This is a genomic window from Paenibacillus sp. QJM3NY_38 (assembly GCF_056173265.1).
This window is the reverse complement of sequence record NZ_CM149665.1, coordinates 6,093,291-6,150,102: the sequence shown is the minus strand read 5'-3', so window position 1 is coordinate 6,150,102 and position 56,812 is coordinate 6,093,291. Positions and strand designations below refer to the sequence as shown.

Annotated in this window: 59 protein-coding genes and 1 riboswitch (2 of these 60 only partly in view); of the genes, 50 read left to right on the top strand and 9 right to left on the bottom strand. The window is 51.8% G+C overall.

All coding sequences use genetic code 11. The features are described from left to right. A protein-coding gene (locus AC0VZ8_RS28485; protein ID WP_475485184.1) for an SDR family oxidoreductase crosses the window boundary here: on the top strand, positions 1–93 show its final stretch. 762 nt of this gene lie to the left of the window's left edge; the window shows 93 of its 855 coding nt (coding positions 763–855); its start codon lies off the left edge, out of view; it ends in the stop codon at positions 91–93. A 75-nt stretch (positions 94–168) separates the two neighbouring features. Here the strand turns inward: AC0VZ8_RS28485 and asd are convergent, their stop codons facing one another. After that, positions 169–972 carry an archaetidylserine decarboxylase gene (asd, locus tag AC0VZ8_RS28480; RefSeq protein ID WP_475485183.1) on the bottom strand — a complete coding sequence of 268 codons (804 nt, stop codon included), beginning with the start codon at positions 970–972 and terminating at the stop codon, positions 169–171. Positions 973–1,136: 164 nt separating this feature from the next. Beyond that, a riboswitch (TPP riboswitch) is annotated at positions 1,137–1,249 on the top strand. A gap of 91 nt (positions 1,250–1,340) precedes the next feature. Between asd and AC0VZ8_RS28475 the strand changes: the two genes are divergently transcribed. The 7 genes from AC0VZ8_RS28475 to AC0VZ8_RS28445 all read left to right on the top strand — a co-directional run bounded on the left by AC0VZ8_RS28475 (position 1,341) and on the right by AC0VZ8_RS28445 (position 7,162). Continuing rightward, positions 1,341–1,970: an ECF transporter S component gene (locus AC0VZ8_RS28475; RefSeq protein WP_071222437.1), complete on the top strand. Its 630-nt coding sequence runs from the start codon at positions 1,341–1,343 to the stop codon at positions 1,968–1,970. Next, the gene (locus tag AC0VZ8_RS28470) at positions 1,963–3,645 is read left to right on the top strand and encodes an ABC transporter ATP-binding protein (RefSeq protein ID WP_475485182.1); all 1,683 of its coding nucleotides are present in this window, start codon (positions 1,963–1,965) and stop codon (positions 3,643–3,645) included. The genes AC0VZ8_RS28475 and AC0VZ8_RS28470 overlap by 8 nt, the downstream gene beginning before the upstream one ends. Further along, the gene (locus AC0VZ8_RS28465) at positions 3,642–4,448 is read left to right on the top strand and encodes an energy-coupling factor transporter transmembrane component T family protein (RefSeq protein ID WP_071222438.1); all 807 of its coding nucleotides are present in this window, start codon (positions 3,642–3,644) and stop codon (positions 4,446–4,448) included. The genes AC0VZ8_RS28470 and AC0VZ8_RS28465 overlap by 4 nt, the downstream gene beginning before the upstream one ends. Before the next feature lie 260 nt (positions 4,449–4,708). Continuing rightward, entirely contained in the window at positions 4,709–5,278 is a 570-nt protein-coding gene (locus AC0VZ8_RS28460; RefSeq protein ID WP_475485181.1) for a TetR/AcrR family transcriptional regulator, read from the top strand. Between the two features lie 4 nt (positions 5,279–5,282). After that, positions 5,283–5,642 (top strand): DMT family transporter, encoded by a 360-nt coding sequence (locus AC0VZ8_RS28455; RefSeq protein ID WP_076324790.1) that lies wholly within the window; start codon positions 5,283–5,285, stop codon positions 5,640–5,642. A gap of 137 nt (positions 5,643–5,779) precedes the next feature. Continuing rightward, positions 5,780–6,376, top strand: a complete 597-nt coding sequence (locus AC0VZ8_RS28450) for a LysE family translocator (RefSeq protein WP_475485180.1) — start codon at positions 5,780–5,782, stop codon at positions 6,374–6,376. Between the two features lie 6 nt (positions 6,377–6,382). Continuing rightward, the gene (locus AC0VZ8_RS28445) at positions 6,383–7,162 is read left to right on the top strand and encodes an AraC family transcriptional regulator (protein ID WP_071222442.1); all 780 of its coding nucleotides are present in this window, start codon (positions 6,383–6,385) and stop codon (positions 7,160–7,162) included. Between the two features lie 194 nt (positions 7,163–7,356). On the opposite strand, the gene AC0VZ8_RS28440 is transcribed toward AC0VZ8_RS28445, so the two are convergent. Next, positions 7,357–7,530, bottom strand: a complete 174-nt coding sequence (locus AC0VZ8_RS28440; RefSeq protein WP_475487780.1) for a hypothetical protein — start codon at positions 7,528–7,530, stop codon at positions 7,357–7,359. Positions 7,531–7,670: 140 nt separating this feature from the next. On the opposite strand from AC0VZ8_RS28440, the gene AC0VZ8_RS28435 reads away from it, so the two are divergent. Then, the gene (locus tag AC0VZ8_RS28435) at positions 7,671–8,402 is read left to right on the top strand and encodes a hypothetical protein (RefSeq protein WP_475485179.1); all 732 of its coding nucleotides are present in this window, start codon (positions 7,671–7,673) and stop codon (positions 8,400–8,402) included. A 183-nt stretch (positions 8,403–8,585) separates the two neighbouring features. Here AC0VZ8_RS28435 and AC0VZ8_RS28430 read toward each other — a convergent pair whose 3' ends face one another. After that, positions 8,586–9,011, bottom strand: coding sequence for an ImmA/IrrE family metallo-endopeptidase (locus tag AC0VZ8_RS28430; protein ID WP_475485178.1), 426 nt, complete (start codon positions 9,009–9,011; stop codon positions 8,586–8,588). Between the two features lie 71 nt (positions 9,012–9,082). Next, positions 9,083–9,502 carry a transcriptional regulator gene (locus AC0VZ8_RS28425; RefSeq protein ID WP_071222446.1) on the bottom strand — a complete coding sequence of 140 codons (420 nt, stop codon included), beginning with the start codon at positions 9,500–9,502 and terminating at the stop codon, positions 9,083–9,085. Positions 9,503–9,788: 286 nt separating this feature from the next. Between AC0VZ8_RS28425 and AC0VZ8_RS28420 the strand changes: the two genes are divergently transcribed. The 32 genes from AC0VZ8_RS28420 (at position 9,789) to AC0VZ8_RS28265 (ending at position 35,380) form a co-directional block, all read left to right on the top strand. Then, positions 9,789–10,265 (top strand): ArpU family phage packaging/lysis transcriptional regulator, encoded by a 477-nt coding sequence (locus AC0VZ8_RS28420; protein WP_475485177.1) that lies wholly within the window; start codon positions 9,789–9,791, stop codon positions 10,263–10,265. Between the two features lie 461 nt (positions 10,266–10,726). Beyond that, on the top strand, positions 10,727–11,566 hold the full coding sequence (locus AC0VZ8_RS28415) for a hypothetical protein (protein WP_475485176.1): 840 nt from the start codon (positions 10,727–10,729) through the stop codon (positions 11,564–11,566). Positions 11,567–11,576: 10 nt separating this feature from the next. Then, positions 11,577–11,786, top strand: a complete 210-nt coding sequence (locus AC0VZ8_RS28410) for a YqzN/YkzM domain-containing protein (RefSeq protein ID WP_071222449.1) — start codon at positions 11,577–11,579, stop codon at positions 11,784–11,786. Positions 11,787–11,788: 2 nt separating this feature from the next. Continuing rightward, on the top strand, positions 11,789–13,255 hold the full coding sequence (locus AC0VZ8_RS28405; RefSeq protein WP_475485175.1) for a phage tail sheath family protein: 1,467 nt from the start codon (positions 11,789–11,791) through the stop codon (positions 13,253–13,255). Positions 13,256–13,315: 60 nt separating this feature from the next. Continuing rightward, positions 13,316–13,723 (top strand): phage tail tube protein, encoded by a 408-nt coding sequence (locus tag AC0VZ8_RS28400; protein ID WP_006212545.1) that lies wholly within the window; start codon positions 13,316–13,318, stop codon positions 13,721–13,723. 137 nt (positions 13,724–13,860) lie between these two features. Then, positions 13,861–14,295, top strand: coding sequence for a phage tail assembly chaperone (locus AC0VZ8_RS28395; protein ID WP_071222452.1), 435 nt, complete (start codon positions 13,861–13,863; stop codon positions 14,293–14,295). Between the two features lie 23 nt (positions 14,296–14,318). Then, positions 14,319–14,453, top strand: a complete 135-nt coding sequence (locus tag AC0VZ8_RS28390) for a hypothetical protein (protein WP_015737373.1) — start codon at positions 14,319–14,321, stop codon at positions 14,451–14,453. Positions 14,454–14,470: 17 nt separating this feature from the next. Next, a complete protein-coding gene (locus tag AC0VZ8_RS28385) occupies positions 14,471–16,225 on the top strand; it encodes a hypothetical protein (RefSeq protein WP_475485174.1) in 1,755 nt (584 codons plus the stop codon). A 66-nt stretch (positions 16,226–16,291) separates the two neighbouring features. After that, a complete protein-coding gene (locus AC0VZ8_RS28380) occupies positions 16,292–16,936 on the top strand; it encodes a LysM peptidoglycan-binding domain-containing protein (protein ID WP_475485173.1) in 645 nt (214 codons plus the stop codon). Continuing rightward, complete coding sequence (locus AC0VZ8_RS28375; RefSeq protein ID WP_339219772.1) at positions 16,933–17,910, top strand: XkdQ/YqbQ family protein; 978 nt, start codon at positions 16,933–16,935, stop codon at positions 17,908–17,910. Before AC0VZ8_RS28380 ends, AC0VZ8_RS28375 begins: the two co-directional genes overlap by 4 nt. After that, complete coding sequence (locus AC0VZ8_RS28370; protein WP_475485172.1) at positions 17,903–18,292, top strand: hypothetical protein; 390 nt, start codon at positions 17,903–17,905, stop codon at positions 18,290–18,292. The genes AC0VZ8_RS28375 and AC0VZ8_RS28370 overlap by 8 nt, the downstream gene beginning before the upstream one ends. Next, a complete protein-coding gene (locus AC0VZ8_RS28365; protein WP_475485171.1) occupies positions 18,285–18,743 on the top strand; it encodes a DUF2634 domain-containing protein in 459 nt (152 codons plus the stop codon). The genes AC0VZ8_RS28370 and AC0VZ8_RS28365 overlap by 8 nt, the downstream gene beginning before the upstream one ends. Then, on the top strand, positions 18,743–19,897 hold the full coding sequence (locus AC0VZ8_RS28360; protein WP_475485170.1) for a baseplate J/gp47 family protein: 1,155 nt from the start codon (positions 18,743–18,745) through the stop codon (positions 19,895–19,897). The genes AC0VZ8_RS28365 and AC0VZ8_RS28360 overlap by 1 nt, the downstream gene beginning before the upstream one ends. Then, positions 19,890–20,456, top strand: a complete 567-nt coding sequence (locus AC0VZ8_RS28355; protein WP_475485169.1) for a YmfQ family protein — start codon at positions 19,890–19,892, stop codon at positions 20,454–20,456. Before AC0VZ8_RS28360 ends, AC0VZ8_RS28355 begins: the two co-directional genes overlap by 8 nt. A 1-nt stretch (position 20,457) precedes the next feature. Beyond that, entirely contained in the window at positions 20,458–21,444 is a 987-nt protein-coding gene (locus AC0VZ8_RS28350; RefSeq protein WP_475485168.1) for a phage tail protein, read from the top strand. A gap of 112 nt (positions 21,445–21,556) precedes the next feature. After that, positions 21,557–21,994 (top strand): phage tail terminator family protein, encoded by a 438-nt coding sequence (locus AC0VZ8_RS28345; protein WP_475485167.1) that lies wholly within the window; start codon positions 21,557–21,559, stop codon positions 21,992–21,994. Next, positions 21,991–22,164, top strand: a complete 174-nt coding sequence (locus tag AC0VZ8_RS28340; RefSeq protein ID WP_475485166.1) for a hypothetical protein — start codon at positions 21,991–21,993, stop codon at positions 22,162–22,164. The genes AC0VZ8_RS28345 and AC0VZ8_RS28340 overlap by 4 nt, the downstream gene beginning before the upstream one ends. After that, positions 22,165–23,484, top strand: coding sequence for a phage tail sheath family protein (locus AC0VZ8_RS28335; protein ID WP_475485165.1), 1,320 nt, complete (start codon positions 22,165–22,167; stop codon positions 23,482–23,484). It abuts the gene before it with no gap. Between the two features lies 1 nt (position 23,485). After that, entirely contained in the window at positions 23,486–23,944 is a 459-nt protein-coding gene (locus AC0VZ8_RS28330) for a phage tail tube protein (protein WP_071222464.1), read from the top strand. A 28-nt stretch (positions 23,945–23,972) separates the two neighbouring features. Next, complete coding sequence (locus AC0VZ8_RS28325) at positions 23,973–24,395, top strand: phage tail assembly chaperone (protein ID WP_071222465.1); 423 nt, start codon at positions 23,973–23,975, stop codon at positions 24,393–24,395. Between the two features lie 193 nt (positions 24,396–24,588). After that, on the top strand, positions 24,589–26,475 hold the full coding sequence (locus tag AC0VZ8_RS28320) for a phage tail family protein (protein ID WP_475485164.1): 1,887 nt from the start codon (positions 24,589–24,591) through the stop codon (positions 26,473–26,475). Between the two features lies 1 nt (position 26,476). Beyond that, positions 26,477–27,196, top strand: coding sequence for a LysM peptidoglycan-binding domain-containing protein (locus AC0VZ8_RS28315; protein ID WP_475485163.1), 720 nt, complete (start codon positions 26,477–26,479; stop codon positions 27,194–27,196). A 12-nt stretch (positions 27,197–27,208) separates the two neighbouring features. Beyond that, complete coding sequence (locus tag AC0VZ8_RS28310) at positions 27,209–28,174, top strand: XkdQ/YqbQ family protein (RefSeq protein WP_475485162.1); 966 nt, start codon at positions 27,209–27,211, stop codon at positions 28,172–28,174. A gap of 6 nt (positions 28,175–28,180) precedes the next feature. Continuing rightward, entirely contained in the window at positions 28,181–28,477 is a 297-nt protein-coding gene (locus tag AC0VZ8_RS28305; protein ID WP_071222469.1) for a DUF2577 domain-containing protein, read from the top strand. After that, positions 28,474–28,887 (top strand): DUF2634 domain-containing protein, encoded by a 414-nt coding sequence (locus AC0VZ8_RS28300; RefSeq protein ID WP_475485161.1) that lies wholly within the window; start codon positions 28,474–28,476, stop codon positions 28,885–28,887. The genes AC0VZ8_RS28305 and AC0VZ8_RS28300 overlap by 4 nt, the downstream gene beginning before the upstream one ends. Further along, the gene (locus tag AC0VZ8_RS28295; RefSeq protein WP_475485160.1) at positions 28,880–29,938 is read left to right on the top strand and encodes a baseplate J/gp47 family protein; all 1,059 of its coding nucleotides are present in this window, start codon (positions 28,880–28,882) and stop codon (positions 29,936–29,938) included. The genes AC0VZ8_RS28300 and AC0VZ8_RS28295 overlap by 8 nt, the downstream gene beginning before the upstream one ends. Then, entirely contained in the window at positions 29,935–30,480 is a 546-nt protein-coding gene (locus tag AC0VZ8_RS28290) for a YmfQ family protein (RefSeq protein ID WP_475485159.1), read from the top strand. The genes AC0VZ8_RS28295 and AC0VZ8_RS28290 overlap by 4 nt, the downstream gene beginning before the upstream one ends. Next, the gene (locus AC0VZ8_RS28285; RefSeq protein ID WP_475485158.1) at positions 30,481–33,114 is read left to right on the top strand and encodes a hypothetical protein; all 2,634 of its coding nucleotides are present in this window, start codon (positions 30,481–30,483) and stop codon (positions 33,112–33,114) included. Positions 33,115–33,127: 13 nt separating this feature from the next. Next, on the top strand, positions 33,128–33,712 hold the full coding sequence (locus tag AC0VZ8_RS28280) for a hypothetical protein (protein WP_475485157.1): 585 nt from the start codon (positions 33,128–33,130) through the stop codon (positions 33,710–33,712). Between the two features lie 21 nt (positions 33,713–33,733). Next, a complete protein-coding gene (locus AC0VZ8_RS28275) occupies positions 33,734–33,871 on the top strand; it encodes an XkdX family protein (RefSeq protein ID WP_076324751.1) in 138 nt (45 codons plus the stop codon). A gap of 284 nt (positions 33,872–34,155) precedes the next feature. After that, entirely contained in the window at positions 34,156–34,608 is a 453-nt protein-coding gene (locus tag AC0VZ8_RS28270; protein ID WP_475485156.1) for a phage holin family protein, read from the top strand. Then, complete coding sequence (locus AC0VZ8_RS28265; protein ID WP_260067950.1) at positions 34,595–35,380, top strand: glucosaminidase domain-containing protein; 786 nt, start codon at positions 34,595–34,597, stop codon at positions 35,378–35,380. Before AC0VZ8_RS28270 ends, AC0VZ8_RS28265 begins: the two co-directional genes overlap by 14 nt. A 335-nt stretch (positions 35,381–35,715) precedes the next feature. Here the strand turns inward: AC0VZ8_RS28265 and AC0VZ8_RS28260 are convergent, their stop codons facing one another. Continuing rightward, positions 35,716–40,701 carry a CBM96 family carbohydrate-binding protein gene (locus AC0VZ8_RS28260; protein ID WP_475485155.1) on the bottom strand — a complete coding sequence of 1,662 codons (4,986 nt, stop codon included), beginning with the start codon at positions 40,699–40,701 and terminating at the stop codon, positions 35,716–35,718. Positions 40,702–40,798: 97 nt separating this feature from the next. Further along, on the bottom strand, positions 40,799–42,118 hold the full coding sequence (locus AC0VZ8_RS28255) for a polysaccharide lyase family 7 protein (RefSeq protein WP_475485154.1): 1,320 nt from the start codon (positions 42,116–42,118) through the stop codon (positions 40,799–40,801). A 423-nt stretch (positions 42,119–42,541) separates the two neighbouring features. Between AC0VZ8_RS28255 and AC0VZ8_RS28250 the strand changes: the two genes are divergently transcribed. From AC0VZ8_RS28250 to AC0VZ8_RS28240, 3 genes are all read left to right on the top strand, one after another. Next, positions 42,542–43,957 (top strand): deoxyguanosinetriphosphate triphosphohydrolase family protein, encoded by a 1,416-nt coding sequence (locus AC0VZ8_RS28250; RefSeq protein ID WP_071222477.1) that lies wholly within the window; start codon positions 42,542–42,544, stop codon positions 43,955–43,957. A 110-nt stretch (positions 43,958–44,067) separates the two neighbouring features. Then, positions 44,068–45,195 (top strand): MsnO8 family LLM class oxidoreductase, encoded by a 1,128-nt coding sequence (locus tag AC0VZ8_RS28245; RefSeq protein WP_475485153.1) that lies wholly within the window; start codon positions 44,068–44,070, stop codon positions 45,193–45,195. Between the two features lie 20 nt (positions 45,196–45,215). Further along, positions 45,216–46,196, top strand: coding sequence for a TRM11 family SAM-dependent methyltransferase (locus tag AC0VZ8_RS28240; protein ID WP_475485152.1), 981 nt, complete (start codon positions 45,216–45,218; stop codon positions 46,194–46,196). A gap of 13 nt (positions 46,197–46,209) precedes the next feature. Here AC0VZ8_RS28240 and AC0VZ8_RS28235 read toward each other — a convergent pair whose 3' ends face one another. Together AC0VZ8_RS28235 and AC0VZ8_RS28230 are read right to left on the bottom strand one after the other, a co-directional pair. Beyond that, positions 46,210–46,521 (bottom strand): MGMT family protein, encoded by a 312-nt coding sequence (locus AC0VZ8_RS28235; RefSeq protein WP_071222479.1) that lies wholly within the window; start codon positions 46,519–46,521, stop codon positions 46,210–46,212. A gap of 173 nt (positions 46,522–46,694) precedes the next feature. Continuing rightward, positions 46,695–47,648 carry a D-2-hydroxyacid dehydrogenase gene (locus AC0VZ8_RS28230; protein ID WP_475485151.1) on the bottom strand — a complete coding sequence of 318 codons (954 nt, stop codon included), beginning with the start codon at positions 47,646–47,648 and terminating at the stop codon, positions 46,695–46,697. A 302-nt stretch (positions 47,649–47,950) separates the two neighbouring features. On the opposite strand from AC0VZ8_RS28230, the gene thpR reads away from it, so the two are divergent. The 3 genes from thpR to AC0VZ8_RS28215 all read left to right on the top strand — a co-directional run bounded on the left by thpR (position 47,951) and on the right by AC0VZ8_RS28215 (position 50,252). Then, positions 47,951–48,532, top strand: a complete 582-nt coding sequence (gene thpR / locus AC0VZ8_RS28225) for an RNA 2',3'-cyclic phosphodiesterase (protein ID WP_475485150.1) — start codon at positions 47,951–47,953, stop codon at positions 48,530–48,532. A 97-nt stretch (positions 48,533–48,629) separates the two neighbouring features. Continuing rightward, on the top strand, positions 48,630–49,526 hold the full coding sequence (locus tag AC0VZ8_RS28220) for a cell wall hydrolase (RefSeq protein ID WP_475485149.1): 897 nt from the start codon (positions 48,630–48,632) through the stop codon (positions 49,524–49,526). A 42-nt stretch (positions 49,527–49,568) separates the two neighbouring features. Continuing rightward, positions 49,569–50,252, top strand: a complete 684-nt coding sequence (locus AC0VZ8_RS28215; protein WP_475485148.1) for a metal-dependent hydrolase — start codon at positions 49,569–49,571, stop codon at positions 50,250–50,252. A gap of 53 nt (positions 50,253–50,305) precedes the next feature. Here AC0VZ8_RS28215 and AC0VZ8_RS28210 read toward each other — a convergent pair whose 3' ends face one another. Beyond that, positions 50,306–51,481, bottom strand: a complete 1,176-nt coding sequence (locus tag AC0VZ8_RS28210; protein WP_475485147.1) for an MGDG synthase family glycosyltransferase — start codon at positions 51,479–51,481, stop codon at positions 50,306–50,308. A gap of 330 nt (positions 51,482–51,811) precedes the next feature. Between AC0VZ8_RS28210 and AC0VZ8_RS28205 the strand changes: the two genes are divergently transcribed. From AC0VZ8_RS28205 to gltB, 3 genes are all read left to right on the top strand, one after another. Continuing rightward, complete coding sequence (locus tag AC0VZ8_RS28205) at positions 51,812–52,393, top strand: TetR/AcrR family transcriptional regulator (protein ID WP_071222484.1); 582 nt, start codon at positions 51,812–51,814, stop codon at positions 52,391–52,393. A 198-nt stretch (positions 52,394–52,591) separates the two neighbouring features. Next, positions 52,592–54,859 carry a YhgE/Pip family protein gene (locus AC0VZ8_RS28200; RefSeq protein ID WP_475485146.1) on the top strand — a complete coding sequence of 756 codons (2,268 nt, stop codon included), beginning with the start codon at positions 52,592–52,594 and terminating at the stop codon, positions 54,857–54,859. A 559-nt stretch (positions 54,860–55,418) separates the two neighbouring features. Further along, on the top strand, positions 55,419–56,812 hold the beginning of the coding sequence (gltB, locus tag AC0VZ8_RS28195) for a glutamate synthase large subunit (RefSeq protein WP_475485145.1). 3,202 nt of this gene lie beyond the right edge of the window; 1,394 of the gene's 4,596 nt are visible here — the first part of the coding sequence; its start codon is at positions 55,419–55,421; the stop codon falls past the right edge of the window.

Below are 56,812 nucleotides of genomic sequence, written 5' to 3'. Positions count from 1 at the left end.
CCCAGAGGTACGCGGCTGACCGCATGGATCAAGGGCGTACTGCCGGATCGGCTGTTTCAGCGGATCGTTTATCGGATGCTGGACCGGCGTTAATCATTCATGCAGCGAATGATTCATGGCCTTAACTTGTCATGCGATGCTTGGTGAAGCTTGATAAGGTGAATGGAGTTACCCTTTTCTGGATGGAGACGGGTGAAGCAAACCAAGCAGCTCTCCCATCTTCACCTTGGAGCCGGGTTCCAGGTCACCGCGCGGAGTAAACGTGCCGTTCTCTGTCAGAAGCACGACGGTAGAGCCGAATTCAAAGTACGCGAGTTCATCGCCGATCTCGTATTTCTTCACGTTCTCGTCGGCATAACGGATGCTGCTTACGTTCATGGCTCCGACCTTCACGACGGCAACTTCGCCGAACTCATGCGCAATATAGGTAATGAGGCGCTCATTACGGCTGAGCACATGCCGGATATGGGTCATCGCAAAATCGTTCACGGGGTAAACGCGTCCCTTTAAATGCTCGCTTTCCGCCTGAACACCGGTTACAGGGGAATGAATGCGATGATAGTCGGTTGGGCTTAAATACAATACAAATGCATAACCGTTGATGTAGTTTTCCATTCTCGGTGATTTGGCGAGCAGCTCGCTCAGGGTATAATCCTGTCCCTTGACGCTCAGAATGGTGCCGGCGTTGACGGCGCACATCGCCGATATCGTGGCATCGACGGGGCTTACCATGGCATCGGCGGTGTCGTCTATGGCGCGCAGGCCTATTTTTAACCGGCGGGAAAAGAATTCGTTCAGTGAGCGGTATTCGTGGATTTCTTTCTCCGCTTCATGCGCCGGAATTTGATAAATTCGTATGAATGCAGGTATTAGATGACGGCTCAGCCGGCTGTGGGAACAATGCCCCATGATTCGGGACAGCCACTTGCGGGAGGACAGCTCAGTCATCAGACGCAGCAATTGTTTAGCCATGTCATTCTCCTTTGTGCATAGGTGTCAGCAATAAACGTTGGTGGAAAAGCCAATCACTCTGATATTGACATAGAATGAGCTGGAAATCAATAAATAGCCATTTTTGAAAAAAGGTTCTTGCTAATTGGAGAACGAATGTGTATTTTAAGATTAACATGAAACCGAATAGGGAATACGGGGGCTTGAGTGAATCAGGCTGAGATTGCAGCTGTTATCCGCTGTTGACCGTTAATCTGAACTGGGTAATGCCAGCGTAGAGAATATCCGACCCTGCCTACATAGGGCCTATTTTTCCGTCTGCGCGTTTTTCCAGACGGTTTTTTGTTGTGCTTACACAAAAATAGAGGTGGAGAGGGGAATGTGTGGTTATGGGAACATCTATGCAAGAGAAGTTGGGGGTTCAGCCCCGAAAAGGGCTGCGGTTAAGCGATATTTTGGTGACGGTGCTGGTATCGCTGGTGCTTGGCGTCATTTATCACTTCTGGGGTTCGGTTTACAATCTGTTAAAACCGCTGTTCTTTGAAGCGGATGAGTTGTTATACGGAATGTGGTTCGCTGCAGCCACGCTTGCTTACTTGCTAATCCGTAAGCCGGGAGTGGCCATCATTGCGGAAGTGGCGGCTGCCCACGTGGAAGTGCTGTTTGGCAGCGGCTGGGGATTGACTCTGCTACTGTATGGCCTCATTCAAGGACTTGGGGCAGAATTGGTATTCGCGGCGTTCCGTTATCGGAGCACCTCGGCGTGGACGCTGGCGATTGCCGGAGCAGGCGCAGCCATCGGATCGATGATCATGGACTTCTATTACAGCTATACCGATGACCTGCAGACGTGGATGTTCCTGGCCAAATACGGTATGCGGGTACTCAGCGGTGCCGTCATTGCAGGCCTGCTCATGCTCTTGCTGGCCAAAGCCTTGGACCGCACGGGCGTCACATCCCTGCTGCGTCCTGCGTCGAAGAAGGATTACGAAGCACTGGATGATCCGCGCCATGTCTAATGCCACGGTTAGCCTGGTTCCGGCTCAGTCCGCTGAGATGGTTCCGGAACCGGCGGTCTATGTGGAGGGATTGCGTCTGAAGTATCCGGGCGAGGAGCGACTGATGTTCAAAGACCTCTCCTTCTCGGCTGTCCGAGGGGAGAAGGTGTTGCTGCTCGGTCCGAGCGGCTGCGGCAAATCCACGCTGCTGCAGGTGCTTAGCGGGATGATTCCCCGCGCAACGGAGGTGCCGATGAAATGCGAGTCGCAGCTGGTTCCGCGCTCTTGGGGGTATGTATTTCAAGATCCGGATACCCAGTTCTGCATGCCGTACGTGGATGAAGAGCTGGCTTTCGTACTGGAAAATCTAAGTGTCCCCCGTGATGAGATGAAGGAGCGGATGCAAGCGGCGCTCCGCGAGGTGGGGCTTGATCTTGAGGAGCTTCATATGCCGATCGGGCATCTGTCCCAAGGCATGAAGCAAAGGTTAGCGCTGGCTTCGGCTCTGCTGCTGGAGCCGGAGGTGCTGTTCCTTGACGAGCCATCTGCCTTGCTCGACCCGGAAGGAAGGGAGCAAATCTGGTCCGCGGTGAAGGCCGTATCGGATGGGCGGACACTGATCATCGTGGAGCACCGGATCGAAGAAATGGCCAGATACGTGGATCGTGTCGTGCTGTTCAGCCCGGATGGCGTGATTCTGGGCGAAGGTCCTCCAGCAGCGATATTCGCAGAATACGAGCGGGAACTCCAAGCTTATGGAATCTGGTATCCCGGCGTATGGGAAGATTATGCGCAGACCCGGGCGGGCAGAGAGCTATTTGCTCCGGTCGATGCGCTTGGCGATGAGCAGGGTAATCGTAATCTCCTGCATGAGGCTGCTCCGCCGTACGCTCAATGTGGGGAGCCTGTCATTCAATTGGCGAATTTCAGGGGAATGAGATGGGATAAACCGGTCATTAGCCTCCCTTCGGCCGAGGTGTTTCCGGGACAGTTTATTGCGGTGGTAGGTCCGAACGGAGCAGGCAAAAGCTCGCTGCTGCTCAGTTTGATGGGTCTGCTTCGCGCCGAAGGGACCTATATGCTCTGCGGGGAAGAGGTCATTCAGGGTAAGCGCAGGAAGGTGCGGAAGAAGAGAGAGCAGCAGCTGCGCCAAATCGGATTCGTGTTTCAGAATCCGGAGCTTCAATTCCTGACGGAGCGCATCGGTGATGAGGTGGTTTACTCGCTGCTGGTGGATCATGTGCCGCCGGAGGAAGCGAAGGCGCAGGCCGAGCGCTGTCTTGAACGTTTCGGATTGAATGGCTTGGAGGCCAGGCATCCGTACCAGCTGTCGACAGGCCAAAAGCGCCGCTTGAGCGTGGCTACGGCCATGGCAAGACAGCCGTCCGTCCTGCTTCTGGATGAGCCGACCTTCGGACAGGATGCGCGGAATACATTCGCGATTCTGGAGATGTGCGAGAAGCTGCGCCGTGCGGGAACCGCCATTCTCATGGTGACGCATGAAATGGAGGTCGCCCAGCGGGTCGCCACGCATATATGGGAAATCCGCGAGGGACAACTGACCTCGAGCATGCCTTCCCCGCGCTGGTGTACCGGGACGGAATCCGGACGGGAGGCGGGCGGAGTGAATGGCACTGATGAGACTCGCGAAAATCTAACCACGGCCGATCATCGCCTCACGGGGGTGAATGCATGAACATATGGAATCCCGTGCGGATCACTTGGCTGCACCGGGCGAATCCGGTGGTGAAGCTGGGTCTGATCTGTGCGCTGTTTTTCATGACGGTGTTAACCCATGATCTTGATTTTGTTTTGTACCAGGCGTTGATCTTTATGGTCTGTCTCGTGGTGCTCAGCGGGGTGAAGCCTTGGAAAATGCTGTTGTTCTTCATTCCGTTTCTGCTTGCCTTCATATCGTCCGCCTCTTCCATGATGCTGTTCGGTAAGGGAGAAACGATCTGGTGGGAGTGGGGGTTGTTCCGGGTATCGGAAGAAAGCTTCTACCGAGGGCTGCATTTGGGCTTTAAGGGAATTGCCTTTGCCTCGGAGGGGCTGCTGCTCGTGACGACAACGTCCTCGGTGGATTTATTCTACAGCCTGATGCAGAAGTTGAGGCTTGCACCCAAGTATGCTTACAGCTTCATGGCTTCGATCCGGCTGCTGCCCATGGTGTGGGAGGAATATGTGATCCGCCGCCAAGCCTTGAAGGTACGAGGAGTCCGCCCGATCCGCGGAATTCGCGGCATGGTGAACCGCGCAGGACTGTATGTGGTGCCGCTGCTGGCACAGAGCATCCGCCGGGCCCATCGGGTGGCCGCCGCGATGGAGGCCAAGCAATTCGACGGCGATCAGGCGAAGTCCCGGACGTATTATTACCCGTCGCGTTATTCGCGTTATGACCTTCTGGTTATCGGATTACTCGCAGTTGCGGCCGCTTTCGCTTATGCCGCAGCCGGATATTTTCCATGGTTCGGCATTGGCGACGTGCGGTTTGATTAAAGGATTGGTGAAATCGAAAAGAGTCTGCTTACGATACGTAAGCGGGCTCTTTTTGTTATGAGATTCAAACTTCAAATGCTAACCATCCTTCTATCGCAAGAAAAATATCTGTTATGAGCAGTCTGCCTTCTGAGAAAGTACGGGCTATCTTCTGCCCCGCTATATTTAAAAAATCATGTCTGGATTTCATGCTGATCAAGGAGTTATAATACTAGTGGTACCGATATAGTATTTATGGTACCAGAAGGGGAGTTAGTCACTTGCGCGAGCGAATATTGAATGAAACGATCCGCTTAATTCAGCGGCAAGGATTTACGTTTACGGTCAGTGATCTGACCCGCGTCCTTGCCATTAGTAAACGGACGATCTATGAGCACTTCTCATCCAAGGAAGAGATTGTTGAACATATCATTGACGGGATGATCCGGCACATCCAGCAGCGCGAACGTGAAATTGCGGAGGATGAGGGGCTTACCGTTCTGGAGAAGATACACCAGATTCTAATCTGTCTGCCCCAGGAGATGGAGCAGATGGATTTGGGGATGCTGCCGGATCTGAAGCGCACGCATTATGCGCAATGGGAGAAGCTGGACACCTTTTTCCGAGAGGAATGGGGCATTGTCACCGAGCTGATGGAGCAGGGTATGGCCGAGGGAAGCATCAAACGAATTCATATGCCGCTGTTCATCGATCTGTATCTCGGATCGCTCCATCAGATTTACGATTCGAGGGCGACGGTGAAGCATCAATTGCCGCTAGGGGAGCTGCTGCAGTCCGTTATGGACATCTTGCTGTTCGGGATTGCCGCAGAGAAACGGGAGGAGTCTTGAGATTATGCATTGGTTATATTTAAGTTTGGCTATTCTGTTTGAAGTGGCGGGGACGCTGAACATGAAGCTGTCGGAGGGGTTCAGCAAACCGCTGCCCAGCGTGCTGCTGGTGGTATTCTATATTTGCAGCTTGAGCTTCCTGACGCTGAGCTTGAAGCAGATTGAAATATCCGTGGCTTACGCGATCTGGTCGGGACTTGGCATCATGATCATTACCGTCATCGGTTATATGTTCTTTGCGGAGCAGATTAACGGTCTGAAAATATTCTCGATCCTGCTGATCATCGCAGGGGTCGTTCTGCTGAATCTATCCGGCAGCGCGCATGCGCAGGAACAACCGAAGACGCACCAGTCTGGTCACTAAGGGCGATAGAAGAAACCGGAATCCGCGGGAAGAGCCGTATTCGTGCGGCTCTAGTTCCGCTGCAATAATGTACTATGCCCCGCTTCGCCTCCAGCTCTATAATGACAAAGGAAATTCCTTTGTTAGGAGCTATCATCATGAACCTGTCTTCTTTTTTTATTTACTGTTTTATCGTGGCTTTCTCGCCGGGGCCATCCAACATCGTCATTTTGTCTTCGGTTCAGAATTCCGGCATGAAGAAGACCTTGCGCTACATTGCCGGAGCCTCCATCGCTTTTTTCTTATTAATCGCGGCTTCCGTGGTATTGGGCCAGCTTCTGTCAACAGGCATGCCAATCGTACTGCCAATCTTGCGGATCGTAGGTTGCTTGTTCATGCTGTATCTCACGTATCAGGTGTATACCATGGACGTATCCAAGTCCGGCACGAATCAAACGGCGTCCTTCACGTCCGGCTTTCTGATGCAGTTTCTCAATCCGAAGGTGGTATTGTTTACGCTGACGGTCATTCCAAGCTACGTCATGCCGTATTATACGGCAGGTCCTGTCATCTCGGCGTTTGTTGTCGCGGTATCGTTAATCGGGCTGTCCGCGTATACGACCTGGGCCGTGTGCGGTAGCCTTTTTCAAGGAATTATGCAAAAATATCGGAGAACGACCAACACGATCCTGGCTTTGTTTCTGCTGTACTCGGCAATCGTCGTATCCGGCATACCGGAGCTCATAAAGGGGTGATGGAAGATGGAGCAGTTTATCTATAAAAAAGCGTTGGGCATTACGGCGCTGTCCGCGAGCCTGACGGATTTCAAATATAAAAAGCATTATCACGAGGAGTACGCCCTCGGCGTCACGCTGCGCGGCATTCAGAAGTACTCGCTGGACGGCAGTCAGCAGGCTTCTTACCAAAGCGGGGTTATGCTGTTCCATCCCGAGCAGAATCATGATGGCTGGTCGCAGGAACGAACGGGCATCGATTATGTGATGATCTATATTCATCCGGAGCTATTTCTGGAATTGATTCAGAAAAAGGATATCGTCCGGTTCCAATCCCCGATTGTATATCACGCCGGGTTGCGGAAGAGCATTCTGGATGTGACGAGGTCGATCTTCACGGGTCAGCCGGAGGCTAGAAGCAGCGAGCTGCTTCTGGGTCTGGCAGGGCATTTTAACGAGAGTATTCTGAACCCGGATAGCCGGAAGGACAGCATATTTACGCGGAAGGCCAAAGAAATGATGCAGGATCATCTGGATCATGTTCTCCGTCTGGATGAATTAAGCGGGGAGTTCGGGATGTCGAAGTATCAATTCATTCGTTACTTTAAAGCAAATACGGGGCTGTCGCCTTATCAGTATTATCTGAACTGCAAAGTGGAGCGCGCCAAACATCTGATCGAGGACAGCCGGGATGTATATCAGGCCGTTACCCAGTGCGGCTTCACGGATCTTGCCCACTTGAACCGGCATTTCAAGAATGTGTACGGCACGACGGCGTTTGATTATATGTCCCATCTGGATAAGTGAGGCGGCAGGTGCCGATCATTCGCGCGATTTTTCAAGCCAGGCTTGGCATTTGTGAATAAACTCCGTTATAATGTGTATAGAATGTAAAAGGGACCGTGCGCGAACACGATCCCGGCGTACAACGTACCGCTATAAGAGCGGCCGGCTATAGGAAATCCGATCAGAAATAGACCGTGATCCTGACCAAGGGCGGTCTATTTCTTTTTAAGATTATAGAATTTATAAGTTTTCAGCGAAGCTGAACTCATTCGATAATCGCAAGAAAAACGTCCTCTAAACGCGGTCTGTCTTCTGTGAATGTACGTCGATAGACGGTTTTTCTTATGGAACGAAAGTATGAACACCACCAGCGTCGCGAACGAAATCATTAGCGTCAATGTTTGGTATACCTCCATGGCATCACCTCCCAAGCCGGAACCGGATTTTGAGATAGGGCCAAGGGATGTTAATCTGTATTTGGATTATTTGAAATTACTCAGGCTTTAGCCGGATGGAAGGAATCATTCGAATGGAATATATCTATGAATCAGCCCAGCGCAGCTACGAGGATTTCGCCAGCGGCCGGGTTCTGTATAATGCGCAGGGAACGACTTCGTTTCCTGTCAGACTAGCCAGCGAGATTGCCCAGCGGTGCTTTCAACTATTGGAAAAAAAAGGGGTACAGGGGCCGTATACCTTGTTCGATCCCTGCTGCGGCGGGGCGTATCTGTTGACGGTGGTTGGGCTGCTGCACGGGCAGCGCATTCATCGCGTGATCGGCTCTGACATTAACGCAGAGGTGCTCGGAATAGCCGCGAAAAACCTGTCGCTGCTCCGCGAAGAGGGGCTGGAACAACGCACCGAACAGTTGAAAGAACTATTGGCGTTGTATCAGAAGCCGTCTCACCAGGATGCGCTGCAAAGCGCTGGCCGATTGAGGGAGCTGTTAAGGTCGTCGCGTTTGGAAGAGATGGTTTGTTTTCAAGCTGATATAACCCAACCAGAGGAAAGCTTGGCCTCCTGCAAGGGAACCCATATCGTCATGACCGATCTCCCTTATGGTGACCTGGTTAGCTGGGGCGGCGGAAGCGATGAGCCGGTGAAGGATTTCTTTAACGGCATTCATTCCATCCTGGATCCTGGCCGCTCCGTGGTTGCCGTCATATCCGACAAAGGGCAAAAATTAAAGCATGACCGGTTTCAAAGGATTCAGCATATGAAGGTGGGCAAACGACAGGTAGCCATCTTTGAACCGATTTGAACGGAGTAAAACGGACGGAATATAGAAGAGACCTGCTGCCGTCCTTAGCTGCTAACCTCTTATCCAAGGGAGGCGTCGCTTCCACAACAACCCGCTTTTGACGTCATGTCAAGAGCGGGTTGTTTTTTTGTTCGTAGGAGGGCCATCTGGAATCCTTCACTCAAATAAGGAACATATGTTCGTTTAAAATCTAAAAAAATATAGCATTTCTTGTGGAATGCCAGCTCGTAGATAGAACTCGTGTAAGGACTCGCCCGGTCCGGGAGTCAAACCCGCCGTCAATAGGGCAATGGCAAAGCGGTTCGCTTGCCGCTCCAGCTTGCCCGGACTGAAATAAGAATGCTCCTCCAGAAAAAAGCGGCTGATACCCTTATGGAGCCGGTCATGCCCGAGCTCATGCGCGCATACGAAGCGCTGCCATGGCGACGGCAGCTGATTGTGGATGACGATGAATCTCCGCCTCAGCTTACGGAAATACAGCCCTTTGGTCGTTTGGCCTAAATCTGCGAATCGAATATGTATGCCCAAGGAAGTCGCGATTTCAAAAGGGCAGTTGGTATGATGTTTTTTGATCAGCTGACGGATTAAGGGTTGTAAATGATCATCCATGCCGGTTCACCTGCAATATTGGGATTGGTTGAATCGTTGTAATCGGTATGTATCTCCTTATCCATGTAGATTTATTTCTTGCGTTTGTTCATTTGCTTGGCTTCCCAGAACAGTCCGGTCAGAACGTCCTTGATGCGCTGCTTGTCCTCCTCGTTCAGAGGGACGCCGTCAAACATGAGCTCACCGTCATCCTCAAGCATTTTCTTGAAATCCCGTTTATCCCTGGAGGTTGCCCAAGCGGGAGCCGAGATGTTCTCGTGCTTGGCAGCATCCTGCTGCAGATAACCTGCTTTATTCATCAGCTCTTCATAGGGAACTTCGAGTGCCTCTGCCATTTTGCGAAGTGTTTGCGGCTTGGGGATGCCCCTCAGCCCATTCTCGATCCGGGAGATTTGTGATCCGCTGATATCGGCGGCTTGGGCCAGCTGATTGATGCTCCAGCCTTTGTTCTCCCTCATCTCTTTCAAGTATGATCCAAATATGTGATCCACGTTCCGGCCACTCCTCACCATAGTCCATCTGAAACATCTACTTATAGTATAAACACATCCCCCGCCTTTGCCAACAGGTAAAATAAAAGAGAGTATTATTGCCAAAAGGCAAGGATATGAAAGGTACGCTCCATATTCCCGTGAATAGTTCAGCCTTTTGAAGGTTTACTCCAGTCTCCAAATAGTGGTATATTAATGAAAAATACGAACACATGTAATGAGACAACCTTCTGCCAAATGGCAAAGCAAACCTCGACAATGACAATCCAAAGGGGAGTGTTTCCTAATGAATCCATTTTTACCGGAATTGGATCGCAGAAAGACCCAAAGTGCTGTTGAAGCGATATTCGAGAAATATCGTATCTATAAAACCATTACATTCGAAGTCAGGGAGACGAGCGTCACGGCATCCTACACGGAACGATTCCACGGACCGACCAACGTAACCTCGGACCAAACAGCAGCGGTTGCTATATATAATGTAGATATGCCTGCGGCCAGGAAGCAGTATTGCGAGATCATCGAGTCAATCGTGGAACGGCTTGGCGAGCGAGAGCAGACGCTGATTCGGGAACGGTACATGAAACAGGACGACGTATTCGATTACAAAGTGTACAACCATATCCTCGAACCGCCAGTCAGCAAGGATACGTATACCAAGATCCGCACGCGGGCCTTCTATAAACTGGCACTGGCTTTAGCAGACAGGGGGCTGTTGAAGCTGCAGGAGTTGGAGAAAGCCGCAAAGAGCAAGATGAGCTGATACTCGCCGAGATGGATAATCAAACCGAGCCTAAACCGGAGGACCTCAATGAGGCCCTCCGGTTTTTTCTATTTCAAGATAAGATGCCGCACCATGAAGCAGAATCTAGGATGAAACAGGAAAACAGCACTAAATACGAACATAGGTTCGCGCTATTTTCCGCCGACATTCCACTTTAAGTTCCGCATTATCCGTCCCATTAGACGTCAGCGCATCCGATTTAGGGGTGTAAGATTGTATTATCGGAAATGAAGTTAAACAAAGCAAACCGAACACACACAGTGTAGATGTGAGCCGGCCTTGAGAGGACCGGTTTTTTGCTGCGGCCTTAGGCTTCGATTGCTTCATTTTCGATTCTCTATATATGAAGGAAAGGAGGGGGCCGTGTTGCGCAAGCATGTGAGCGTCGCAAGAAGCTGGCTATCGCATAACCGACCGGAAGCCACCCGGCCATCTGCGAAATGAGAGGGGCGATCAAGCAGGCCGCTCTAGATATCGTTCCCGAGCTAGAAGGCCGAATATATGACGTACATCCGCCGGAAGGGGTTAGTGAGCCTTTCTATGGCGTCATGACGCTGGGAGAGGACGTTTGGAAATCCTCATGGGCAGGATATCGGCAGGTGGTGCGATTGAAGCTGTATGCGGATCGTTCCGAATTGCTTCAGTTAGATCGCTGGGTGGAACTTCTAATCCCGGGACTACATCGCAAGCGGGTGATCGGAGCCGATGGGAATGCATTCAAGCTTCATTATTTGGGTGTGCCGGAAGCCGACAAGTTCGATTCTGTTTCAGGCAAAATGATCCGGATCATGCGATTCGGCGTCTATGTGCCTCAGGCATCCGGGGCCGATTCGACCGGACAACCCGACGAGTGGCTGCATACCTTGACAGCTTGGACAGGAGAAGTACTGGGTGATCCTTGGAGAATCTATCATTCGGCATGGCCGGCAGGACGGGAAGATCACGCCGTATTATGGCGGATGACGGGCTGCGAGACCAAGATGGCGGGAGCTTCGATGTTCGAAGTTCGCAAAACCTTTACCGGGCATATTGCCGCCCTTGATTCCGCGGACGAGCAGCTCACGGCTGCAAGGCTGGTGGAGGAGCTTGGTACCCAGGTCCAGCTGATGCTGGATTCACAGAATCGCCGCTATTTATCCGTTGCGGAGATTTCCTCCGATATGCAGGCCGATCCCATTCTGGACGGGCAGCTGAAGCTGACTCTGGCGCACCGGAAGATGCGTTCACCTGAGGAAGCTGCATTGATCAGGCGCATTAACGTACATCCAATTTTAAAGTGAGGTGGTCACAATGGCTGTAAAAAAAACACTCAAGACAGAAGCCCGCAGTATCAGCGCTCCGCGATATGCGCTAGATGAACTCGTAACACACGCCAAGGAACTGTTCGAGGTTCGGGCGGAAGTGCTCGCGGGTGCCATGTATGGGGCAGACGGAGAGCTGTTCACGGTAACCGAAGTCAAAGAAAGAATCCAACAATTTATGAAAGCGAAGGTGGACTAATCATGGCAGGTGGAACATGGGAAAGCACAAATAAACCGGTACTTCCGGGTTTGTATATGAATTTCAAGGCGGCCGCCGCGTCGGCTATCCAAGGCGGATCCCGCGGTACGGTTGTCGTGCCGGTTAAAGCCAACTGGGGGCCGGTGCGCGAGTTCGTGGAAATCGGCAGCGAGTTCGCGATTTCCGAGCTGTATTCCGCGGATAGCCAGGATGGAGCTACGGCTTACGAAACGCTCTATTTGGCCTTGCTTGGCGGGCCGAAGAAACTGCTGGCTTATCGCCTGGCAGATAACACCGCGGCAGCGGCTAGCGTAACGATGCAAAATGCGGAAGCTACGCCTTCGGACGTGTTGAAGCTGCAGGCCAAATATCCGGGCAGTCGTGGCAACGGCTTCTCCGTAACCGTGCAGCCGTCGCTGATCGACCCGGCCGCACGTGAGCTTCGCCTCTATGAAGGCGCCAAACTGCTTGGCACCTATACAAGCCTGGACGGGACAGCAGCCTCGATTGCGGCGCAGATCAATGAAGACGATGAGAATCTCTGGGTAACGGCTACCGCACTGGAGGCGACCGGCGTACCTGCCGATGTGAACGGAGCTGTGCTGTCCGGAGGCAAGAGCGGCAACGGCGGCCTGACGAATGCAGATTATATCGAAATGCAGGATGCGGTCGAAGGCCAGGAATTCAACGTACTTGCCCTGGATTATGCTGCAGATATGGCTTTGCTGCAGAGCTTTGCGGCCTGGGTGAAGCGTCTCCGTCACGAAGGACGCGGCGTGATGGCCGTATTCGGCGGAAGCGCTGCGGACGATACCTCCAAGGATGCAGCCAAACTGGCGGCGGCCCGTTCGCTTGCATTGAACCATGAAGGGATTATCAATGTAGGTACGGGCGTGCGTCTGTCCGGCGTGAACTACAGTTCTGCCCTGACGGCTGCTTATGTTGCCGGGCTTATTGCGGGTCAACGCTTGAATCAATCCGCTACATATGCGGTAACGCCATTCGAGGATGTGACCCGCCGCTGGACGCGTTCCGAGCAGGAGCAGGCCGTACGCAATGGCGTATTCGTGCTTTTCTACGACGGACGTCAGGTGAAGGCGCTGCGCGGTATTAACACGTTGGTGAATCCGGCTGAGGGCCAAAACAATGCCTGGAAAAAAATCCGCTCCATCCGCGTGATGGATGCGATCCATGCGGATTTGCAGCTGGCTGCAGAGCAGACCTACATCGGCAAGGTGAACAATACGGAGGAAGGTCGTCTGGCGCTGATCGGCGCCGTAAAGGAATATCTCGCTTCGTTGTCGCTCAGCAATGTCATCGAGCCGGACGGCTATGACGTCATTCTCGATCTGGCGTACTATGGCGATTCCGCCGTGAACACGCCGGAGCCGGATCAGGTCTTCCTGCAGTGGAACGTGAAGCTGACCGACGTCATGGAGCAGCTGTTCGGTACATTTTACGTGCAATAACGAGTACGTCGATCAACATTTTTCTTATAAAAACTTAAAGAAATCGAGGAGGAACTTAATATGTTGGATGCTTCAAGAGTCATTATGGGGACATACGGGCAGGCGTATATTGACGGGGTTTGGCAGACGCACATTAACAAGCTGGAAGCCAGCGTGGAATTGGAGAAGCGCGAGCTAAAGCTGGTCGGCAACGACTGGACGGTACACAAAAACGGCAGCAAAAAAGGAACCGGCACGATGACTGGTTACAAGGTTACTTCCGATATGATCTCCCGCGGCTTCACCAAATTTGATATCATCTCCAAGCTGGATGATCCCGAATCCTACGGCCATGAGCGTGTTCGTCTGATCCGCTGCATGCCGGACAAAATCCAGCTGGCCAACTGGACAGCCGGTGAAGAAGTGCAGGAGGAAACTTCATTTACCTTCGAGGGGTACGAGTTGTTGGATCCGATTCAGGGAGATTAAGAGGTTTCTTATTATCAAGGTCAAGTGCGGCGTAAAGCGGGGGTTCGCCCGGTAAGGAATGCCTGATTCGGGCGGGCGTCGCCCGCTACAAATAGGAAGATGAAATCTATTATTTTATGAGTAAAGGAGATACACGCATGAGCTTGCACGAGAACATGAGCGAAGAGCAAATTTTGGACAGTCTGTTTGAGGCAGCCGAGAAGCTGCCAGAGGAAACGGTACGCATTAAGCGTTTGGATATGAAGATGGTGCTGCAGGGTTTGACTTCGAGCAAGGTCGACAGCATCCGCGAGCGCTGTACCGTTCGCCGTACGATAAAGGGTGCGGTGGATGAGAAGGTGGATACGGAGACGTTTAATGCGTTGCTAATTTCCGAGGCCACGAGCAGTCTGTCGGTGAAGGGTTTGACGCTGAGCGGCTGGGGCGATCCGCGGATTACAAGCCGCTTGAAGCTGTCGGGCGGAGAGCAGGCGGTTCGCCGCATGCTGCTGGCCGGAGAGCTGGATGCCGTAGGCGATAAAGTGCTGGAGCTGTCCGGCTTCGGAGTTGAGATTGCTGACCTAAAAAACTGATCGGCTCCGGGGGAATGACGACGATGCTGTATCATCTGTGGGTCCGGCATCACCTTCGTCCCGGAGATTTTTGGCGGCTCCCGCGAGGCGAGCGCCTGCTGCTGCTCGCTTTCTCCCAGGAGGAGATCGAGGGCATGGCCGGTCAGAGTTTGAAGTGAACAGGAGGTGAAATGAAATGGCTGAAGCCATGAACTATCGTATGAATCTGGTCATCGATCCGAAAAACGTGATCAAGGCCAACCGCGAGCTGCGGGCGATGGAGCGTTATTTTGAGCGGATCCAGGGACGTGTCATGCGAATCGGACGTACCCGCATGGCACCTGAAATCGTGCTGAAGGACAGCGCCTCGAAGGGGCTGGACAACCTGCTTGCCAAAATCCAGCGGGTGAAGTCCCAAGTCATCCAAGCTTCAGCGAATGTGAAGCTGAATGTGCAGAAGCAGATTGATACGAATCTAAACCTGAGCGTGCAGAAGCAGATCGAGGCGAGCGTTCAGGTGGATTTGCGGGCGGCAGGGCTTGATTTTTCTCCGATGATCGCTGCGCTGACAGCGAATACGACTGCGGTGGATAAGCTTACGGCTGCGCTTGGGTCGCTTCAGCTTGGAGGCGGCGGGAGCGGGTCTGGTGGACAGAAACCGAAAACCCAACTGGATAAAGTGGTTGATCTTTTTAGTGCAACTAAAACATTTGGAGGCGGCGTAAAAAGTCTAGGCGAATTACCAGACAAAACTCGAAAGGTTGGCGATACTTGGCTTGGAAATCAGACTGCCGACGCCAACAAAGGAAATTCCAATTCGGATAACCTTCCAAATGAATCCAGGACTGAGCGAGGTAGGAGGCAGAGGAAAGGGAGAGGTTGGAGAACAATTGCCGCTGCTGGAGACTTGGTAGAAACAGTTGGTAATGCAGGGGCAGGCATTCTGGGTGGAGCTAGGGACTTGTGGAAAAGCGGAAGTGCGTTATTTGGGGGAAGTGAGAGCGGTACTGTATCAGGATCTAAAGATGCAGGTGGCGGTGCAACTGCTAACATGGTAAAAGATTTGGGTAGTGGAAATACAGTTGCAAACGCGGCCCCTTCCAGTAGCCCATCCTCAAATATCTCAGCAGGCACCGGCAAAAGCGGCCTAGGCTCCGGCTTGCTGAAGGGGCTTGGCAAACGGGCCCTCGGCCCGCTAGGATATATAGCCGATGCGACCGCAATCGCTACCGCTAAACCGGGAAAAGAACGAAACCAAGCCATAGGCTCCACCGTCGGCGGAGGTATCGGAAGCACGATCGGCGGCATCGTTGGCTCCGTGATTCCAGTTGCAGGTACGATGATCGGCTCAACGCTCGGCGGCACCGTAGGAAGCTTTATTGGCGAGAAGGTTGGCGGCGGAATTTCCGGGATTGGTGACAAGTTCAAAGAAGGTAAGGAGAAGGTATCGAAGTGGTTCTCCAATACGTTTTCCTTCGGGAAAAAAGACAAGGAAGCCGTTCAACCGAAAGAGACTCCTTCTAGTGTCGCTGCCCTTCCGGCTCCCATCATTCCGAAACCAGCGCCGGCTGATTTCAGCAAGCCGCTGCTGCCGAATCCAGCATTGAACCCGACATACGGCCCGTATGTGTCGCCTAGCCATTCTTCAAGCAGTGGATCTTTTGGTCCACCCGCGAGTGCAGCGCAAAACCAAGCTTTTGCAGGGAAGCCGACGTCCCCGCAATCTGTTCAGATCAGCCCGGAGCAGATGAGCACGATATCCGGCTTGCTGATGGACTTTAAAACGGAGACAACTGTGAATTACAATCTTCCTCCAGGCGCGGTGCAGGTTACGGTGCATGAGGAACACCCAATCGATGTGGAAGGATTGATCCTTCTGATCGGACAGCGGCTGAGAGCCGAATTCAGCAAAGCGGCGCAGAACCGGAAGCCGACTCCGATGGCCTATTGAAGATGATGGTTAACAGCAGGCATGGAGCGGGTCCGAAGGCATCCATACAGAAAGGAGGGGGCCCAGGTGGAGTTTCTTTTGAAGAACGGAAAAGGCATGACGTTCCTATTCCCGGTGAATCCCGAAGAGGTGACCATTTCACGCCAAAAGGGACTGGAAACGGCGACGATTCTCAACTATGGGGAGTTTGATTTTCCGCAAGGCCATCGGATCAAGGAGATATCGTTCTCTTCTTTTTTTCCACAAGAGTATGATGCAGCTTATTGCAAAGGAGAAGAGAAGGATCATATTAAACCGCAAACCGCGATGAATAAACTTAACGAGTTTTTGACGTATAAAACGCCCCTGCAATTCGTCATTACCGAGACGGCAGTGAACGTGCCGGTGTACATCGCCTCCCATCAGTCCACGTTTCGTGGCGGGGAGATCGGGGATGTGTATTTTGACATCACGCTCCGGACATGGAGTGAAATGAAGGTGGCCAAAACAGCAGGCAGCAGTGGGGCATCTGGAACGAACAAAAAGCCCCGGGCCGACATGAAGGAAAAGAACAAGACGTACACCGTGAAGTCAGGGGACTCACTCTCCAAAATCGCCAAGCTGGAGCTCGGGGACAGCTCGAAATGGAACCAGATCTACAAGCTGAATCAGAAAATAATCGGTAAAGATCCGAACGCCATCAAGCCTGGCCAAAAGTTGGTGCTGTCATGAGTTACAAGGTGATTTTGCAGGATCAATACGATTTATCTCCCTTGGTGGAAGCTATCAGTCTACGGGATTCGCTTGAACAAGTCGCTTATCAGGGCACCGTCAATCTGGTCGTAACGCCGGATATGCCGCCGATTTCACCGGGAATGGCGATCCGGATCAGCGGGATTCCTTATGGTAAAAAGGATTATGTCCCTTTGCTGCACCCGGCTGTCGTATGGGAAGTGGAAACCTCGAATAACGGGGTGAAGCGGATGACCCTCACATTGTACGATCGGACGGTATATCTGGACAAATCGGAGGATGAATATCTGTTCCCGGCAAAGCAGACCGCTACCCAGCGGTTCAAAAAGTACGCGGCGGACTGGAACCTGAAAATTGCGGTTTTGCCCGATACCGAGAAGCAGCTGGGGCGTTCCGTTTACCGGACGCAGTCGATTTACGCGAGCATGTTCGCTGATCTGCGTGAGACGGCCAAAGCCGGCGGCAAGCTGTATCATCCGCGGATGATCGCTTCAGGGCTTGAACTGTATGAGTTGGGAACGAACAAAGAGGTCTACATCCTCGAGGCTATCACAGATACTACGCAATCGCGGACGTTGGAGGGCGCGGCAACTAAGGTCAAAGTGCTGGCGACAGCCGCAAGCGAGACCGGAAAAGAAGTTCCTTCCAAGGTGATGGCCATCGAGGAGAAGGATATCGCCAAATACGGACAACTCCAGGCTATTATTCAGGATGATGAGGTGAAGTCGCCTGCGGCAGCCCGCCAGTTGGCCCGGAGCAAACTGAGAGGGATTCGGGAGACCATCTCCCTGAATGCACCCGATGTCAATACGATCCGCGCCGGAGATGCGGTCATGCTGGGCTCGATGAAGCTGCTCGTGATTTCCGTCAGCCGGGAGCTGGGCAGTCCCGGAAGCATGATGCTGGAGCTGGGGAGTTATGACGATGTAAAAAGGAGGTTTTACCTTGAATAAAGACCCCTATGGACAATTGGCGTCCTCCTTATACGCCTCAATGAACAAGCAAACCCGTCAAGCCATGGGCGGCGTAGGGGCCGTGCTCGGCACGATAACCTCGACGGGACTCAAGCTGGATGATTTCAAGCATGAGCTTCAGGACTATATGGTAGCGGAGCTGCCGGGAATGCTCTCCCTGCCCCGTTATTCGGCTAAGGGCACCGTGACTTTGGGGGGCCAGCAGCAGGATATGACATTTGATGCCGAAGAGAACGAAGTTGAAGATACCCTTTTTGAATTGGGAAAAGGTTTGAAACCGGGGGACCGCGTGCTCGTCGTTCGGGTCAACAGCGGCAATGACGTGGTGGTCGTGTGCAAGGTGGTGAGCAGTAGTGGCTAATTTATTCCCGGAAGGCGATGACATGATTTGGACGGATACGACGGACCCGGAGGTACTGGAAGGGGACGGGGCTGTTTTTGGACGAAGCTGGCGGTATGACTTTGAAGCCGGCGAGTTCGTGATGTCCCCGACCCGAAAGATTCCGGTTGCGGACGACAAGGAAGCCTGGGTCATCTGGTGCGAAAAAGCGATCCGTACGCCGCGATACCGCCATTTGATCTATACGCGCGATTACGGCAGTGAGCTGGAGGAGCTGGTCGGCAAAGGCTATGACCGATCTCTGCAAGAAAGCGAGATTCAGCGCATGGTCACCGAGACACTGTTGGCGGACGCTCGGACGGAGAGCGTGGATCAATTCCTTTTTGCCTGGGAAGGAGAAGTTTGCCGTTTCAGCTGCCGCATTACGAGCGTCCGGGATGAAACGGAAATTATAGAAAGCGTGGTGATCTGATGGCAGATTTGCCGTTATATTTGTTGGATCAGACGGAAGAGAACATTATGAACCGCATGCTGAACAAAGTGCCTTCGGACATCGACAAGTCGGAGGGCTCTTTTATTTGGGATGCGCAGGCGCCGGTCGCGTTTATGCTGTCCGAAGCCGCCTTGTGGGCACAGGAGCTGCTGCGCCGAGGCTTTGCAAGCACCGTGGCAAGCGATCGTCCGGATATCCGTTCCGCCGAACTAGATCTGAGGACGGCAGAGCATGGGATTACCCGGCGGGAAGCGGTCGCTTCGTCCGGTAGCGTTGTGTTTACCGGGAAGCCGGGGACGACCGTGCCTGCCGGAACCTATGTGGCTACGCCAGCCGATGAGGGCTCCGGGGAATCCTCGGTAGAGTATGTGACCACATCAGGCGTGACGCTGAGTGACTTGGGTACCGGCACGGCACCGATCCGAGCCGTCACGCCGGGCAGTAACGGCAATGTTCCCGCAGGCGTCATTCAGCTCATGATGACGTCGGTCAGCGGCGTAACATCGGTTACGAACCCGGAGCCCACGCGGAGCGGGACGGATACCGAAAGCGATCAGTCGCTCCTGGAGCGTTTTTACGCCAAAGTCCGTAGTCAGGGAACGAGCGGCAATAAGGCGCAGTACATGCAGTGGGCCAATGAGATTGCGGGCGTTGGCGGCGTGGAAGTAGCGCCGTTGTGGAAAGGACCCGGTACCGTCGGGCTGTATCTCATAGACACGGACAAGCGTGCGGCAAGCCAGGATATCGTGGATGCCGTTCAGCAGTACATCGACCCGTCCCAGGATGGACAGGGCGAAGGCGCTGCTCCAGCCGGTCCGGTTATCACGGTGATGCCTGCGGTGGAGGTGGCGATCGATATCTCCGTCAAAGTGCAGCGTACGCAGGAGTTGCCTTCGACGATGGACGAAATCCGGAAGTTGATCGAGGATGGCGTTCGAACGTATTTACAGCAGATCGCTTTTAACCGGAAGGACCCTTTGGTGAGGTATACGCGGATTGCCGCCGTATTGCTGGATATCCCGATTATCGTCGACTACTCGGATTTGACGATTAACGGCCACACCGAGCAGCAAAATATCGAAATTGGCTCCGGTCAGGTGGCGGTGCTGGGGACGGTGAGCGTAAGTGAATAATACCCGAATGAACAGCTTGCGCGGTCGCGAGCTGTTTTCTTTTCTACCGGCCTATTACCAAACCTCCCGCGTCATGTTATCCGATATGGATGCCAAGGGCTGCGAGTTGGACGCGCTTTATCAGGCGCTGAACTCAGCTGCAGACCAGTTCTTTGTCCGTACAGCCACCTGGGGTCTGGAGCGCTGGGAGATGGAGCTTGGAATTCCCACCGACCGAAACAAACCGATCGAGCAGCGGCGGGCGGTGCTGGAGTCCAAGCTGCGCGGAGCGGGGACTTTCTCCGGTGCGCTCGTGAAAAACGTGGCTGAAGCTTACGACGGCGGCACGGTCGAGGTATCTTTTCAGCCCGAGGAATGGGGCTTTACGGTTAAATTCGTGGATACGCTCGGCATTCCGCCGAATCTGGAGGATTTGAAGGTGGCGATCGAGGAGATCAAGCCGGCGCATCTGGCGGTGGCGTATGCGTTCAACTACTTGCTCATACGCGATATTCATGACGTGATGACTTTGGGCGAGCTGGGGCAGACGCCGTTAAATAAATTTGCAGGAGGTGTTTGAGTTGTCCAGTAACACACCGAATTTAGGATTATTGAAGAAAGACCCGATGGTGGATGGCAATGAGACCTTTAACATCGAGACGATGCTGAATGAAAATTGGGATAAGGTTGATGAGGCTGTGGGGCAGGTCAGAGTGGATCTGGGGAATATTGATGTGGAAATTCCGGATGCATCTTTGATTCAAAAGGGGATCGTGCAGTTGTCCAGTGCCACGAATGGGGCGCGGGAGAATGTGGCGGCTACGGAGAAGGCGGTGAAGGCTGCGTATGATCGGGGAAGTGCAGGTGTGACAGCAGCAGCTACTGCTCAATCTAAGGCTGACTCTGCATACACTGAGGCAGCTGCGGCAAAGCAGCTTGGAGTTGAGCAGAAAAACAACGTGGTTGCCGCGCTCAACTCCATTGGGGTAGCGGCATCCACGAGTGAAACCTGGGCGCAGCTGGTAGCGAAGATGGCGAGGGTTATTAAGGCGACAGGGAATGCTACGGCTGGGGACATACTTGCCGGAAAAACAGCATCCAATGCAAGCGGAGTAGTAACAGGCACAATGATAAACCGAGGGGCACAAATACTATCTTCATCAAGAGACTCAAGAATAACTATACCTCAAGGATATCATAATGGTTCAGGTTACGTTACACCCAACTATATGCTTAGGTCCGCAAGTGGAACTGTGAGTAGTAGTAGTACAAAACCTTTTTATCTTACCGATAGAGATGGAGCAGATTATTGGAGGTCTTATATCTCTGTAACTGGATTAGGTTTTAAACCTTCGAGTATTTTTTTATACTTTATAAACAATGGGAACAATTATAGTCATGCACAATCCACTCTCTATCGTGACGGTATGTATGTTAATGGTTATCAAGCAGTTTATGCTGGGATGGAAATATTCAGAGTCGATGGCACACAAGCCTACGTGAGAGACGGATCGTTTCTACTACCTGTCAGTGGCAGTGTAGATGCTCGGTGGTATGCATATGAGTAAGAAGTTTAGGAGTACACGTTATTGAGTCTTAATCATTTATTGTCTAAGTTTCACGAATCTAATGGGTACGTTGTCTAACATGAAGAACAATATTTATGAAAGGAGCACCAGCATGACCACCCAGCACATACACGATGCCCTAGCATACCAACTATCCAGCTCCTTCCCCAACATCCCCCTCATCACTAAAGAGGATGCCGACCCACTACCACCAGCCCCATACCTCCAAACTGAGCTAACCCTAGCCGAGTTCGAGCCGATATCGACAAGTCGATATGCGGCTCGTTTTCGTTTCCGCATCTCTTACGCACCGGTGGAAGGGAAGCCGGTAGCAATGATCATGGACCAGATGCTGGAGACCTTAACATACCTTGAAGTCGAAGGTCGACCTTGCCGGGCTTCATCAGTGGCGTGGGAGCGACCAACGGGGAATGATGGGACATCGGGAGAGGGATATTTTCGTGCAGAGTATGTCATTCAGCTGACGACCGATCAGGTCGAAACGGAAAGCAAGATGCAAACATTGAAACAGGGAGGCGGATTGAAATGAGTAAAAAAGAAACAGCACCGGCGTTCAACAAGCAACAGTTGGCAAAATCCAATCAATTCAGTAATCGCGAAAAGGATGTGCTGAGCGCCATTCTTGAAGAGGGCAAAACGTACACCGTTCAGCAAGCGAAAGAGCAACTCACCACATTTTTGAAAAAGGAGGTCATCTAAATGGCCGGAGGAACATGGACAACACCAAACAAAGTAAGACCAGGCGTATACACCCAAATCTCATCGCATGAGCAGCCGATCGGGCGGGTAGGTGAAAGGGGGATTGCGGCACTGGGCTTGTCACTTCCATGGGGAGAGCCTCATAATATCCTGACGATCAAACCAGGCACAAATCTGGTAGAGGTGCTGGGTTATGATATCACAGCTCCACAGTTGCTTACGGTAAAAGAAGTACTTAAGCGCGCTGGCACGCTTCTGTTGTACCGTTTGAACAGCGGCACCCAGGCAGCAGCTTCGGTTGCGGGACTGAAAGTAACTGCACTTTACGGCGGCGAACGCGGCAACGATCTCCAGATCGTCGTTGAGAACGCGGTGGATGATCCCGGCAAGTTTGTGGTCAGCACCCTGCTGAGTGGCAAAGCAGTGGACAAGCAGCTTGTAGCTAGTGCAGCCGAACTGCAGCCGAACCTGTACGTAGCCTTCGCACCAGATACCGGCGATATGGCGGCTACGGCAGGATTTGCTCTGACTGGCGGCGCTAACGGCACCGTGACGAACCAAGAGCATGTGGACTTCCTTGCCGCGCTTGAGGTCCAAGACTTCCAGACTGTAGGTCTGTTGTCTGCGGACCCAACGCTCAAGTCCCTGTATACCGCGTTCGCCAAGCGGCTTCGCGAGCAAGAAGGCAAGAAGGTCCAAGCTGTATTGTCTGACTATCCGGCTGCGGATTATGAAGGCGTCATCTCCGTAAAAAATGGCGTTGTTCTCACCGACGGCACCGTAGTAGACAAGGTGAAGGCGGTCGCTTGGGTCACAGGTGCTACTGCTGCGGCAGCTGTAAACGAATCCCTAACGTACGCGGCTTACGATGAAGCGGTGGATACCGATGTTCGTCTTAGCCATACGGAGATTGAAGCGGCGCTCACGAATGGCGAGTTTCTGTTCAGCTACAGCGGAGGCAAGGCCGTGGTAGAGCAGGATATTAATAGTTTTACATCGATTGAGCCGGCCAAAGCGCGCCATTTCTCCAAAAACCGGGTGGTCCGCGTTCTGGATGGCATTGCGAATGATCTGAAGCTGATTTTTGAGAAGTCTTATATTGGGAAGGTAGATAACAATGTGGATGGCCGGACGCTGTTTTGGGCGGAATGTGCGGCGTATTTTGCATCTTTGCAGAATATCGGGGCCATCCAGAATTTTGATGCGAACGAGGATATTGTGGTGACGCCGGGTACGGAAGGCGATGTGCTGTTTGTGGATATTAAGGTACAGCCAGTGGATGCAATTGAAAAAGTATACATGAAAGTGAAGGTGGTCTAAGATGGCATTTTTGCGGGCGAACGACACGATTTCCGGGCAAGAGGGCAAGGCATTCGTCAAGATTGGCGAGCGTATGGAGGAAATGTTCTACATTAAAACACTGGAAGCTACGGTGGAGAAGGAAAAAGCCGAGCTGAAAACGATGGGCCAACGCGCCGTACAGCACAAAGCCATTGGCTGGAAGGGCAGCGGCACGATGACCATTTATTATGTGACCTCACTGTTTCGCGAGCTGATGATGGAATACATCCAAACAGGGAAAGACGCCTACTTCATGATCGAAGTGCGCAATGAGGATCCGGGATCGACCACAGGGCGTCAGACAGTGATTTTGGAAGGGGTCAACCTCGACAGCGTGATTATGGCTTCTCTCGACACCGAAGCGGAGGCGCTGGAGGAAGAAGTGGCCTTCACGTTTGAGAATGTGCGGATTGAGACGCCGTTTAACCCATTGGCCTAATACTTAATATTGAATGAGGAGGAAGGATATGAGCGATTTTAGTATGTTTTTTGCTGGGCAGTCGTCTGCGGAGATCACGGAGGAATTCGTGGTCTCTGTTCGTTTTAAGGATGCTGAAGGGAGCCCTGTGCCTTGGAAGCTGCGCAGCATCACGGAGGAAGAAAACCAGGAGTGCCGCAAAGCGGCTACGCGTAAGGTTAAGGGCAAGAACGGTGTATTCACGCCGGAAATCGACCCGAACGACTATATGGCGAAACTGATGGTATCGAGCGTCATCTACCCGGATCTGAAAAACAGCGAGCTGCAAAAATCGTACGGCGTGCTCGGTGCAGAATCCCTGCTCCGCAAAATGCTGCTGCCCGGCGAGTTCGCCGCGCTTGGTGAGCGGGTGCAAGCCCTGAACGGTTTTGACCGGGATATGAACGAACTGGTAGATGACGTAAAAAACTAATCAAAGAGGGCGATGGTGACGCTAATTATGCGTACTATGCCCTCCATGAACTGCACATCCTTCCTCACCAGCTCATGGCGATGACGGTCCGGGAACGGGCCGCCATCTATGCCATGATCTCGATGCGGGTGGAGAAGGAGAAGCGCGAGCGAGTCCGGAAGCGGAGATAGGTTGTAGAAAAGGGGGTGAAGGAATGGCGAGTGTAAAGGATGCACTCCTGCGCTTAAATAATTTGGCTAATGAAATGATCGTGAATCAGCTGTTACAGCTTGAAAACAGCTTTCAACAAACTGTTGATCAAATTGCTGAGGCAGCAGCAGAACAAGAGCAGCTTAATGAACGGATTGAGCAAGGGGAAAAGAAAGCCAGTAAGCTTGGGAATGCTTTTAAATTGTTAAAATCCGCATATAAAGCGGCCGATTTTGTTGCGAAAATGACGATTATTCCAGCAGTAAAAGAACAAGTAACGGAAGACTTCTTTAAAGTTAAGACTGGTGATGCCGAGGTAGGTTCAGCTATATTCGAGAACGTCAAACAGAATGCATTGAAAACCGGGTTAGATGTTAATGATTCGTTAAATAATGCTTTAACGTTCATGTCAATGACTAAAAACTCAGATCAAATTGCGCAATTAAATGGCTTCGCTGATCGAATGAGCACACTATCAACAGACGGCAAGAGTTCAAAAGATGCAACAAGGGCGATTATGAGTGCGATGCGTGGCGATACCAGCTCTCTAGCTAAAGATTTTAATATTCCTGATTCCCAGATTAAAAGCTTTAATGCAGAAATCATATCATCTAAAGGGAATTTTACTGCATTTCTTTCAACCATGGACAAACTGCTGCAAAAATCAGGGATGACACAGGAAGCTATGGATGCCATGCTGGATTCGCCTGTTAATAAGTGGCAGCAACTAATGGGATCCGTCAACAATTCTTTTGTTCAGATGGGGGGTGGCGCATTAGCTGCAATCATGCCAATTCTGGATATGTTGAATGCAGCTTTTGAAAACGGGACTTTCCAGCCTTTTATTGATGCTATATCCATAGGATTAACCGTAATTGCTGAGGGGTTTTTGTGGGTAGCGCAAATGATCCCTCCAGCCTGGGAATTCATTAAAGCTACGATTGCTGGTGTCGGTAACACCATATGGAATCTGGTCACTATATTTATGGGGTTGCTTCCTGTTATCGCTTTAGCGGGTGTTTTTTTTGCGATGTTAAATGCAGGGATGATCATGGGGAGAATATCGGCTTACGCGTTTACTGCAGCACAAACTGTGATGGCTACGGTTACGAATATAGCGGCAGGTGCAATGAGATTATTTAATATGGTGGTTAAGGCTAATCCTCTTATGCTATTAATTTCTTTAGTTATCGCTGCTATGGCCGCATTCGGGGCTTGGAAAGTGGTGACGCTGGGCCTTAAGCAGATATTCAGCAACGTATTCGGCTTCATTGTCGATCTGGCGCAAAACACGGTTAATACTGTCATTTCAGTTATTAACGGGATAATTAAGGGTGTTAACGCGGTAGCGGGCTTTTTTGGAAAGGTCCTTGGTGTGGATACCAAGCAGATTGCAGAGATTGAGTATAAGGCGGACTTTACGAATTTCAAAGACACCGGACAGAAAGGCATAGAAGATTTCTCCATGGATACATTTAAGGATAAATTCATGCCGGATAAGAACCTGGGCAAGAACAACGAGGATATTTTAAAACAGTACAACACGGGGAAAACCGGGTACGATGTTGCTCTTCCAAAAGCAACCCCGACCCCGTCCATGCCTGCTATGCCCGCCATGCCAACGGCTCCAATCCCGGTAGCCCCTGCGGGTGGCAGCATCGATTCCATTGGTAAAGTGGATAACTCGGTGGACGTGGCGAGCGAGGATCTGAAAGTGATGCGCGATTTGGCAGAAGTGAATGCGATCAGCAATATGATCACCCTGACGCCAACCGTACAGATGACGACGGGAGATATTAATTCCGGAGCTGATCTGGATACGATCATGTCGAGAATTAACCGGACGCTGGAGGAGCAGTTTGTGTCCAGTGCCGAGGGGGTGTATTTGTAGCATGAGCGATTATGGATTTTTTCTGAGCTTCAATAACCAGGAGGAAGTTTTCCGATTTCCGGTGAATCCTGAGCGGTTTGACGTCAAGGATAGCGGTGAAGGCAAATCCTATACGGTAGCTGGGCTTGGCGAAGTAAATGCGATTCTGCATCCGAAGCTGACGGAGATCTCGTTTGAGAGCTTTTTCCCGGGGAGAGTGTATCCCTTTGTACATCTAGGTTCTGACAAAAAGCTGAAGCTTCCGATTGAATACGTAAATACCATTAAGGGCTGGATGGAGTCCCGTCGACCTGTTCGCTTTGTCATGACGGGGCTTGTTCCCGATCCGCTGAGCGGTACGGATGGCAAGAATGTGGTGAGAGCGATGAAGTCTTTTGGCATCAACATAGCGGCATCCATCGAAAGCTTCAACTGGAATACGATGGCCGGTTCACCGGAAGATATCGAGTTCTCAATTACGCTCAAGCGCTATGTGTTCTACGGGGCGCGTAAAGTCGTGCCGGTAAAAGACAAAAAAGCGGCAGCCGTGAAGAAGAAAGACCGACCGGATGACCGCAAAAAAACAACCTCCTATACAGTTGCCAAAGGCGATTCCTTGTGGAGCATTGCCCAAAAGCTGCTCGGCAGCGGTTCCCGTCATGCGGACATCCAAAAACTGAACGGAATCAAGGACCATGAGGTCCGGAAGCTGGCCGTCGGCCGGGTTCTCAAGATTCCCTAAAGAGGTGGCGCCATGATTGAACTGATGATTGACCGCAAGAACGGAAGCGTGTGGGATCTGGGGCAGATCGTAACCGACATCACGTGGAAAACTAGCCGTCAGGCAAAGCCGGCGAGTCTGGATATCAACTATGTGAATTATGGTCTTGCGCAGAGCAAGGCATTCGAAGTGGAAAACGGCGACATTGTGCGCTTCCGCAAGGATAACAAGGATCTGTTTTATGGGTATGTTTTTTCCAAGGAGTGGGGCATGGACGCCCAGGTCAAGGTGATGGCTTACGATCAGCTGCGCTACTTGTCCAGCAACGACACCTACCGGTTCACGAATGCCAAGGTGGAGGATATCATCCGGAAGATTGCCAAGGATTTTAATTTGAAGACAGGCACGCTGGCCGATACCGGCCATACGATCCCTGCGATGCTGGAAGCGGACAAGAAACTGATCGATATTATCTGCAAGGCTCTGGATTCCACATTAATCGCGACCAAGCAGTACTATATGTTTTACGATCGGTATGGCGAACTGACGTTAACCAACATCAACGACATGCTGCTCATGCTAGCGGTGGGAGAAGACAGCCTCATGACGGATTTTTCATATAAAAAAAGCATCGACAACGAGACGTACAACCGCATCAAAGTCGTGCGGGACAACAAGCAGACGGGGAAGCGGGATGTTTACCTTTACCAGCACGGACAAAACATTGCCCAATGGGGCCTGCTCCAGTTATACGAGGTTGCTGACGAGAACATGAATCCCGCTCAGTTGAAACAGCTAGCGCAAAATTTACTGGAGCTGAAGAACAGGGAGCAGCAGACGCTGTCCATTGAGGCTATCGGGGATTTGCGGGTCCGTGCCGGAAACACCATTTATGTGAATCTGCCCGAAGAAGGCTTGAAGCCGTATCTCATCGATGAGTGTACACATAAATTCTCGGACGGTACGCACACGATGTCGCTAAATATGAAGGTGGTGTAAGCAGGGATGCTGGATATTATCAAAAAAGCCAGTCTTAGCGCCGTGGGGAGCACAAACCCGATGGCGGTGCTGTATGGTACAGTCACATCAATCCATCCTCTGGAGGTGAACGTGGATCAGCGATTCAGCCTGACGGAGGATTTTTTAGTTATCGGAGAATCGATGACCGAGTACAAGCTGAACATTGGCGGCGCGGAATATGTGATTCGAAAAGGGCTGGAGATCGGTGACACGGTGCTGCTCATTCGTTACCAAGGCGGCCAAACGTATCTCGTGCTGGATCGGTTGGTGAAGCCGTCATGATTCCGCAGGGAGGAACACTGGAGCCAGGTAGCGAGATTGTGGAAACTCTGGAGCAGTCTAGTCTGACGTATGACTTGAACCTGGAAGAAGGAAGGATATCAGGTCACATTGACGGTCTTGAGGCTGTTAAACAGGCTGTGGTAAAAATCCTTCAGACGCGCCGTTTTGAACATCTGATCTACAGCAGCAACTATGGGCAGGAGCTGGACTCCGTCATTGGCCGCGACCCGCTGTGGGCCTATGCTGAAATCGAGCGGCATATCAAGGAAGCACTGCTGCAGGATGACCGCGTATTGTCGGTCGATGATATGAATATTACCTTTACGGGCGAGCAGGCGGTTGCGGAATTTACGGTCCGAAGCGTGTATGGGGCTTTCAATATGATCAAGGAGGTGAGAGAGGATGGTTGAGGAACAGACGTACGAAGCAATCTTGCAGCGGATGATGGATCGAATCCCGGATGGTATGGATAAAAGGGAAGGCAGTATCATCTACGATGCGTTGGCACCCTCTGCGGCTGAGCTTGCCCAGATGTACGTGGAATTGGGGTACTCCATGAACCTGAAATTTGCCGCGACGGCATCGGGCGAATTTTTGGATCGGAGCATTGCCTGGTCAGGGCTGACCCGGAAGCAGGCTACAAAAGCACAGCTTTTGGGGCACTTCTCGGGCAATAACGGTGCCGCGGTGGATGTGCCTATAGGGAGCCGTTTTTCATTGGATCCGCTGAATTACAAAGTCATCACCCGGCTGGATGCCGGGCAATATGTTCTGGAATGCGAGACAAGCGGGAAGGAAGGTAACCGCCGATTCGGCTCGCTGCTTCCGCTGGAATACGTAGAAGGCTTGGTGAAGGCGGAGCTGATGGAGCTCTGGGTACCTGGCGAAGATACCGAATCGGATGAAGCGTTGTATGACCGATACCGCGAAAAAATCTCCCGACCCGTGACCAGTGCAAACCGGAATCAGTATGAACTGTGGGCGAGGGAGAAAGCCGGGGTTGGAAAGGCTAAGGCTTTTCCGTTATGGAATGGTCCGGGCACCGTCAAGGTGGTGCTGCTGGATAACGAGATGCGATCGCCTACACCTTCCGTTGTGGAATTGGTGCAGCAGCATATCGATCCGACCATGGATGGCATGGGAGAAGGGGCGGCTCCCGTCGGTTCGGTGGTCACCGTTGTGGGGGCTGCTGAAGTGCCAGTCCATATCGAAGTGCAGGTTACGCTGCTCGATGGGGCCGGCTTGGATGGTGTGCAGGCAGCGATTGAGCAAGGCGTGCGCCAGTATCTGAAAGACCTTGCCATGTCCGACCCGTTGGTCCGGTATAACCGGATTGCCAACGTGATTTTGGATATTCCGTCTGTCATTGACTACGAGGTATTGACCGTGAACGGAGGAACGGACAGCCTTCCGATCGAACCGGAAGCAGTGGCTGTCCTGGGGACGGTGACGGTCCGATGAGTAAAGCCGAAGCTTGGCTGGGTTACCTGCCGTCCTATTATCACGATGTTCGAGAAATGAAAAGCATTGCCGGGGTAGAAGGGGCTGAATTGGACAAGTTAGCGCAGGAACTGGAGGATCAGGTGGACCAGTATTATCCCGAAACTGCTACGTGGGCGTTATCCCGGTTCGAGCAGGACTTGAACATTCCGGTGAATCTCTCCAAGCCGATCGAGCAGCGGCGCTCGGTTATCATCTCGAAGATGCGGGGAAGCGGCAAGGTGTCCGCCAGCATGCTCAAAAATGTGGCGCAAGCCTATGAGCGGGGCAGCATTGAGGTATCCGTCCAGCCAGCGGAGTATAAAGTGACAATTCATTTTCGAGATACGCTGGGTATTCCGCCAAATTTAAGTGATCTAAAATCAGCCATTGAGGAAATCAAACCCGCGCATATGGCGGTCGATTACGCTTTGCGTTATCTCACCATTGCCGAGGTGGAGGGCATGACGTTTGAGGAAATATCAGCAACGACACAAGACAGATTGTTGGGAGGAGGAGCCTAAATGACGAATCCGGTTACGCCGAATATCGGGTTGAACAAAATCGATCGAACCTCGCCGTCCACGACGTATTTCGATCTGGAGAAGTATATTGATCAGAACGCGGATGCCGTAGATCGGTTCGCGGGTGAAACCAGCGAGGCCATCGGCGCTTTAGAAAAGAGACTGGACACGGAAGAGCGCAGGGAAGTCGTACTGCAGCCCGGGCTTCAGATCGTGAACGCGGAGCGGAGCGCGCCTTTTAAGTTGAGTGGGATTAAGGGGCGGACGTTGGTGAATTTGTTGGGGCGTGCGGGATCGTGCGAGAATACTTCGAGCGTGCATCTGCTGGGAGCATCGACAACTACAATTACTCTATCAGGAGACAAGACGCAAGGTTCAAGTAGTTTTAAAGTGGTACAGACGGTGAACGGTGCAGCAGCAGCGGCAGGCGTCAAATTCGCATCATTGACGCACTTGAAAACAGGTGGTCAATACCTATTGGTAGCAGATTTTAAGACAGAAACGCTTGATAACCTTCCTATTCACGCCGAATTATGGGGATCCAGAGGGGATAAACTTGATACCATAATAGGGAAAGCATGGAGCACCCACTTCTTTTTACTAGGCGCAGCCGAGAACTACAAGGATTTATTTATTTGGGGTGCTGCTGGGACATTTTTCGCTGATGCTGTTCGTCTGTATGAGGTATCCCCTGCTGAGTACGCGGTTATTGCAACAATGACACCGGAACAGGTTGCCGCCAAGTATCCATACGTCGATAGCGTTCAGCCTGCACGTAATCCGTATGCGATCCGGTACGGGGAGAACTTGTTGCCTCCGTTTTTTGAATGGACTAGTCGCCAACCTTACCATACTGAAGACCCGTACACAGTCTTCAGCTTATCAGCTCCAGCACAAGTAATATATGTTGACATACCCGTTGTTCCCGGCATTTTGTACACACTATCATTCGGATCTTTAAAGTGTGACTACATTGCCGTTCATGATCTTAGTGGTTTAAACGCCAGTACTATGGATTACCTCGTAAAAGTAGATAGGAATCCAGCCGATGATAGCCCTTATAGCGTCCAATTTACTGGGCCTCGAACTGGGGTAGTTCGCATACATCTATACGCTTACGATTTACAAGCTGAGATAGATGGGGTAGATAGAAATTCACTGCCTGCTTACGATATACTCGCCACGAACCCTATGCTTACGCTTGGATCATCCGAAGCCAAACCCTTCAAACCACGCGGAGACGCCATGCTAGCGTTCCAGACGGATCTATACGCTGATCCACTGACAGGTGCGAATGCTGACGAAGTATTCGAAAAGGACGGGCAGTATTTCAAGCTGGTGAAGTGGAAGAAAATCGTGTTAGATGGAACACTTGGTTGGAGTATTGCAGCTGGGGGATCGTATCCGAGTTATAAAAAGATAAACGCATCCGTTGCCGGACTTACACTTGTATGTATGGTTACTAAGTATGATGGAAAAGTTTTAATCAGTTATAATGGAGCAATTCCAGACTATGGTGCGGATCGCTATTATGTTAATTTTAGTGGTCAGTTATTCGAGGTTTCCGTTTCCAACTTAGACAGCGGATGGGGCGACAACTACACACCGACAGCCGACGAGATTAAGGCGTATTTTATGGGTTGGAAAATGTATGATACAGCAAACGGAGCCACTACGAGTGTCTATAATGGTACTGCAGGACAATTGAAAGGTTGGGTAAGACGACGCTTGACTGATGGATCTTTTATTGAAGGTACAGGAACGTTACCGACTTCTCAAGCTCCGGAGTATACGCCGTATCAACTCGTATATCAACTCGCCACGCCAACGGTCGAGCCTATCGTATCCGAAGGTATGCTTACGTTTAACGAGGGTGATAATCAGATCGAGGTTGGAAGGGGGATCGTGCTTCGGGAGAGTGCGAAACCTACCGATCCGGCAAATAATGGCGGGGCTATTGATATAAACAACCCGTCAAATACAGCGGTGTATATTTCATCCCGGACAAAGAAAAGGGTAAACAAGATTTTAGCAGTGTACAGGGCAACTCAGAAAGATAATTGGAACTTGAATATTACTGTAGACCCTGCAATTTACCCGCAGAATAATGGACCGTGGGCGCGATTAAAAGGGACTTATGACCCTTCGGTACCCTACAGCATTACTTACATTACGGATGATCATTCACCTATCGTCCCTTTCACCGGATCTTACGCAGCCAACGAAAAGTCAATGCTCCTGGAATTGACCGACGTCGTGCAGCAGAACGCGACAACTGTATCCATGCTGATGAATAAGAAGGCCGACAAAGACATATCAGGATGGATTACACCAACATTATTAAATGGATGGAAGCGCCCTAATTTAGAACTTCCTGTTAGATACAAAGAACAAAATGGAATAGTTTATATTTCCGGTCGAATTTCAGATGGGACAGTCGGATATACTACGGAACATTCAGTTTTTATTTTACCTTCAGGATATAGACCAATAAAAACAATGTATTCCACAGTTAATGATGCTTCATATAATTCGAGGTATGTTGCCATTAATCCTAATGGCTATGTAAATATAGAAACTGGCGGGAATATCAATATCAATCTTGATGGGATTTCATTTCCAGCCGAACAATAAAAGGAGGTGTCACATGAAAGCCGTACCTAAAGTAAATATAGACGGCCTCTATTTAGAGGATGCGCTTGTGGACGATGCCTTTTCTGGTGTCGTCCCTTTTTATGCGGAAATTGTTCCGCTACTACCCGATCAAGATGGAGTTGATCAAGTGGTAGAAGTGTCAGAAGTTGAGCAGCCAGGGGAAACGCCGAAACCAGTCATCACCGGGTACATTGTCAGTATCCTGGTTACTCCCGGTTTGTACCGTCCACGTTTCGACATTAACACATGGAAGGCGTACCGTGTCGCTGTTGATGCCGCGCTGACTGAGTATCAGCAAACCTATGACGAGTGGGCGGTATTACCCGAAGATGAACGCGGTGACATGCCGATCCTCGAATCTCTACCAGCGCCGGCTCTTTGGATCGAAGGTCTAACCCCGGAAGAAATCGAGGAGTTAACAAAACCTCAACCAGTAGAGCCTAATGAAATGGATCGCTTAGGGAACGAGATGGTAATGTGGGAACTGGAGGCCTTGGAGCTGCGTCAGCAGAACGAGGCACAGGGCGCTCAAATCGTGGGACTTGAATTGCGGTTGCTGTCGCTTGAAAATAGCTGATCGAGAAAGGAGCGGAAGACGATGTTCGAAAACGATTTTGAACGATTGAAGTACTACTATGAAAAGAAGTGGGCGCAGAAGCCTCAATTGAGACAGTATGTCGCGTTTGGCGTGATAACCTCGGAAGAATATGAAGTCATCACTGGTGAGGCATACTAAATGCTGCTATGAATGGCCCCTAGTATAAAAGAGGCTTCAACGGAGAAGGCGGAATCATTCTGGAGAAGCGGAGCGTTCGCCTTTGTTCCCGGATTTTAACCTTATCTATCAAGTTATAAGAAAATCTGGGGGCAACAGCGATCGGAAGAATGATCCGCATGCGGAGTGAAGTTTAGCTAGGAGATAGCATGCACAGAACGACCAAGTAAATCAACAACAAAAGCCCTCGGCTCCTCCGAGGGCTTTTTCACACCTTCCAAACCATTATAAAAGGAGGAACAATTATGTATGAGCAGATCGGTCAGCTGTTTAAGATGCTGGTGGCGGGGACGGGGGCCGTGACAGGGTACGTCTGGGGCGGATGGTCGTTGCCGCTGCATCTGTTGTTGTGGTTCGTGGTGATCGATTGGTTGACCGGTTGGGGCGCGGCCTGGATGAACGGCGAGCTGCGCAGCCGTATTGGTTATACTGGTATTGCACGCAAAATGACCATTTTTCTCATCATCGCTCTGATGCATCTGGTGGACCGGGTGCTGGGAGAGATGAATTATTTTCAGAATACGGTGATCTTCTTCTATCTCGCGAATGAGCTGCTGTCTATTATTGAGAACGTTGGGAGAATGGGGGTACCGATCCCCCAGTCCCTGCGTAATGTGGTACAGGTATTCCAGATCAAATCCGAAGAAGGGGATAAGCCAACCGCACGAAAGGAGGAGAAAAAGGATGAAACCATCTGAATTTATAGCCAAGCTGGCACCTATAGCCACCCAGGATATGCGCCAGTACGGGGTGCCTGCTTCGCTTACGCTCGCTCAGGCAATTTTGGAATCCAATTGGGGAATGAGCGGTCTAACGCAAAAAGCAAACAATCTGTTTGGCATCAAAGGAACCGGTCCGGCGGGAAGCGTCACCATGCAGACAACCGAATACAGGGGGCAGACACCCTATACGACCCAAGCCCAGTTTCGTAAGTATAACAGCTGGAGTGAATCGGTTGCCGATCATACCCGACTGATCCTGAACGGCACACGTGACAAGCCACAGCGTTACCATGGCGTGTTATGGGCGAATTATAAAACAGCGGCGACCGAGATTTGGAGGGGGGGTTACGCTACAGACCCTAATTATCCGAAAAAACTCATCGCCTTAATGGAACAGAATTTGCTCCATCAATATGATTTGCTTAATCCAGAGGAGGAGGAACGCATGAAAATTGAACAATTGACGGCCGAGCTGCAAAAAACACAAGAGCAGATGCAGCAGCTTAGCAAGCAATATGCTTCTGCTATGAAATTGTTAGAGGAGCAGAGCAATACCATGAAGCAGTTGAACACAAGGCTCAAGGCCGTAGAGACAGAGAAACCGGCTAAAGTTCCTGCTTGGGCAGAACCGGCAGTACAAGCTGCACAGCAGGCAGAAGTATTGCATGATCCTGAGGGGAGTTTTGATTTTTATCGAATCATGACCGTGCTGCACCGTTTGGGGTTTTTCGATAGACCGAGTAAGTGAACCGAGAATATAACGTGCAAACTGCTCTCTCAGGTCACATCTATATAATGAAGCGTTATTTTGAACAATAAAGCTGCCCAACCGTTAGAGCGGTATGGGCAGCTTTTGTTGTATGGGTAGATATATATCAGTTAGTGTTTTACTAGTAGATTCGGTTATTCATTTCCCGGAATCGTTCGTTATTAGTGAATTCGAACATTCCTTACCCTTCCGACGAATGTCATGCTTGATTGTTCGATGAATTCCTGTCCGTGCATTCACCTTAATAATAATTCACTACGTAAACTCATAATAACATGCTCCTCATCGTTTGTTACTTAACAATACAACCCAGCTCACTTCACCCTCACCGTCCCCACCCCTTGCGCTTGATTCCCCGCATGGTCCGTCACAGTATAAGTAACGGTGTAGATTCGGCTTTGGCCACGCTCCGACTTCTCTGCGCGCAGCCGGAAATGGGTATCATAGGTGCCGAACTCGGCATCTTGTATATCCCGTCCCCCGGCGCTTCGATTGTCTTTGCTTTCCCTGTTACCCATATCCTTATCTTTACCGTTCACAATCTCCGATGTATCTCTGCTATGCCCCTTGCCGCCCGCACTCTCCACGGTAATAGAGGTCAGCACGACTGACGCAACGCCGGAGCCTTCATCGCTGGATTCGAGGTCAGCGTGAATATCGACCATTTTGTGGTTCGGCGCTTTTAGTACGGAAGGCGAGAGTGTAACCGTAAGCACCGGGGCGATTTTATCGATGTTCGATACGGTTGCCGTAACGGTGCCTTCATTGCCGTCTGCATCCTCATATTCGAAGGTAAATGAACCGTTCTCGGTAAATTTGTAAGTTGGAGATCCGCCGTTATTAATGACGGTAATTGGACTCTCCGAGACTAAGGCTGCAACAACGTCTCCATTCGTCGAGGCCGTCGTGCTGTACTCCAAGCCCACGGTGAGATCGGTATACGTGACACCCGGTGCGGCGGTAAAGTTCTCTCCTATGTTATCCAGCGCATTGCCGCTTAGCTTGATATTCCGGCCTGCCTTGAGCTGAATCCCGTTGCTGTTACCGGTGATGGTGTTGTTCAGAATCTGCACGTTCTCCGGGTCTCCGGCTCCGATGCCTCCCGCGTTGGTGTCCCCGTTGTCGTGCTCGAGCAGGATGCCCCAATAATGCTCGGCGGTGTTCTGGCGGATCGTGTTGCCCTTGATGATCGTGCCCGGCCCGTTCAAAATGTTGATGCCTGCCGCGTTAGGAATATCGGCGGTATTCTCGATCCGGTTGTTCTCGATGATGGTATCCGGCGATCCCATTGATACGACGATGCCTTCCCGCGCATTGCGGATCATGTTGTCGTGAACATAGTTTTGCGGGCCGGATTTACTGTGATTGGTCGGGGCGGTTCCCCCGGTATTCCCGATACCGATGCCGCCGCCATACGGCATGTCGGTGATAAGATTATTGTGAATCTCGTTAAAATACTCCAGCTCCCCGTGCAGATCAATTGCATCCAGCCGGACTTGGTGGAATTCATTATGCCGGATCACATTGTTATGGGCCACATATTGAATGAGTGCGCCGTGACGAAGGTAAGGTCCCTCGAAGGATGAGTCCTCGACCAGATTCCACCTGGTATCATTGGCAAACCCATTGCGGTCGACCTTTGGCACGCCCTGAATGGATACACCGTACCCGGCACCGCCCGGTCCAAGGTCCGTGGCATTTCGGAACGTGGTGTTGCGGACAACGATGTCATGGCTGTTCTCGATGCGGACACCCATGCGGCTGAATTTCTCGATCGTCACGTTGTCGATCGTGATGTTGTACGATGGCGTCTCGCCATAATTAGCGGCAATGATCATCATGTCCGGACCGCCGGCATCCGGGTTGTTGATTCTGTGATCGGTCGTATATTGACCTTCCCAAGCGGAGGTCAGCGTCAGATTGGAGATGGTCAGATCATGCTGCTTGGCGGATCTCAGCATCGTGCTGTTCCGGACCTTGTTCAGCGAGGTCTTCAGGATCGCGCCGTTCTGGCTTTCCCCCCGTAAATTGACCTCCGATTTCAGTATTAGATTGGTCAGGCCATCTGGAGTACTGTTTAAGTTGTATACGCCATTCGGGAAAAACACCTCGTCTCCCGGGACTGCTTCATCTATCGCTCGTTGAATTGCCGGTCGATCGTCCGAAGCATTGTCTGCAGGATCTGCTCCGTAATCGACCACGTTCAACGTCCTTCCGGTAGCAACAAAAGCCTGATGCACCGGATGGTTGCTCCCGTCCGCATTTTTCATGCCGGGAGCGGTAAAAGGGACGGTTCCTTCCGGTGGTTGCGGCACAAAATCCGGAATGATCGCCACGGGCGTATCCCCGTTAGCGAAAGGCGGATAGATATGGACCTCCGTCAGGCTCGTATAGGCACTGCCGTCCGAATTTCCGCGCCCGGTCAGCTTCACGTAACGTGCACTCGTGTCCGGAACGTTAAAAGGCTGCATCGCGGTGGTGGTTCCGCTGCTCGAACCGTTGAACAGGGGAGACCAGGACACGCCGTCATCTGAGGTTTCGATATCGATCTCCGTAGCGCGAACGTTCCCTTTATAGAAGGCAATGCCCAGGTAGCCGATGTCCCGGGCCTCGCCGAGATCGTACATGATCCACGGACCGTCGCCGGCGGCAGACCAGCGGGTGTACAGATTCTGGTCCAAGGTATTATCCTCGATGTTGCCATCGCTGCCGCTTGCCGTGACCGAGGTCACAGGCCAAGGGGCTAAGGGAGCGCTAAGCGTCGTAACCGACAACGTAAGCGGAACCGGACTGACGTTTCCGGCGGCATCCACGGCCTCGACCTTATAGCTGTACTCCGTGTGCGGAGACAGTCCTTCTATTTCATAGCGGGTGATGTCGGAGCTCAGCTCCGTTACTTTGACGTCATTTTGATAAACGTTATACTTCGCAACCAACTTGTTGTCTTCCGCCGAAGGCCATGCCAGGTGCACATAATCTTCGCCGATACTGCTGACGGACAGGCGGCTTCCGTGCGGCCAGGACGGCGGCGTCGTATCCTGACTAGAATCCACCAACTCGCTTACGACCAACACAGGCCTTGGATTGCTGGAGCCGTTGGCTTCCTTGGTATAGATATTGACGCTGACACCGGTTTGGGCCGCATCCGCAAGGAGAAACGATACGCTGCCATCTGCTAGATGACTGCGGACATAATCCGTCACATCGACGCTGTACACCTCCGGCCGGCCGCTATTCTCGGCCTTTACGGTAAACGATCCCACATAAGCGGCCGGATCGAGGCTGTTCACGGGCGCATTGTTCCAGGTTAGATCGTTTTCATTCCAAGCGGTGTCCTCGATTCCATAAAGGGAGAGTTCTAGATTCGTGTTGCTGGTGCCTTTTTTCGCAGCGACCTGAAATTCGTAGCGGTAGTCAGGGTCGCTCAGGGTGGAAGCATCGAATTTGAAATAGACAACCTTTTTGTTGGTTGTACCGGATGATACGCTGAGAAGTCCGATACTTGTGCCGGTAGCCGAGTTGATATTGGTATCAGGTTTAGAGCTGTCGATTAGGGCATCGTCTGTAGGGCCCAAACGGCCAACCTCAACGGGAACGCCCGGAGAGGGATCTGTAGGATCGGTCGGGTCCGTTGGATTGGTTGGATCTGTAGGATCCGTCGGATCAGGCGGCGTGTAGCCGTCCTTGTAGAGGATCGGTGTCGTTACCTCCAGATTCTTCACGTGCTGATCCATGAAGGCCCAAGCTTCGGCATCCGCGATTGCCTTGGCTTCTCCGGTAAAACCGTGGCCCTGGCCGGGCACGATCTCAAAATCCACGACCGGCACTCCGGCATCGGTCAACTGATCGGCGAAGGTCACGCTGTCGGTATATGGGATGGTGGCATCCGCGTCTCCATGGCGGATCCAGAACGGCGGATCATCAGGAGTGGCATACGTTCCCGGCATGGCAAGCCGTGCTTCAATCGGAACGGACAGGGCGTTATGCCCGCCGAGCAGTTTCGTGACCGAGCTGTAGCGGTCAGCAAAATCAGTCGTGAAATCGGCCGGTCCGTACCATTCCACCACAGCCTGCACCTTGGTGGAGTATTCCGGCCAGCCTCCCGTGCCTTCGATATCGGGCAGATGAACCGTATCTCCGGTATCCAGCGTAACCGTATCCTCCATGGTCAGGTCTCCGGTCGTTCCCAGCAGGGAAGCGAGATGCCCTCCCGCCGAAGTTCCCCAAACGCCGATACGACTCGGATCGATGTGGTACTGCTCGGCATGGGCGCGCAAATAGCGGATGGCCAGTTTCACGTCTTGAATTTGGGCCGGGTAAGGCGCTTCGGGGGTTAGGCGGTAGCTTAAGGATACGCCGATGTACCCGCGTTTAAGGACATAGTTGCAAATGCTGCCCAGGGCGTTTTTGCGGTCGCCTTTATTCCAGCCTCCGCCGTGAATGTAGATCATGACCGGCATAGGCTCGGCTGGCGGCGTGCTCGGAACAGCGATGGACGTATAGAGGTCCCGGTCGCCGGCTTTGCCGATCAGAACATCCTCATAAAGGGTTACGCCTTCCGGAGCAGGGTATGGGCCGGTTTCGGTCGGCGGGGGTTCAGGCACGGGATCGACCGCAGGCGGAATGCCGGGGATGGCCTGGCCTGACAGCGAGACGCTGTCGATGTACATATTCGCGTTCATCGGATCACCTACCCGGAACTGGATTCGTACATTTGGGTTGCTGCTTGCTTCCGGCGGCAGCGTCCAAGTCTTCAGCGTGTTGGATTCGCTGCGCGGCGCTTCGGGCGTTCCCGGGGCCAGTTTAAACTCCTCCAGCGTGCTCCAGGTCGCTCCGCCGTCACCGGACCACTCGGCCACAATGCTTCCGCTGACATAGGATGAGGCTCGCGTATAATAGCTCAGCTTAATGTTGCCATACCCCGTCGTATTGACAGGCAGATAGACGGAGTCGGTTACATCGATCTTCATAAGGTTTGGCGTGGACGGCGCGCTGCTGGATACGGAGGTTTTGGCTTTACTCCCGCCATCCCCGGTCTGAACCCAAGGCAGCGGAATGACGACACCACCCGTGGTTCCGTAGCGCTCCGAATCAAAATTATCGGAGAAGAAGAGAATATCCGGCCCTTCTGGTTCCGGCAGGGGATCGGAATTCGATGCAAAAGATTCATCCGCAAGATCAACCTCTGCCGCAGGTTGTGCCGATACGGCCATAAGCTGCGCTGGTGAAACCATGATGCTCATTACGATCAGAAGGCAGAGGATCAGGCATGAGATCCGGTTAAGTTTCTTTTTCAACATTTCATCCCTCGCTTTTCAATATGGGTGTATGAAGCTCGTTTAAGAAACCCGGAAGCCGTCGTTTGACTGCCCCGGGATGGGATTAGGCTAGTGGATGTCAGCGGTGCATGCGGGTAAGGGAGAAGAAGGTGGCTTTGACATGATCGGATTGATCAGGAGTGGTATCCGATTTGTTTTGGTTGTAGACGCCGGCTTTGAAGTACAGATACTTATCGTTATAACCGCTAGGGAGGGTATGCGTCACGGTGGTGGCCGATCCGCCCTCAGGGGTTATTTTCACTGTCATAAGAAGCCCGGTCACCTTGACTTCATAACTCCATTTCTGGCCAAGGGCAATGCCGTTTGCAGGATTTAGCTGGTTCGGTCCGCCGAGAATGTTCACCCAGGTGTTGTTGTTGTCCAGGTCATCGGTTCCAAAATAAACGGCACCCTTGCTGTCCGAAGGACGCTTGTGGTAATAGAGCCGTATCGGTTCGGTGCTGGGGCCATGGATTTGCCCGACCACGACGCGGCCGATTTTATCGGCTTCGTTCCCACTGACGGAGACATGATCCACGCGTAAGGTAGCATTCATCGTTCCGTCCACGCCGCCTGCCTGAGATTTTATGGATGGGGAGGAGGTAGAGGTTACCCAGTTGTTGGCACATGAGGAGGCGCTGTTTGTCGACGGATTCAGCATCTCCCTAAGTTCGGATCGGGTGTAAGTGCTGTTCGCGGTGGTCTCGCCGATATTAGGCGATGTGAATACCATGCCGCCGGTGACGGGATCGGTATAGAACCAATCCGGATGCACATACCCGCTGGCGAGTGTTCCGGCCTGGATCTCGGACGCGTCGGGCAGGGTGATTTTCCATTTGGTTAGGTCAAAGTTGCCCGAAGGGGGTTTAGCCGGGTCAAGGGTTCCACCTCCTCCATCCGCAGTACCTCCCCAAATTTCGACCTCAGTGTAACTGTTCCAGTCATTGGAGGTGTTGCCGTAGCCCACAATGCGTACATACCGGGCTTCCACGACGGGGATGGGGAAGGATTGCAGCTGGTTGTTTTGAGCGCTAGTGACAGTGTTCCGTGCCTGAATCCAGTTGGAGCCATCGGTTGAGGTCTGAATATCGAAGGTGAAATTGCGCGAATCTCCGTTGTAAAACGCGATTTTAACCATTGAAACCGGGTTGACAGATCCTAGATCCAGCCTCAGCCAACTGCCGTCACCTTCGCCGGACCAGCGTGTGCTAAGACTGCCGTCCACCGCTTTGGATGCATCGCAAGCGCAGCGAGAGTCATAGCTGCTTGCCGATGCGGAAACCGAGTATTCGCTCTCTCCGGCGGCCAATCCGCGTCCTTCAAACAGAGGAGCAAACACTATGGCTGCACTGAGTAGGCAGAACGTTAGTTTTTTCGAAAAAGCATGCCTTCGTTTCACAGCAATCCCTCCCGTATAATGGTGAAAACCCTTATGAATTATCATTTCCCTCCTTTCCGTGGTGCGCTTTAAGACAGGAATGACAGCGCTTACCTAACAACGTAGCAAGAATGCGCGCACAGGTCTTGTGTTAATCCTATAAGCGCTTGGCATTTTTGCATAATGGAGGAATTATTGATGCTTCTGCCTCCTGTGGGTGCGAAATAGCGTATTGGAGATTGCAAATCATCTTGTTAATGTTTTGCTCCACCACCCTGACGGGAATATCGTGTCTGGTGGATAACGTATGACACGATTCGGGTATACAAGGAGGAACGGGTTTACTTGGGAATCATATTTTTCTTTCAGCTGCCGGATGGCATATAATCTAAAGAACGAACGATTTCGAATCGACCCTATACAGATAAAACAGGAGTGGGATAAATGACACTGAAGGAGCTTAGAGAGCATCGCCAATATCCGGAGCAAACGAAGTCGGATGCTTCGCGCGCGGTATATGAGCGGGATTATTCGCGCCTGATCCATTCGCCGACGTTCCGCCGGCTGCAAGGAAAATCACAGGTATTCGGTGCCGGCACCGGCGATTATTACCGGACGCGCTTAACGCATTCGCTTGAGGTTGCACAGATTGCGCGTGAAGCAGCGCGAAGCCTGACCCGCAATTACCCTGAAGTGATGCCGGAACAGGCGGAGAACGCAGGGCTGATGATTGACCCCGAGGTGGTGGAATGCGCGGCGATCGCGCATGATTTTGGGCATCCTCCATTCGGTCACAAGGGCGAAGAGGTGCTGCAGGGCATTCTGGAGAAACATATTGACCGGAGAACCGAGAAGGAGCTGACACGTCAGCCGGGCACGCCGACACCGGAGCAGGCAGCCGAGGTACAGCAGGCGATGCGGCGCAAGTATGAGCATTTTGAAGGGAATGCGCACAATTTTCGGCTGATCATGTTTTTGGAGAAAAGAGAGAACGTTAACGGACTCAATCTGTCCGATGCGGTGCTGCTTGGCATCAATAAATATCCGTTCTCCGGGTTGGATAATCACAAGGGGATGTACCGTCATGAATGGGAATACATCTCCCATATCCGAAAGGAGTGGCAAATTCCCGGCACGCATCGAACGCTCGAAGCGCAGCTGATGGATCTGTGCGATGACATCGCCTATTCCGCGCATGATCTGGAGGATGGCATCAAAGCCGGGAAGATCGAGGTGCATGAACACTTTTTGCGGGACAGTCACTTGAACAAACTGATCGTGCAGAAGATCATGACACTGGAAGATGAGGTATGGAAGGGATGGACCAAGGAGCAGATCCAACCGAAAGTGGATTTGGTGCTGGACGAGTTTCTGAAAATCTGGAACGAGAAAATGCCGACCTGCGAGAATGACTATTCCCGTACCCGACGGGAGGTCAAGGCCTACTGGGTTAGCCTGTTTGTAGGCAGCTTGGGCGTAATTACGAACGGGGATTGGAAAAAGGTGACGTTTGTCAAAGACGGCGTGGAAGATGAGGATATGCTACGTACAGTCAGCGTCCTGAAGAGTTTTGCCTGGGTGACCATGATTCGCGACCTGCGGGTGCAGCGCCTGCAGAAGCGGAGCGAATGGATCATCAAGCGCTTGTGGGATGCTTTTCTGGATCCTGTCGCCTCAACGGCGATCATTCCGTCCGACTGGCTTCAGCGCTATGAAGCGGACCAGAAGCGGGCGCAGCCGATCTGGACGTGGGAGCATATGGTGATTGATTATATCGCGGGCATGACGGACGCTTTTGCCGAGAAAATCTACAACGAGCTGTATGGCCTCAAGGTAGGCTCGATCTACGATTTGGATTAGCAGCGGCGAGCAGGTGTGTGGTTGCGTTGATAATGGTTCAGCTACCACCTGCTAATGAACCTGCATTCTATTCTATAGGAAGTTGAAATGCTGACGGAAAGGGGGATTGTATGAATAACCAATTGAAACTGAGCGTGCTTGATCTGGTTCCGCGTTTTGGAGAGAGTACGTTCGAAGAAGCCTTGCAGCAGGCGGTGATATTGGCTCAGAATGCGGAAGCATGGGGCTACGGGCGCTACTGGGCGGCAGAGCACCATGATCTGGAGCATTTGTCCTGTGCATCGCCCGAGATTTTGCTATCCCATATCGGCGCTAGGACCGCGCGCATTCGGCTCGGCTCCGGGGCCGTGCTGCTGCCCCACTACAGCCCGCTGAAGGTGGCGGAGAATTTCCGCATGCTGGCAGCGCTGTACCCCGGACGCATCGATCTCGGGATTGGGCGGGCGCCGGGAGGTTCGGCGCATACGAGTATGGCGCTCAGCGGAAATTTTCTGGGTCATGTGGCGGATTTGCCACAGCGGATTCGGGCATTAACCGAACTGCTGGAGGATCGTTATCGCTACGAAGACGTGCCGGTTGCTGCGAAGCCGGTGCCCGTAACCCCGCCCGTAATGTGGATGCTCGGCACGAATACGAAGAGTGCGGGTTATGCGGCTGAATTCGGTACGGGCTATGTATTCGGCCAGTTTATGAGCGATACAGACGGGGCGGAAGTTCTCCAATCTTACAGGGAAGCTTATCGGCCAAGCGCTCATCAGCATGAACCGCGCGCAATGGTGGCGGTAAGCGTGGTATGCGCGGCGACGGAGGAACAGGCGCAGAAGCTTGCCGCGGAAATACCCCGACCAGGGCAGGGCAGCGTATCGACGGGCCGTAAGGAAACGGCCGATCATGAACAAAGCCCAGTCTTGGCTGCGATCGGACAAGCAGAAATTGGTGGGAGCGGCGGCGATACACATTCCAGTGGCAGAACAGCAGCCACGATCCATGAAGGGGATCCTCAAGGGAATTCAGCGTCAGAATCCGGAGATCCGGCCCCGTCCGGTTCCGATTCGTCAGGCCCATCCCAGCGGCTGATCATCGGCACGCCTGCAAGTGTGCGAAACAGACTGCAGCATATGGCAAAGCAGTATCGGTGTGACGAGTTCCTGATCGTCACGCCGGTAAGTGATTACAATGCACGGCTGGAATCCTATCGGCTGTTAATGGAGCAGCAGTCAACTGCTGCACATATATAATAGAAGAGAGACGAAATTAAATGATGCATTCAAACGATAATGACATTACTTTTGGTCCATCCTTCATAAGCGATAAGTCCACTTATCTGTACACGTATGCCTGTCATGAAACGGAGCGTGAGCTGTGCTTGATGGAGCTGACGGAGCTGTTCGGTCATGAGCCTGACGGTGAGGATTGGCTGGTAAGCGAGCAATGGGTTGATCCGGATCGGAGCCCGTTCTTATCAGCCTGTATCGACGTCAGGATGACTGGAGAATCCATCGAAGAAATGGCCGAGCAAGCAGACCGCATTCATCTTAACCACGCAAGCTTCAAAGTCGTCTGTCTCAAGGCGGGAGATCGGTTCAGTTATGAACAATCACGCGGGTATGAGCGGGTGGTAGGCCGCCAAACTACAGGAATTGCACAGATGAAAGCCCCGGATGTCACGCTCGGTATGATATCAACAGGCGGCATCTGGAGATTGGGACTCCTTCATGAACCTGAACGCGCATGGCTGAAGCATAAACAGAAGCCGCAAAATTACTCCACAGGCCTCAGCTCGCGCATCGCGAGGGCACTGGTCAACCTGGCAGTTCCTCGATTAAGCGAAGTGACGCTCCTGGATCCCTGCTGCGGCATGGGGAATGTATTAATCGAGGCGTTCTCGATGGGAATCGCGGCCGAGGGGCGTGACATCAATCCGCTTGCCATTCGGGGAGCGAGGGTGAATCTGAGGCACTACGGTTATGATGACAACAAAGTTGCCATTCAGGATATGAATACATTGCAAGGGCATTATGATGCCGCGATCCTGGATCTGCCGTATAATCTGTGTTCTGTTTTCCCGGAGGGAGAGAAGCTGCAGATGCTGCAAAGCTTACGTCGGTTGTCAGATCGAGCTGTCATCGTCAGCACAGAGCCATTACACGAGTTGCTGATGAGCACGGGCTGGAAGGTCCTGCGTCATTGCACGACCCGCAAGGGGAGTTTTGTGAGGGATATCTGGTTGTGCGAATAGTGGTGCCACCTATCTATTCTCCAGGGTCATAACGATATTTCTCTAAATCGATGATGCCTTTGGGATTGACAGCAACGCCTTCATCCTGGAGGTACAGCTCCTGCATGAGTCTGGATTCATCGTCCTTGATGGCGATTTCTCCTTTTGCGTTGACGACCCGATGCCACGGCAGCTTGTGAATGTGACTGAGGGTGTGAAGTATTCTGACGACTTGTCGTGCGCCCCTTGGGCTGCCGGCCAGTCTGGCCACCTGTCCGTACGTCATGACATATCCTTCCGGAATGCTCCGGATCACTTCAATTACACGTTCCGTATACGGCTGCATCGATTCTCTCTCCCATTGCGTATAAATGTAGATAAAAAGGGGCGTCCCGGAAGGAATGAAAACCTCGGGACGTTCCTTTTGTTGTATAGATCTTGTGGTCTTTGTTGCACGATCGATTCCCGGCTCCTTTGAGAGCAGGATAAAAGCTGTGTTTAAGAACTTGTTACCTGGTCTTAGTACGACTTGCTATAGTCGATTACATTTCGCGACAGGGGCTTACCGCCTACATAATTCTGCAAATTCTCCAGGAAAATATCCACGGCACGCTCGCCGTAGCGATCCGTATCGCCCGCCATATGCGGGGTCATGATGACGTTGTCCATGGACCACAGCGGATGGTCTGAAGGAAGCGGTTCTTCCTCGAAGACATCCAGTCCAGCACCTGCTAAGGCTCCGGATTGAAGTGCCCGAATCATGTCTTCGGTTACTACGGTTTGACCCCGGCCCACATTAACGAAGAAGGCGGAGTCCTTCATCGCCGAGAATCTTGCCTCATTGAACAGTCCGCGGGTATCATCCGTGAGCGGCAGGATGTTCACGATATAATCACCTTCAGCCAGCGCTTCATCGAGCTGATCGACCTTATACATCGCTTCCACATAAGGATCGGATTTGCCGGAATGACGGACCCCGACGGTCCGCATACCGAACGCCTGGGCCACGCGCGCTGTATGACTGCCGATCTGGCCGACGCCGACGATGACGATGGTTTTGCCTGCCAATTCCGTGAACGTGCCGGACGTATCCCATTTGTTGTTCGATTGCTGTCGAATGGCTAGATGAAGGTTGCGCGTGAAGGCCAGAATCATCGCAAAAATATGCTCCGTGATCGGAACGCTATGTACGCCGCTGGCATTGGTAAGCTGAATGCCCTTTTCTTCGAGCTCTTTGAGCGGCATTTTATCGACACCGGCTGACCATGCTTGAATCCATTTCAGGTTACTGTCCGCAGACAATATATCCTCCTGTACGGAGCGTGACCAGCCAATCATGATTTCGGCATCCTGAACGATGCTTGGCGTAAGCTCTTTCGCTTTCGTAACCAGCAGCTCGTAGTGAGGGGCGATATCCCTGATTTTTTGCTGTTGTTCCGTGGTTAAGTCGTGTATGGCAACGATTTTCGGCATGGTGCTACCTCCTAAGGAATGTGATATAAACCAGAATAAAAGTGTTAAACTCTTTGGGAACATATTATCAGAAATCATCATTTTGCGCATGGACGAACTGTCCCGATTGGAAAATTTGTACATGAATTTTTGTCCGGTTTATGGTAAATTGAAGCTTCATCATATTTTTAGGCGAATTTGATGCACCCCTCATACTATTTTTAGGTATTGTTGCTCAAACTATAAACGAACCAAGAAAACATGGTGCTTATTGCGGCCAAGCGGCTGCTTAGGATAAAAGAGATTGGAAGGAAGTGTCTTAGTTGAGCCATTCGGCTGAGGGAGCTATGGATCGTTTATTTGTTGCCGTCCATCTGCCTTCGGAGGTGTCGTCCCGAATTCAGGAATGGACGGAAACATTGGGGGAGCAGGTAACTTTTAAAAAATGGGTTCATCCGCAGGATTACCACATAACCTTACAGTTTCTAGGCGATACGCCGTCAAATCGCATAACTGAGCTCACAGCGGCGCTGCAGGAAGTCGCTAAGGAGCATAAGCCCTTCAAGCTTGGCCTTTATGATGCCGGCGTGTTTGGGGCAAGCGTCTCGCCAAGAATTTTATGGGCGGGAGTCGGCGGGGATTTGAATGCTCTGTCTCAGCTTCAGCAATCGGTGGTATCGAGGATGGAGGCTTTCGGATTTGTCCCGGAGGAGCGACCGTTTCGTCCGCATATTACGGTTGGCCGGAAATTTCAAGGAAACCACAAATTTTCATTGGATGTTATCGGAACAGGACCCAGGCCCATCCAGTGGGAAGTGCAGCAGCTCGTTCTTTTTCGAACAAATTTGCATGCAACTCCAATGTACGAAACAGTAGGTGTGGCGCGGCTTTCGACCATTTTCTGAAACTGAAAATAGAATGTTCATAAAATTACCATGTTTTCAACGCCTAAAAATGTGGTTACATAGTGTAGGAATGTGCCGACATCATAGGAGGAAAAATATGGTTATGAAAGTGCTACGGCAAAATCGCTGGGTTGCGCTGCTCATCGGAGCGCTCTTTGTGAGTTTGTCTCTTATAAGTTTACTTGGAATGCAGACAAAGGCGGAAGGGGAAGAACAGCAGCAGGATATGCCGAAATTCGTTACGGCTGCCCCGGCTCTTGTAAATGACCCTGATCTATTAGTAAAAGACGCGAGTACCAGGCAGGATAGGGAACCTGTCAATATTTTGTCTTCAATTGTTTTCCAAGAGTGGAATAAGCCGGGGAGCAAGAGTCATGCTTTTTCAAATACAAAAGGCATAGGTTTGGCTGAAAACGGATATTGGAACTCGCAACAAGCATTGAAGGCTGCAGATGAGAAAAAGAAACCATCGAAATCTCAGGCTGCGGACGGGAAACCGGCAAAACAAAAGGGGACGCATGTCGTCAAATCTCAGACTGAAAGCTTAACACCCCCCACAACTTTATTCTTCACAAGAACAAATACGTTAACCCAGGATCAGAAAGCCAAAGCGACCTGGACCTATGATTTGTCAGCTGAAGAACTGCTTCTGCTCCAGAAGATTGTCATGGCAGAGGCGGAAGGCGAACCGTACGAAGGCAAAGTAGCCGTTGCTAACGTTGTTTTAAACCGGCTGCGGTCCGCTAATTTTCCCGATACGATTACCGATGTCATCTATCAAAAGCACCAATTTAGTCCTGTAGCGAACGGGCGTCTTAAACGTGTCAAGCCGAACAAAGAGACGATTAAATCCGTGAATGCGGCACTTCATGGCCAAAAAGAGGTAAAGGACGATACGTACTTCTTCCTGTCTTTGAAGCTGGCTCAGGACCTGACGGTACATCATTCAAGAACATTTGTTAAAAAAATAGGAAATCACTCTTTTTACAAGTAGTGCCCATATGGGTAAACTAGGATGTAGGAGGTGTGTTTAAGCATGAATATTACGTATTACGGCCATTCTAGCATTTTGGTGGAAGAAGGCGGAGTTCGTGTGATCATCGACCCGCTGCTATCAGGGAATCCAGGCTCCGGCATTGAGCCCAAGGACGTAAAGGTGGATGCGGTTGTGCTGACGCATGGGCACTCCGACCATTTTGGCGATTGCATCGAGATTGCGAAGCAGAATGATTGCCCGATTATCGCAGTCTATGAACTCGCCGTGTATTGCGGCAGCCTGGGCGCCAAATCCCATGGAATGAACATCGGCGGAAGCGCGCAATTCGATGGCTTTAAGGTGAAGTTTACCCCGGCCTTTCATTCTTCATCCATTTCGGTAGGGGACACCTGGATCTATGCAGGGCAGCCTGGTGGCGTCATTCTTACGATGGGCGGGAAAACATTCTATCATGCGGGCGATACGAGTTTGTTTGGCGATATGCGGTTGATCGGAGAGATGAAGCAAATTGATGCAGCTGCGCTGCCGATTGGGGATTTATTGACGATGGGCCCACAGGACGCCCTGTTGGCTGCACAGTGGATTCGTGCGAAGCATGTAATCCCAGTCCATTATGACACGTTCCCGGGCATTAAACAGGATGCAGGGGCCTTCTGCGACGAACTAGCCAAAACAGGCATTCAGGGACATCCATTGAAGGCTGGAGAAACGCTGGAAATATAGATGGATTTTTCATATAAAAGTTCAAAGCGGAATTATAGAGCATGCTATAGATATCAGGGCTGGTCCGCCAACAGTTTGATGGCTTCCTCACGACGATCGGGCATGCGCCCTTCGGTCAGCAATCCCATTACCTGGCTGGCGCAGTGGTCGGGCTCCAGATGCGGTATGCGCCGCCGGTCGGCTCCATTACGTTTCTTACTCACCTGATCATAATGATCGGACAGCAGGTTCAGCCATTTGTCGATCACGGAAGGAGAGTCCAAAATTTCCGCATAGCCTTCGCTGACAAAGAAATGGGAATTCACTTCTTCTTGTCCCGGGATAGGCTCATAGAACAGCATGGGAATTCCCTTGGCGGCTCCCTCTGTACACGTCATCCCGCCTGGCTTGGTAATGAGCAAATCCGACACTTCCATGAGGTTATGTATATCTTCGCGGTACCCGAGAACATGAATGTTGGGATGCTGAAAGATCGGGTCCTCACGCATGCTGGCAACCAGCTTCTCGTTCTGTCCCATACAGAAGACCAGCTGGATATCATCGGCCCTGCTGGCCAGCTTGCTGAGCAGCTCCTTGTTGAATACGAGACCCCAACCGCCCCCCATAATCAGTACGGTTGGCATGTTTTTTAATTGAAGCTCGGCTTGAAGCGCTTCCCGATTGCCCCTTTCCCAGAACTTGGGATGCACCGGAATGCCGGTCACATGAACGAATTCGGGCTGAATGTCCCGCCGTAGCAGCATTTGTTTCACATGAGGCGTTGATACGAGATATTCATCCACTTCCGGATTGACCCAGGTGCCATGGGCATCATAGTCGGTAATCAGCGTATAGAGCGGAACCTCGAGTCCCTGACGCTTCAGGCGGGAGACCACGGCGTTAGGGAAGGGGTGGGTACATATGATAAGATCCGGTTTCAGCTGCTCGATGACCTGCTGAGCCTGCGCGTAGAATATACGGTGCAGCGCGAGCCGCGTCAAACGGTTTAGCGATTTCTTATATTGCGAACGGTACAGCATGCCGACAAGGCGCGGACGGGTGCTGACGGTTTTTCGATAAGCGGATAAGATTAACGGCCCCACGGTTGGATTCAAAAAATTGCCGAGCTCAATGACACGGCAGTGGATGCCGGGATTCATCCGTTGTATACCTTCAGCCAGCGCATACGCTGCTTGCGTATGACCTGTGCCGAAACCCTCGGAAAAGAGGAGCACTCTTGTGTATCGCATGGTTTCACCTACTTCTTTCTCCCTCTATCTTACAAAACAGGAATCATTTTTTGAAGAGCGGCGCGAAAAAAAAGAGTATGCATCATAAGTATACGCGCAAAAGGGAAAAGCATTTCAATTATTTTACGGCTGGGAGTCAGAGTGTACCCTTACATTAGACGTCATGATAAAATTTGAACCCTGCATTCAGAATATTAAAAAATTTAACGAAAAGATATTGCAATGCCACCGATTATCTGGTAAAGTGATTTTTGACCGAATGACCGAAAAAGTATTTTGGTCAGTTTTGAATTGAAGGCCAATCTAAAAGATCAAGAAGGAGGGGTAAGCATGTCAGCTGTAGACCGTCGGAAGCAGGTGCTGGATGCTGCCTCCAAGTCGTTTGCTTTGTTCGGATATAAAGCGACGACGATGGAACAGGTGGCGAAGATTGCAAATGTAGGGAAAGGTACGATCTACACGTTTTTCACGAATAAGGATGAGCTGTTTGACGAGATTTTGCTGTCGGCCATTATGGAGATGAAGCGTATTGCCGAGCGGGAGATCCGGAAGGACAGAGATTTCTTCGACAATCTGTATCGGGTGCTGGATGCGCTGCTTGAATTCCGAGGCGAGCATGAGCTGTTCATTAAGCTATCGCAAGAGGTGCGGGATATTGGCACGCCGAAGGCGCATGAAGGATTGACGAAAGTGGAGAACGGGATCGTCGGATATCTCGAGGGAATTGTGGAGCAGGCCATATCGATCGGTGAGCTCAAGCCGCTGGATGCTCAAGTGGTATCCTTCGTGATGCTGAAACTGTACGTTGCCCTCACGACGGACTTCAATCAGCTTCACAAGCCGCTAAGCAAGGAACAGATCAAGGAATATATGATGGTGTTCTTGGCTGACGGGTTGAAGGCTACTTCATAAGAAGAATACAGGAACCTCCTTCGTGATGAGGAAGGCGGACTCTCTAGGCTTTGAGGGATCGTCTTCCTTGCCAGGGATCGTTTTTTTTGGCCTAAACTGACTGATTGAGGATATTGGTCATTTTGTACTGGAATGTGATCTGCTCTGATGCAGATTCATGTCGGCTGGTTATCTAGAGAAAAAAGGAGAGAGACTGGGATGAAGTCATTATCTGTATTTGCAAAAGATCTTGGGGCTGCCGTTCGGAATAAAAAAATATTGATTCCGATCATCGCGGTGCTGTTCATACCGGTCATGTACAGCGGTATGTTCCTCGGGGCCTTCTGGGACCCGTACGGGAAGATGGAGGATTTGCCCGTTGCGGTCGTCAATAACGACCAGGGCGCTGTTTTTGAAGGAAAGACGCTTCACGCCGGCGAGGATTTGGTTGCCGAGCTGAAGAAGGGAAAAGATTTTAATTGGCAATTCGTTAATCGGCAGGAAGCGGAGCAGGGCATGCAGGATAACAAGTACTACATGACCATCAGCATCCCCGAGAATTTCTCCCAGCAGGCAACAACCTTAATGGATGAACATCCGCAGCCTGCGCAGATCGTATTTGAGCCGAATGAAGGCTACAACTTCCTGGCGGCCCAGATCGGCGGATCTGCGGTGAAGCAGATTCAGTCCAAGGTGTCCGCGAAAGTGACGGAAGCCTATACGGAAACCCTGTTCGATCAAGTAGCCAAGGTATCGGATGGCTTGAGCGAAGCTGGAGACGGTGCAACCAAGATATCCGAAGGTGCCGTGAAGCTGGATGACGGTGCCGTGAAGCTAAAGGAAAATCTGGCTAAACTCGTCAGCGGCACACAGGAGCTTCAGAATGGAATCGCGCCTTTGACCAAAGGCGTGCAGGAGCTGAATAACGGTGCGGGCAAGTTGAACACAGGAGCCGGCACTCTCGCTTCCGGCTTGGATCAGCTTAAAGCGGGTCACAGCAAGCTGCAAGCGGGAGCTGAGGAAGCTAGCAAGGGCGGTGCCAAGCTGCAAGCGGGGATTGAATCTGCCGCAGCCGGCAGCACCACTCTGAATGATGGCCTCCAAGCCAATCAGGCAGGGGCGGCCCAGCTTGCCGCAGGCGCGAAAAGCGCTCATGAAGGCAGCAGCAGCCTGAAAACCGGGCTGAATCAATCGCTGGAGGCTACGGCTTCCTTGGAGCAAGGCGCCAAGGCCGTTGCAGACGGAATGAAGAAGCTGGCTGAAAGCAATCCGGAGCTGGCGCAAAGTCCGGAGGTTCAGCAGCTGCTGGCTGCAAGCCAATCCGTTGCCAACGGCACAAGCGGGCTCAATGCCGGTCAGAAACAGCTGGCACAAGGCGCAGCCGAGCTGAATCAAGGCACATTGCAGCTGCAGGAAGGCGCAGGCAAGCTGAGCGCAGGAGCGAATCAGCTGGCTGAAGGCGGCAAACAGCTCGCAGCTGGCGGTCAAGAGCTGCTGGCTGGTGCCAAACAGCTGAGCGCCGGCCAAAGCCAATTGGTTGACGGCATGAAGCTGTTCGGCACGAAGCTGAGCGAAGCAGCAGCTGGCGGTAAACAGCTCGCAAGCGGAGCAGCCACCCTTTCGCAAGGCACACAGCAGCTTGCAGGAGGAGCGGGCAAGCTCGGAAGTGGCGTTACAACGCTTGCCGACGGCTCGAAAAAGCTGGATTCCGGAGCCGGTGAGCTGGTAAACGGGATGAGTGAATTGAAGGAAGGCAGCGGAGAGCTTGCAGGCAAGCTGAACGAGGCTGCCGACAAGACAGGCGATATCAAAACAACCGACGAAACGGTCACCATGTTTGCCGGACCGGTACAGGTTGAAGAGCACAAAGTGAACGAAGTGCCGAACTACGGTACGGGATTCGCACCATACTTCCTGTCGCTCGGTTTGTTTGTCGGAGCTCTGCTCTGTACGATTATCTTGCCGATCCGCAGTGCGTCGGTACCGAATGCATCGGGCTGGAACCGGTTTGTCAGCCGTACGCTGTCCTTTGCCGGTATGGGATTGATTCAAGCGCTTCTGGCATCGGTCGTTATGCTGTACGGATTGAAGCTTGAGGTACAGAGCGTTCCGCTCTTCTATCTCTTCTCCATCATTACGAGTTTGTCGTTCATGTTCCTGGTGCAAATGTTCGTCACATGGCTGGATCAGCCTGGACGCTTCGTCGTCATCGTTATCCTGATCCTCCAATTGACAACAAGCGCAGGCACGTTCCCGGTAGAGCTGATTCCGAACTGGATGAAGGCATTGAATCCGCTGCTGCCGATGACTTACAGCGTAAAAGGCTACAAGGACGTCATATCCACAGGAAGTTTCGACGGCATGTGGGCCAATGTGGGTGTGCTGGCTGGATTCGGTCTCGTATTCCTGGCACTGACCGCCGTGTACTTCCTGGTTACCCGAAATAACAAGAAAGCAGCAGACGCCAATACAGCGTTGACTGCATAAGCAAGATATCTATTATATGAAGGAAGAGGACTTTCCCGATGGTCGAGCAGATCTTGGGGAAGTCCTTTTTTTGATGCTCGGGTGTAGCGTGAGCGTGGCCATGGAGAACCGACCTTAGAGTCGCATCATCTTATATTGGATCATGGTGATGATGATCACTTGCCCCTCCCGTTGGAGAGAAGGTGAAGGGAAAAAGATGAGCGGATGGTCGTGGAAATGAGATAAGGTGAACAAAAACGCCTGTTCGGAATGTTTTATTTGCATGTTTTTTTGCACTATTCTACATAAGTTTTAACTGTGTATTGTGATAACTCTCATAAAAACAATTCTTATCAAATTCATAAAAACTTTGAATTGCCTGCACTGTATGACGGTGATAAAATATATAGAACTAATAAATCTTACGTGTCAGGTAAATGTTACCCCTTGCCGCTTTTGCACAATACTGCATCACCTCAAGACAGTGTGTCACACTGCAGGAGAGGATTGATGTCCAACCTTTATGTTTTCCGTTATTGATCAGCAGCATTTTATTCTATACAAAGAAAGGTTGCATCTTATGAAACATACTGATTTTCCCCAGAAACAGGGCCTCTATGATCCGCAGTTTGAAAAAGATGCTTGCGGTATGGGATTTGTTGCCCATATCAAGGGTAAGCCATCCCATGAAATCGTAAGCAGCGCGCTGACCATGCTTGCTAATATGGAGCATCGCGGAGGACAGGGCAGCGAGCCGAACTCCGGTGACGGAGCTGGGATTATGCTGCAAATTCCTCACTCCTTCTTCTCCGCCGAAGCAGCGAAGCTGGGCTTTGAGCTTCCGGAAGCCGGGCATTATGGTGCCGGCATGCTGTTCCTATCCCATGACCCTGCTGTCCGCTCGGCCCATGAGGATCAGTTGGCTTCGATTATTGCTGAAGAAGGCCAGACCCTGCTCGGATTTCGTGATGTCCCGACCCATGATGAAATGCTGGGTAAATCCGCAAAAGCGGCAAAGCCGTACGTCCGCCAAGTGTTCATCGGACGAAGTTCCGACATTCAGGATGATCTCTCGTTCGAGCGCAAGCTGTATGTCATCCGCCGCCGCGCCGAGCTGGCTATCCGTTACAGCGGAAAGCCCGAAGGCGACAGCTTCTATGTATCCAGCCTGTCCTGCCGGAAGATCGTATACAAAGGTATGTTAACGACGGAGCAGGTAGGGGAATTTTACCTGGATCTGCAGCAAGAGGGATTGGAATCCGCTATTGCGCTGATTCACTCCCGTTTCAGTACGAACACGTTCCCAAGCTGGGAACGCGCGCATCCGTACCGCTTCATGATTCACAACGGCGAGATCAACACGCTGCGCGGGAATGTAAACTGGATGCACGCCCGTCAGTCGCTGTTCGAGCATGAACTGTTCGGAAGCGATCTCGAGAAGGTTAAACCTGTCATCAACCCGGACGGATCCGATACCGGGATGTTCGATAATACATTTGAATTCCTGTATCTCAGCGGCCGTTCCCTGCCGCATGTGGCCATGATGATGGTTCCTGAGCCGTGGAGCAACCATGAGAGCATGGATAAGACCAAAAAAGCATTCTATGAATACCACAGCACGCTGATGGAGCCATGGGACGGCCCGGCTGCGATGGCGTTCACGGACGGCGTTCAGATCGGGGCTACCCTGGACCGGAACGGACTGCGTCCATCCCGTTATTATGTAACAAAGGATGATCTGATCATTCTGTCCTCCGAAGCGGGCGTTCTGGATATTCCGCCGGAAAACGTGCTGTACAAGGACCGCTTGCGTCCCGGCCGGATGCTGCTCGTTGACACGAAGGAAGGTCGGATCATCTCTGACGAAGAAGTCAAAGCAAGCATCGCCGCGGAACTTCCATACTCTGAATGGCTGGATGAGCATCTGGTAGAGCTTCATGATCTCCCTGACGCGCCGGAACTGCCGGATCCGAA

What these genes read in the sequence shown, in the direction of transcription:
- asd (WP_475485183.1), bottom strand. Translation starts at nt 972, where the DNA reads ATGGCTAAACAATTGCTGCGTCTGATGACTGAGCTGTCCTCCCGCAAG.
- AC0VZ8_RS28475 (WP_071222437.1), top strand. Translation starts at nt 1,341, where the DNA reads ATGGGAACATCTATGCAAGAGAAGTTGGGGGTTCAGCCCCGAAAAGGG.
- AC0VZ8_RS28470 (WP_475485182.1), top strand. Translation starts at nt 1,963, where the DNA reads ATGTCTAATGCCACGGTTAGCCTGGTTCCGGCTCAGTCCGCTGAGATG.
- AC0VZ8_RS28465 (WP_071222438.1), top strand. Translation starts at nt 3,642, where the DNA reads ATGAACATATGGAATCCCGTGCGGATCACTTGGCTGCACCGGGCGAAT.
- AC0VZ8_RS28455 (WP_076324790.1), top strand. Translation starts at nt 5,283, where the DNA reads ATGCATTGGTTATATTTAAGTTTGGCTATTCTGTTTGAAGTGGCGGGG.
- AC0VZ8_RS28450 (WP_475485180.1), top strand. Translation starts at nt 5,780, where the DNA reads ATGAACCTGTCTTCTTTTTTTATTTACTGTTTTATCGTGGCTTTCTCG.
- AC0VZ8_RS28445 (WP_071222442.1), top strand. Translation starts at nt 6,383, where the DNA reads ATGGAGCAGTTTATCTATAAAAAAGCGTTGGGCATTACGGCGCTGTCC.
- AC0VZ8_RS28440 (WP_475487780.1), bottom strand. Translation starts at nt 7,530, where the DNA reads ATGATTTCGTTCGCGACGCTGGTGGTGTTCATACTTTCGTTCCATAAG.
- AC0VZ8_RS28435 (WP_475485179.1), top strand. Translation starts at nt 7,671, where the DNA reads ATGGAATATATCTATGAATCAGCCCAGCGCAGCTACGAGGATTTCGCC.
- AC0VZ8_RS28430 (WP_475485178.1), bottom strand. Translation starts at nt 9,011, where the DNA reads ATGGATGATCATTTACAACCCTTAATCCGTCAGCTGATCAAAAAACAT.
- AC0VZ8_RS28420 (WP_475485177.1), top strand. Translation starts at nt 9,789, where the DNA reads ATGAATCCATTTTTACCGGAATTGGATCGCAGAAAGACCCAAAGTGCT.
- AC0VZ8_RS28415 (WP_475485176.1), top strand. Translation starts at nt 10,727, where the DNA reads ATGAGAGGGGCGATCAAGCAGGCCGCTCTAGATATCGTTCCCGAGCTA.
- AC0VZ8_RS28410 (WP_071222449.1), top strand. Translation starts at nt 11,577, where the DNA reads ATGGCTGTAAAAAAAACACTCAAGACAGAAGCCCGCAGTATCAGCGCT.
- AC0VZ8_RS28405 (WP_475485175.1), top strand. Translation starts at nt 11,789, where the DNA reads ATGGCAGGTGGAACATGGGAAAGCACAAATAAACCGGTACTTCCGGGT.
- AC0VZ8_RS28400 (WP_006212545.1), top strand. Translation starts at nt 13,316, where the DNA reads ATGTTGGATGCTTCAAGAGTCATTATGGGGACATACGGGCAGGCGTAT.
- AC0VZ8_RS28395 (WP_071222452.1), top strand. Translation starts at nt 13,861, where the DNA reads ATGAGCTTGCACGAGAACATGAGCGAAGAGCAAATTTTGGACAGTCTG.
- AC0VZ8_RS28390 (WP_015737373.1), top strand. Translation starts at nt 14,319, where the DNA reads ATGCTGTATCATCTGTGGGTCCGGCATCACCTTCGTCCCGGAGATTTT.
- AC0VZ8_RS28385 (WP_475485174.1), top strand. Translation starts at nt 14,471, where the DNA reads ATGGCTGAAGCCATGAACTATCGTATGAATCTGGTCATCGATCCGAAA.
- AC0VZ8_RS28375 (WP_339219772.1), top strand. Translation starts at nt 16,933, where the DNA reads ATGAGTTACAAGGTGATTTTGCAGGATCAATACGATTTATCTCCCTTG.
- AC0VZ8_RS28360 (WP_475485170.1), top strand. Translation starts at nt 18,743, where the DNA reads ATGGCAGATTTGCCGTTATATTTGTTGGATCAGACGGAAGAGAACATT.
- AC0VZ8_RS28345 (WP_475485167.1), top strand. Translation starts at nt 21,557, where the DNA reads ATGACCACCCAGCACATACACGATGCCCTAGCATACCAACTATCCAGC.
- AC0VZ8_RS28340 (WP_475485166.1), top strand. Translation starts at nt 21,991, where the DNA reads ATGAGTAAAAAAGAAACAGCACCGGCGTTCAACAAGCAACAGTTGGCA.
- AC0VZ8_RS28335 (WP_475485165.1), top strand. Translation starts at nt 22,165, where the DNA reads ATGGCCGGAGGAACATGGACAACACCAAACAAAGTAAGACCAGGCGTA.
- AC0VZ8_RS28330 (WP_071222464.1), top strand. Translation starts at nt 23,486, where the DNA reads ATGGCATTTTTGCGGGCGAACGACACGATTTCCGGGCAAGAGGGCAAG.
- AC0VZ8_RS28325 (WP_071222465.1), top strand. Translation starts at nt 23,973, where the DNA reads ATGAGCGATTTTAGTATGTTTTTTGCTGGGCAGTCGTCTGCGGAGATC.
- AC0VZ8_RS28320 (WP_475485164.1), top strand. Translation starts at nt 24,589, where the DNA reads ATGGCGAGTGTAAAGGATGCACTCCTGCGCTTAAATAATTTGGCTAAT.
- AC0VZ8_RS28315 (WP_475485163.1), top strand. Translation starts at nt 26,477, where the DNA reads ATGAGCGATTATGGATTTTTTCTGAGCTTCAATAACCAGGAGGAAGTT.
- AC0VZ8_RS28310 (WP_475485162.1), top strand. Translation starts at nt 27,209, where the DNA reads ATGATTGAACTGATGATTGACCGCAAGAACGGAAGCGTGTGGGATCTG.
- AC0VZ8_RS28305 (WP_071222469.1), top strand. Translation starts at nt 28,181, where the DNA reads ATGCTGGATATTATCAAAAAAGCCAGTCTTAGCGCCGTGGGGAGCACA.
- AC0VZ8_RS28300 (WP_475485161.1), top strand. Translation starts at nt 28,474, where the DNA reads ATGATTCCGCAGGGAGGAACACTGGAGCCAGGTAGCGAGATTGTGGAA.
- AC0VZ8_RS28295 (WP_475485160.1), top strand. Translation starts at nt 28,880, where the DNA reads ATGGTTGAGGAACAGACGTACGAAGCAATCTTGCAGCGGATGATGGAT.
- AC0VZ8_RS28290 (WP_475485159.1), top strand. Translation starts at nt 29,935, where the DNA reads ATGAGTAAAGCCGAAGCTTGGCTGGGTTACCTGCCGTCCTATTATCAC.
- AC0VZ8_RS28285 (WP_475485158.1), top strand. Translation starts at nt 30,481, where the DNA reads ATGACGAATCCGGTTACGCCGAATATCGGGTTGAACAAAATCGATCGA.
- AC0VZ8_RS28280 (WP_475485157.1), top strand. Translation starts at nt 33,128, where the DNA reads ATGAAAGCCGTACCTAAAGTAAATATAGACGGCCTCTATTTAGAGGAT.
- AC0VZ8_RS28275 (WP_076324751.1), top strand. Translation starts at nt 33,734, where the DNA reads ATGTTCGAAAACGATTTTGAACGATTGAAGTACTACTATGAAAAGAAG.
- AC0VZ8_RS28270 (WP_475485156.1), top strand. Translation starts at nt 34,156, where the DNA reads ATGTATGAGCAGATCGGTCAGCTGTTTAAGATGCTGGTGGCGGGGACG.
- AC0VZ8_RS28265 (WP_260067950.1), top strand. Translation starts at nt 34,595, where the DNA reads ATGAAACCATCTGAATTTATAGCCAAGCTGGCACCTATAGCCACCCAG.
- AC0VZ8_RS28260 (WP_475485155.1), bottom strand. Translation starts at nt 40,701, where the DNA reads ATGTTGAAAAAGAAACTTAACCGGATCTCATGCCTGATCCTCTGCCTT.
- AC0VZ8_RS28250 (WP_071222477.1), top strand. Translation starts at nt 42,542, where the DNA reads ATGACACTGAAGGAGCTTAGAGAGCATCGCCAATATCCGGAGCAAACG.
- AC0VZ8_RS28245 (WP_475485153.1), top strand. Translation starts at nt 44,068, where the DNA reads ATGAATAACCAATTGAAACTGAGCGTGCTTGATCTGGTTCCGCGTTTT.
- AC0VZ8_RS28240 (WP_475485152.1), top strand. Translation starts at nt 45,216, where the DNA reads ATGATGCATTCAAACGATAATGACATTACTTTTGGTCCATCCTTCATA.
- AC0VZ8_RS28235 (WP_071222479.1), bottom strand. Translation starts at nt 46,521, where the DNA reads ATGCAGCCGTATACGGAACGTGTAATTGAAGTGATCCGGAGCATTCCG.
- AC0VZ8_RS28230 (WP_475485151.1), bottom strand. Translation starts at nt 47,648, where the DNA reads ATGCCGAAAATCGTTGCCATACACGACTTAACCACGGAACAACAGCAA.
- AC0VZ8_RS28220 (WP_475485149.1), top strand. Translation starts at nt 48,630, where the DNA reads ATGGTTATGAAAGTGCTACGGCAAAATCGCTGGGTTGCGCTGCTCATC.
- AC0VZ8_RS28215 (WP_475485148.1), top strand. Translation starts at nt 49,569, where the DNA reads ATGAATATTACGTATTACGGCCATTCTAGCATTTTGGTGGAAGAAGGC.
- AC0VZ8_RS28210 (WP_475485147.1), bottom strand. Translation starts at nt 51,481, where the DNA reads ATGCGATACACAAGAGTGCTCCTCTTTTCCGAGGGTTTCGGCACAGGT.
- AC0VZ8_RS28205 (WP_071222484.1), top strand. Translation starts at nt 51,812, where the DNA reads ATGTCAGCTGTAGACCGTCGGAAGCAGGTGCTGGATGCTGCCTCCAAG.
- AC0VZ8_RS28200 (WP_475485146.1), top strand. Translation starts at nt 52,592, where the DNA reads ATGAAGTCATTATCTGTATTTGCAAAAGATCTTGGGGCTGCCGTTCGG.